The sequence below is a fragment of the Pseudomonas sp. PA-1-3F genome (assembly GCF_021609665.1).
Lineage (GTDB): Bacteria > Pseudomonadota > Gammaproteobacteria > Pseudomonadales > Pseudomonadaceae > Aquipseudomonas > Aquipseudomonas paracarnis.
This window is the reverse complement of the sequence record NZ_WJZD01000044.1, coordinates 1-41,901: the sequence shown is the minus strand read 5'-3', so window position 1 is coordinate 41,901 and position 41,901 is coordinate 1. Positions and strand designations below refer to the sequence as shown.

Genomic DNA, 41,901 nt, shown 5'->3' with positions numbered 1-41,901 from the left:
CACCCCCACGCGGTGGGGGGGGGGTGTGAGTGGGGAGGGGGGGCTTCCTCCGGATCGAGGCCGGGGCGGGGGCGGGTTGTGGGGGCCGCGCGGCCCTCCAGCGGGAGCAAGCTCCCTCGCCACAAAGGCAGTGCCCACATTGGTTCGGTAGCGTTGATCGCCCTAGCAATCAGCCTGGCCGGTTGCGCCGGCCTGCCCGACCAGCGCCTGGCCAACGAAGCCCTCAAGCGCGGCGACACCGTCACCGCGCAGCAGAATTACCAGCAACTGGCAGACCTGGGCTACAGCGAGGCCCAGGTGGGCCTGGCCGATATCCAGGTCGGCACCCGCGACCCGGCGCAAATCAAACAGGCCGAAGCCACCTACCGTGCGGCGGCAGACACCTCGCCGCGTGCCCAGGCACGCCTGGGTCGCCTGTTGGCGGCCAAGCCCGGCGCCACTGAGGCCGAACACCATGAAGCCGAAAGCCTGCTGAAAAAAGCCTTTGCCAATGGTGAAGGCAATACCTTGATCCCGCTGGCAATGCTGTACCTGCAATACCCCCACAGCTTTCCCAACGTGAATGCCCAACAGCAGATCAGCCAATGGCAGGCGGCGGGTTACCCGGAGGCCGGCCTGGCCCAAGTGCTGCTGTATCGCACCCAGGGTACCTACGATCAGCACCTGGATGATGTGGAGCGCATCTGCAAAGCCGCGCTGACCACCACGGATATCTGCTACGTGGAGCTGGCCACGGTCTATCAGAAAAAACAGCAGCCGGAACAACAGGCCGAACTGCTCAAGCAAATGGAAGCAGGCGTAAGCCGTGGCACCGTGACTGCGCAGCGCGTCGACAGCGTGGCCCGCGTACTCGGCGATGCCACCCTCGGTACCCCGGACGAAAAAACTGCCCAGGCCCTGCTGGAAAAAATCGCCCCTGGCTACCCGGCGTCCTGGGTCAGCCTGGCGCAACTGCTCTACGACTTCCCCGAACTGGGCGATGTCGACCAGATGATGAAGTACCTCGACAACGGCCGTGCCGCCGACCAGCCACGCGCCGAATTGCTGCTGGGCAAGCTCTACTACGAAGGCAAGTGGGTGCCGGCCGATGCCAAGGCTGCCGAGGCGCATTTCGAGAAAGCCGTGGGCCGTGAAGTGGCCGCCGATTACTACCTCGGCCAGATTTACCGCCGTGGCTACCTGGGCAAGGTCTACCCGCAAAAAGCCCTCGACCACCTGCTGACCGCAGCGCGCAACGGCCAGAACAGCGCCGACTTCGCCATTGCCCAACTGTTTTCCCAAGGCAAGGGCACCAAGCCCGACCCGTTGAACGCCTATGTCTTCAGCCAACTGGCCAAGGCCCAGGACACGCCAGAGGCCAATGACCTGGCCACCCAGCTCGAAGCGCCGCTGACGCCTGAGCAACGCGCCGAAGGCCAACGCCTGGTGCAACAGGAACTGGCCGCCCGCGGCACCCTGGCCCAAAGCACGCTGCAACTGCACGCCCTGCAAGAAGAAGACGGCGAGGAATCCCTATGAAGCTCAACCCATTCGTCAAGGCCGGTATCGGCCTGACCTTCGCCCTGCTGTGGTCGTGCCCGACCCTGGCCGCGCTCACCGAAGCCAAGAACTTCGGCCTGGAAGTCAAAGCCACCGCGCAGTCTGAAGATGACCGCGACCTCGGCACCCAGAAAGGCGGCGACGTCAACGGCATCGGCCTCGACCTGCGCCCCTGGATCTACGGCGAAAGCGGCGCATGGAGCGCCTACGCCATGGGCCAGACAGTGGTTTCCAGCGATATCATCGAGACCGACACCCTGCAACAGTCGGCCGATGACACCACCGAGCAGCAGTCGAGCAACGACGACCGCAAGGCCAAGAAAAACTATCTGGCCCTGCGTGAGTTCTGGGTCGGCTACAGCGGCTTCACGCCCTACCCCGGCGAGATCCTCAAGTTCGGCCGCCAGCGCCTGCGCAATGACGACGGCCAATGGCGCGACACCAACATCGAAGCGCTGAATTGGACCTTTGACACCACCTTGCTCAAGGCCAATGTCGGCGCTGCCGAACGTTTCAGCGAATACCGCACCGACCTCAAGGAACTGTCGCCGGTCGACAAGGACCGCCAGCACTTCTACGCCGACGCTGCCTACCAGTGGACGCCGGGCCAGTGGATCGGTGTGCGCGGCCACCACACCCATGACGACGGCAAGCTCGACTACGCCGAACCGGGTGTCGCCAACGACCCGTTGGACAAGCGCGAAAACGGCGACCTGACCTGGCTGGGCATCGAAGCCAACAGCGACGCCTACAACTGGCGCAACACCAACACCGTCAACTACTGGGCAAGCATCACCGGCATGCGCGGCGACCGCGACAAGGTCAACGCCTTGAACGCCGACGGCACACGCCCCACCAGCGCCAAGCGCAGCGATGACCTGAGCGGCTGGGCCACCGATATCGGCGTGCGCCTGCGCCTGGATCCGCAGTGGCAAGTGGGTGCCGCGTACTCGCGCGCCAGTGCCGAGTACGAACAGAACGGCCTGCAAAGCAACCGTTCGAACTGGACCGGCACCCAGTCCCGCGTGCATCGCTTCGGTGAAGCGTTTCGCGGCGAGATGAACAACATGCAGTCCATGAGCCTGTTCGGTTCCTGGCAACTGCGCGAGGACTATGACGCCAGCCTGGTGTACCACAAGTTCTGGCGCGTAGACGGCAACAAGCCGGTGGGCAGCAACGGTATCGACGCGGTGCAGAACAACACCGATGACGTCACCGGCGCGATCCTCTCCAGCACCTCCCTGCCGTTGGAAGACGGCAAGAAAGACCTCGGCCAAGAAATGGACCTGGTGGTCACCAAGTACTTCAAGAAAGGCTTGCTGCCAGCCGCGCTGAGCCAGTCGATCGACGAGCCTTCAGCCCTGGTGCGTTTGCGTGCCGGTGTGTTCAAGCCCGGCGATGCCTATGGCAGCCAGGTCGACTCCTACATGCACCGCGCGTTTGTCGACGTGGTCTGGAAATTCTGATGGGAGCCTGCGCCATGAATGCTCAAAGCCTACTCGTCGCGGCAATGCTGATGGCCAGCGCCACAGCGTTTGCCGATACGGCGGCCAAGGCGCCGATCATCGCCAAGGAACTGCAACAGGCCAAAACCTACACCATCTCCAGCCCGCCCACCGCGCCGCTGGAAATGGCCAAGCCGGCGCTGCCCGACCTGTCGGGCTACACCGCGCAGGCGATGGAAAAGAAAATCGTCAAGACCAAGGCGGGCAAAATCAGCATCCGCCGCATGATGCAGGAAGACGCGCTCAAGGACTTTATCGGCGGCGATAACAAGATGGCCGAATGGGTAGTGCGCCAACACGGCATTCCCCAGGCGATCTTCGTCGACGACGGCTACATGAACCTCAAGGACCTGCTGGGCAAGGTGCCCAAGCAGTACTTCAGCGAAACGTCGCCGGGCGTGTTCCTGGCCAAGTTGCCGATCGTGGTGGGCCGTAAAGGCATCCTCGATATCGACAAAAACACCCAGGAACTGCGCCTGTCCCAGCAAGCCGGCTCATTTTTGATCAATGACGGCCAGCTGTTCGTGCGCGATACCAAGGTCACCGGTTGGGATGAAAAAGCCAACGGCCCGGCGCTGTTCAAGTCGCCCAAGGAGTTCCGCCCGTTCCTGCTGGCCTGGGGCGGCACCGAGACCTATATCTCCAAGACCAAGATGGCCAGCTTCGGCTACGCCAACAGTAAGTCGTACGGGGTGAGTATTTCCCAGTACACGCCGAACATGGCCAAGGTGCTCAAGCGCCCCGAGCCGACCGGTTGGATCATCGACTCCGAGTTCTCGGACATGTGGTACGGCTTCTACTGCTACGAGACCACAGGCTTTGTGATCAAGGGCAATACCTACAAAGACAACATCGTCTACGGCATTGACCCCCATGACCGCTCCCACGGCCTGATCATCGCGGACAACACCGTGTACGGCACCAAGAAGAAGCACGGCATCATCATTTCTCGGGAAGTGAACGACAGCTTCATCTTCAACAACCGCAGCTATGACAACAAGCTTTCGGGCCTGGTGATCGACCGTAACAGCGTGAACAACCTGATCGCCGACAACGAGATCTACCGCAACCACACCGACGGCATCACCCTCTATGAGAGCGGCGACAACCTGCTGTGGGGCAACAAGGTGATCAGCAACCGTCGCCACGGGATCCGCGTGCGTAACAGCGTGAACATCAAGCTCTACGAAAACACCTCGATGGCCAACGGCCTGACCGGCGTGTACGGCCACATCAAGGACTTGACCGACACCGACCGCGACATCGCCCTCGACCCGTTCGATGCCAAGGTCTCGCTGATCGTGGTTGGCGGTGAACTGGCGGGTAACGGCAGCGGGCCGCTGTCTATCGACTCGCCGTTGAGTATCGAGCTGTATCGCGTGTCGATGCTGGCGCCGACCAAATCCAGCGGTATCAGCTTCTCCGGCATCCTGGGTGACCGCCAGGAAGAAATTCTCGACCTGCTGGTGCGCCAGCAGAAAGCCGTGCTGATCGACCCCGTCGAACGCCAGACCGAATTGCAGGACTGAGGATGACCCTTATGCACCCACACATGATCAAACTGCTGAGCCTCTCGGGTCTGACCCTCGGCCTGCTGGCGGCCAGCCAGGGCGTACGCGCCGATGAAGTCAAAGCTCCGACCTTCACCGCCGAACCGTGCTGCAGCCTGTGCCCGGCCGCCCATGACGCCAAGAACTACACCACGCGCTACCAGCAGAACTTCACCACCCTGGTGCAAGCCCAGGGCGACTGGCTGTTCCGTACCCAGGAAGACCTGCGCACCGAGTTCGACACCACCCCGGCCGGCTACAAGCGCATGCAGCAGTTGCACGATGCGTTCAAGAGCAAGGGCGTGGAACTGGTGGTGGTCTACCAGCCGACCCGTGGCCTGGTGAACCGCAACAAGCTCAACCCTGAGGAAAAGGCCAAGTACGATTTCGACAAGGCCCTGACCAACTACAAAACCATGCTCGGGCGTTTCGCCAAGATGGGCTACGTGGTGCCAGACCTGTCGCCGCTGACCAACGAGCAACTGCCGGATGAGTTGCCGGCCCACGATTTCTACTTCCGTGGCGACCAGCACTGGACCCCGTACGGCGCCCAGCGCACCGCGAAAATCGTCGCGGCCAAGGTCAAGCAGATGCCGGAATATGCCGAGATTCCCAAGCGTGAATTCGAGACCAAGCGCTCGGGCCGCATGGGCAAGACCGGCACCCTGCACAACATGGCCGGGCAACTGTGCGGCACCAGCTATGCGATCCAGTACATGGACCAGTTCACCACCGAGCCCAAGGGCGAAGCCGGTGACGGCGACCTGTTCGGCGATTCGGGCAACCCGCAGATCACCCTGGTGGGCACCAGCCACAGCGGCAAGAACTACAACTTCGCCGGCTTCCTGGAAGAAGAAATTGGCGCTGACATCCTCAACGTCGCCTTCCCCGGCGGTGGCCTGGAAGGCTCGATGCTGCAGTACCTGGGCAGCGATGAATTCCAGAAGAGCCCACCGAAGATCCTGATCTGGGAATTCTCGCCGCTGTACCGCCTCGACCAGGAAACCATCTACCGCCAGATGATGGCGCTGCTGGACAACGGCTGCGAAGGCAAGACCGCGCAGATGTCGGCCAGCACCACGCTCAAACCGGGCAAAAACGAACTGATGGTCAACAGCGCGAACAAAGACCTGCGCAACGCCAACCATCAGGTCGATATCCGCTTCGCCGATCCGTCGGTGAAAACCTTGCAAGCCACCCTCTGGTACATGAACGGGCGCCACGAGGACATCAAGATCGAGAAACCCGAAACATCCGATACAGACGGGCGTTTCGCCTTTGAACTGCGCACCGATGAAGACTGGGCCTCGCAGAACTTGCTGGCCGTGGAAGTGCAGGGCCCCGAAGCGGGCGCTGCGGCGCAGAAGGTTGAAGCGAAAATTTGCACACGCAACGTATTCCCAAGCGGTGGTCAGCAGACCGCCCAACTCGGGAAGTGAGGTTACTTATGCAAAAGTTATTGCTCCCTACCCTGCTGGGCCTGGCCGTGTTTGCCGGCTCCGTGAATGCGGCCGCGCCGTTGCGCCCGCCCCAGGGCTATTTCGCACCGATCGAAGCGTTCAAGACCGGCGACTTCAAGAATGATTGCGACAGCATGCCAACGCCCTACACCGGGCCATTGCAGTTTCGCAGCAAGTACGAAGGCTCAGACAAGGCCCGTTCGACCCTGAATGTGCAGTCGGAAAAAGCCTTTCGCGACAGCACCGCCGACATCACCAAACTGGAAAAAGACACCAGCAAGCGCGTGATGCAGTTCATGCGTGACGGTCGCCCGCAGCAACTCGAATGCACCCTGAACTGGCTGGTGTCATGGGCCAAGGCCGATGCGTTGATGTCCAAGGACTTCAACCACACCGGCAAGTCCATGCGCAAATGGGCATTGGGCAGCATGGCCTCGGCCTATGTGCGCTTGAAGTTCTCCGAGTCGCAGCCGCTGGCCAAGCACCCGCAGGAAGCCCAGCAAATCGAAGCCTGGTTCAACAAGCTGGCCGACCAGGTGGTGAGCGACTGGGACAACCTGCCCCTGGAAAAAACCAACAACCACTCCTACTGGGCCGCCTGGTCGGTGATGGCAACGTCCATCGCTACCAACCGCCGCGACCTGTTTGATTGGGCGGTGAAGGAATACAAGGTCGGCGTGAACCAGGTCGATGACCAGGGCTTCCTGCCGAACGAATTGAAGCGCCAGCAACGCGCCCTGTCGTACCACAACTACGCCCTGCCGCCGCTGTCGATGATCGCCAGCTTTGCCCTGGTCAACGGCGTGGACCTGCGCCAGGAAAACAACAGCGCGCTCAAGCGCCTGGGCGACAAGGTGCTGGCCGGGGTGAAAGACCCGGACATCTTCGAGCAGAAGAACGGCAAAGAGCAGGACATGAAGGACCTCAAGGAAGACATGAAATTTGCCTGGCTTGAGCCCTTCTGCACCCTCTACACCTGCGCCCCGGACGTGATCGAACGCAAGCATGGCATGCAACCGTTCAAGACCTTCCGCCTGGGCGGCGACCTGACCAAGGTCTACGACCCGGCGCATGAAAAAGGCAACAAAGGCAGCTAGTCGCTGATCGTTCCCACGCTCTGCGTGGGAATGCAGCACGGGACGCTCTGCGTCCCAAAGCGTGACGCACAGCGTCACAAGAGGCATTCCCACGTAGAGCGTGGGAACGATCACAACCTCCCCCGAAATCGTGGGGGGGTTTGGGGGGGCTCCGGCCCTTGACTGTTGGTTAAACATGGAGAGATCGGGATGGTTTTCTCGTCCAATGTGTTCCTGTTTCTGTTCTTGCCGATCTTTCTCGGCTTGTACTACTTAAGCGGGCAACGCTATCGCAACCTGCTGCTGCTGATTGCCAGCTACGTGTTCTACGCCTGGTGGCGAGTGGACTTCCTGGCGCTGTTCGCGGCCGTCACGCTGTGGAACTACTGGATCGGCCTCAAGGTCGGTGCCGCCGGTGTGCGCACCAAGCCGGCGCAGCGCTGGCTGTTGCTCGGCGTGGCGGTCGACCTGTGCATCCTCGGCTACTTCAAGTACGCCAACTTCGGCGTCGACAGCATCAATGTGATGATGAAGTCCGCGGGCCTGGAGCCGTTCATCCTCACCCACGTGCTGTTGCCGATCGGGATCTCGTTCTACATCTTCGAGTCCATCAGCTACATCATCGACGTGTACCGTGGCGACACTCCGGCGACTCGCAACCTCATCGACTTTGCGGCGTTCGTGGCGATCTTCCCGCACCTGATCGCCGGTCCCGTGCTGCGCTTTCGTGACCTGGCCGACCAGTTCAACAACCGCACCCACACCCTGGATAAATTCTCCGAGGGCTGCACGCGGTTCATGCAGGGTTTCATCAAGAAGGTCTTTATTGCCGACACCCTGGCGGTGGTGGCCGACCATTGCTTCGCCCTGCAAAACCCCACAACAGGCGATGCCTGGCTCGGCGCGCTGGCCTACACCGCGCAGTTGTACTTCGACTTCTCCGGCTACAGCGACATGGCCATTGGCTTGGGCTTGATGATGGGTTTCCGCTTCATGGAAAACTTCAAGCAGCCCTACATCAGTCAGTCGATCACCGAGTTCTGGCGGCGCTGGCACATCAGCCTGTCCACCTGGCTGCGTGACTACCTGTACATCACCCTGGGCGGCAACCGCAAAGGCACACTGACCACTTACCGCAACCTGTTCCTGACCATGCTGCTCGGTGGCCTGTGGCACGGCGCCAACATCACCTACATCGTGTGGGGCGCCTGGCACGGCATGTGGCTGGCGATTGAAAAAGCCATCGGCCTGAACACCGCGCCGCGCAGTTTCAATGTGCTGCGCTGGGCCTTTACCTTCCTGCTGGTGGTGATGGGCTGGGTGATCTTCCGCGCCGAAAACCTGCACGTTGCCGGGCGTATGTACGGTGCGATGTTCAGCTTCAGCGAATGGTCGTTGTCGGAACTCAACCGCGCCAACCTTACCGGCCTGCAAGTGGCAACCCTGGTGGTGGCCTACGCAACGCTGGCGTTTTTCGGTCTGCGCGACTTCTACACCAACCGCCCGGCCGACAAGGCCAAGCCAGCCGACCCGAGCCTGATCAAGGCCGTACCCGGCGACAATCCTGGCAGCATCCACGAGCCCGGTTTCAGCGTGGGCCGTGACGCTGCCGTGCAACCGGCCTACTGGACCGCTGACTGGCCACGCTACGCCATGCGCGCTGCGGTGCTGCTGCTGTTCGTGGCGTCGATTCTCAAACTGTCGGCGCAGAGTTTCTCGCCGTTCCTTTACTTCCAATTCTGAGGGAGCCGACCATGACCCGTTCATTACGCGTCCTCTACATAAGCCTGTTCCTGGTGCTGCTGCTGGCACTGGGCGCCTGGTCACTGCGCAGCTTCTTTGGCTTCAGCACCAACGCCGATGCCACGGTGCTTAACGGTCGCTGGACCAAAGCCGTCGAGACTCACTACGACGACGAGTTCCCGATCAAGCGCCTGGGCACCAACCTGTGGGCAGCGCTGGACTACAAGCTGTTCAATGAAGGCCGCCCTGGCGTGGTGCTGGGCCGTGATCACTGGTTGTACAGCGACGAGGAATTCAACCCCGCCGTCAACGAAGACCAGAACCTGCAAGGCAACTACGCGCTGGTCGAAGGCGTACGCCAGAAGCTCAAGGCCCAGGGCATCCAACTGGTGATGGCGATCGTGCCGGCCAAGGTACGCCTGTACCCGGAGCACTTGGGTGAGGTGAAACCGGCGAGCATCCACGCCAACCTGTACCAGGACTTCCACGCCCGCGTGGCGGCAGACAACATCCCGGCGCCAGACCTGCTCGGCCCGCTGCAACAGGCCAAGCTCGCCGGCAAGCAGGTGTTCCTGCGTACCGATACCCACTGGACCCCGGACGGTGCCGAAGTCGCCGCCAAGCAATTGGCCAAGGCGATTGCCGACAAGACCCCACTGAGCGGCGAGCCGCAGCGTTTTGTCACCGAGGCCGAGAAAACCGAACCGCATAAAGGCGACCTGCGTTTGTTCCTGCCCCTGGACCCGCTGTTCGAAAACCTGATGCCACCTAAAGAGCCGCTGGAAAAACGCGTCACCCACCTGGCCGAAGAGAAAGGTGATGACGCGCTGTTCAGCGACAGCGAAACCCCGGTGGCACTGGTCGGCACCAGCTACAGCGCCAACCCCAACTGGAACTTCGTCGGTGCACTCAAGCAAGCCTTGCACAGCGACGTAGTCAGCTACGCCGAAGACGGCCATGGCCCGATCCTGCCGATGCTCAGCTATCTCAAAAGTGATGACTTCAAGAACAGCCCGCCCCAGGTGCTGATCTGGGAGTTTCCTGAACGCTATCTGCCCGTGAATAACGAAATCGGTGATGCCGACCCAGCCTGGGTTGCGCAGCTTAAACAAGCCGGTTCGCGCCAACAGAACATGGCAATCAACACATCTAAATCCGAGACGCCCGACCGGGCGCAAAACTGAAAGAGAGGTAACTCACATGACTTTCACTACTACTCCTCGTCGTCTCGCTAAAACCCTGGCTATCGCAGCAGGCTTGAGCTTCGTATCCCTGTCGGCCTTCGCTGCCGGTGATGCCGCCCTGTACGGCCCGACTGCACCAAAAGGCTCCAGCTTTGTACGTATCTACAACGCCAGCAACCAGGAAGTCAGCGCCACCGTCGGCAGCACCAACCTCAGCGACGTTGCGCCACTGGCCAGCAGCGACTTCAGCTTCATGCCGGGCGGCGACTACAGCGCCAAGGTCGGCAGCCAGACCTTGCCGGTCAAACTGGCTGCCGACCACTACTACACCCTGGTCAACAGTGGCAGCGGCCAGCCGCAGTTGATTGAAGAGCCCCCGTTCAAGAACAAGCAGAAATCCCTGGTGCGCGTGCAGAACCTCAGCGACAAGGCCCTGACCCTGAAAACCGCCGACGGCAAGACCGATGTGGTCAAGTCGGTGGCTGCCAAGGGCCGTGGCGAGCGTGAGATCAACCCGGTGAAAGTGAGCCTGGCGTTGTATGACGGTGACAAGAAAGTCGGCGATGTGAAGCCGGTTGCGTTGGAACGCGGTGAAGCGGCGGTGCTGTATGTCACCGGTTCTGGTTCGAGCCTGTCGCCAGTGTGGGTGAAACGCCCAGTGTCGACCCGCTGACTATTTCCCTGAGTTGACACGCCCCCTTGTGGGAGCTGGCTTGCCTGCGATGGCGGTCTTGTAGGCGCCATCGCAGGCAAGCCAGCTCCCACACTGACCGGGGCTCAACTCAGGACCGAGACAAAAACAAGAGTGAAACGACAAACCTTCGTAGCTCTGACCCATATCGATTCAAGGAGACACACCCATGATCCCAGTAATCCTTTCCGGTGGTAGCGGCTCACGTCTTTGGCCGCTTTCCCGTAAACAGTTCCCCAAGCAGTTCCTGGCCCTGACTGGCGAGCACACCTTGTTCCAGCAAACCCTGGAGCGCCTGGTGTTCGAAGGCATGGACGCCCCCATCGTGGTCTGCAACAAAGATCACCGTTTCATCGTCAACGAGCAACTGAGCGCACGTAAGCTCGACTGCCAGCGCATCCTGATGGAACCCTTCGGCCGCAACACTGCGCCGGCCGTGGCCCTGACCGCGATGATGCTGGTCAACGAAGGCCGTGACGATTTGATGCTGGTACTGCCCGCCGACCACGTGATCGACGACCAGAAAGCCCTGCAACGCGCACTGGCCCTGGCCACCGTGGCCGCCGAGCGTGGCGAGATGGTGCTGTTCGGCGTGCCGGCCACCCGCCCGGAAACCGGCTACGGCTACATCAAGTCCACCAACGACTCGCTGCTGCCTGAAGGCGTGAGCCGCGTGCAGCAGTTCGTGGAGAAACCCGATGAAAAACGTGCGGTCGAGTTCGTCAAAAGCGGTGGCTACTTCTGGAACAGCGGCATGTTCCTGTTCCGCGCCAGCCGCTTCCTCGAAGAGCTGAAAAAGCACGACCCGGATATCTATGACACCTGCGTGCTGACCCTGGAACGCAGCGAGCAGACCGCCGACACCGTGACCTTTGACGACTCCACGTTCGCGTGCTGCCCGGACAACTCCATCGACTACGCCGTGATGGAAAAAACCCAGCGCGCCTGCGTAGTCCCGCTGGCAGCCGGTTGGAGCGACGTGGGCTGCTGGGCGTCGCTGTGGGCGGTCAACGATAAAGACGCCAACGGTAACGTGAGCAAAGGCGATGTAGTGATCCAGGACAGCCGCAACTGCATGGTGCATGGCAACGGCAAACTGGTGTCGGTGATCGGCCTGGACAACATCGTGGTGGTGGAAACCAAGGACGCGATGATGATTGCCCACAAGGACAAGGTCCAGGGCGTCAAGCAGATGGTCAACACCCTCAACGAGCAAGGCCGCAGCGAGACCCAGAACCACTGCGAAGTCTACCGCCCGTGGGGCTCCTACGACTCGGTGGACATGGGCGGGCGTTTCCAGGTCAAGCACATCTCGGTCAAGCCGGGCGCGTGCCTGTCGCTGCAGATGCACCACCACCGCGCCGAACACTGGATCGTGGTCAGCGGCACCGCCGAAGTCACCTGTGACGACAACGTGTTCCTGCTCTGCGAAAACCAGTCCACCTACATCCCGATCGCCTCGGTGCACCGCCTGCGCAACCCGGGCAAGATCCCGTTGGAGATCATTGAAGTGCAATCGGGCAGTTACCTGGGCGAGGACGACATCGAACGCTTCGAAGATATCTACGGTCGCTCGACACCGGTTGAACGTGGTGTATCGGTGAAAACTATCGCGCAGTAAAACAGTCGTACAAGAAGCCCTCGCCCAGCCCATTGCGTCCCCTATCCGCAGTGGGTTGGGTGGGGGCTTTTTATTTGGACTGTATAACGCCTGTACACAGTTACTCGCCAGGGCCCTTGCGGTTAACATTAAACTTGTTTGAAGTATCCCCGCTTTATCGTCGACAGTTTTGCCTGCTCCTTTATATGTGCGGTTTCCCCTTCCCAAGTAGCAGTACTGTGTCGCGCCATATATAATTTTGCGCCAAACTCATCTATAGGTTTCACACCGTTCGCCCCTACATAACCATTGAACTTTCGGGGAGATATAGTGCTATCCGACCATCGCTCAAGCCGGTTATCAGTCGGCTCCCCCCCCCCCAAAAATCTATCGGCCCTGGAATCGTACTTTCCAAGGTATCGTGCCCCTCCCGACTGGGATGAAACCCCGCCAACAAGTAGAAACCTGTAGCACTCATCGCTACGCCACTCGCTTCGACCCTTTGAATCGACTGTTCCTCAGCGTCATACGTCAACTCTAAAAGCAGCAGGGAACCGTAGCCTTTCCCCTCGGGCTTTGCATCAAACAAATGAACATCTGCAACTCGTTTCTCAGCGTCATCGCGCACCACATACTCTATATATCCATGAACGGAAGAGTTTTGTTCCTCACTACCATCAGGGTTGGCTCCCACGTAACTAATTCTGTTACTGCCATCTTGGAATGTTTGTCTGGTCACCAGTATATTGGCCGTGGCCGCGCCTCCGCTTGGCGGGATCCACACGTAAACTTGCGTCTCAGCGATGTGCGTAGATGATCGCTCTTGGATCACGCTGTTTTTTTTCAGCCAGGCTGGCAGCATTCTTTGAAATAGAGAGGGCGATGCCGACTTGTTGATCTCTTCTTTCGTAGGTACCAGACCTTCATCATCTCTGAGCAAAACCGGATTATTTCTGACCATTCTATACAGATTCAAACCGTCGATCCGTCCCGCCGGATCAGGGTTAATCCAACGCTGTAACCACGGCACGTAGTACCTGAACCCATAGTAATAAAGCCCCGTCGCATCCCGCTCCTTACCCGAATAACGCAACGTGCGATAACTCTCTTCGCTCGAATCACCCTTCTGCGTGAAGGCCGTCGTACCAAACGGATGATACGTCTCGCGAGTGATGATCCGCGCTTCACTGTCCAGTTCCAGCGAACAAGAGCCCAGATGATCGCTAAGGGTGTAACGGTATTGATCATTCGCCAGTTGCTGCGGCGCCGCGCCTTCCCAATGCAACACCTGCACCGTGGTGCGGCCGGCCTGGACGGTGACGACGTGCAGTTTCTCGCCATCCCCATCGCGCGTTTCCAGCCCTGGTAGATATCGGGTCTCACTGACCAAGGTGCGGGCGTTGGTCTGCGTCGTGCGCACCTTGCGCTGGCGCATGCCGTCGGCACCGTAGACGTAGCGCTCGGTGTCATTGAGGCGCAACGTGCGCTCCACCATATGCACATGGCTCAGTTGGTTACGTGCATCCCAACTCAGTGTTCGGCCCCGGTCCAACATCAACAGGTTGCCGCTGGCATCGAAGGCTTCGGCAATCTCAGCTTCGGTCGGTGGCCTCCCGCCCACCTCGGGCAGGCAGCGATTACTGTGCTTGGCCGCCGTCAACACACGCCCATGTTGCTGTGGGCCGTGGTGGATCAGCTCCAACAGATTACCTGCGGCGTCATAACGATAGGTTTGACGATAGTTAGCCACGGCAGCCGGATCCTCGAGATGAGCAGGCCCGCGATTAGCGCTGCCGGCCTCCCAGCCGGTGGCTTCGATCAACTGGTAAAGACTGTCGTAGGTATAGCGGTTGATCGGCTCGATGCGTTGGTTGGCAAAGAAGCGCACCGGCAGGGCCTTGTCTTCAAGGCTAAGGATATTGCCCACCGGGTCATAGACGTAGTGCAAATCCTGTAGCGGTTCGTCGCTAGGCCCGGCAGCGCTCAGACGGTTCAATCGCCCGTCTTTCGGGCAGTAATCAAACCGACTGGTGACCTGGTTGCCTGCCGTTTGCTGTTCTATCTGTCCTTGAGCGTTGTAGTGAATGTCATGTACCAGCCGCTGCGCGGCGGTCGCGTTTTTCAGCTGCAGCCAGGCCTCGCGCAATCGGCCGTCGATGGTGTGATTGAAACGCTGCCGATTACCCTGCGCATCGGTTTGCTCCAGCACATTGCCCACCGGGTTGAACTGCAAAGTACTGCGAGCACCGGCTGCTTGCTCAAGCAAATTATCCCGCTCATCGAAGGGCAGTGGCCAATCAGGCATATCCAGGCTTTGCAGATAACGCTGGGTTTGCGCTATCGGCTCGCCAGCTACCCCGTAGTAGTCGAAATGACGAGTACCGGCCGGGTCATCTTGGCGCACCACCCGCCCACATTGATTACGTTCAGCCGCAGTCGGCTCAGCCATCCCGTATGCAAAGCGCTCGGTGCAGGCTGAATTTTCAATAATCGCCACAGGTCGCAGTAGCGCATCGAATACTACGCGGCGTTGACTACCGCGCCCATTCCAGAACTGCACACCCTGCCCAGCCTCACCGAACAGTTGAACATCCCAACCCGCATCGACGCTTTGAATCAACAATACTTGGCAGCCAAGCGAGTGAAGGATATTCAGGTTGGCAGGCACCTGCGGGTCGTCTTTTTGCACCGACTGCAGACGCGGGTCCCAGCGCGCTGTCGCTCTGCCTACCGCGTCATGCGCAGTGCGGTCGATGTGTGCCTGTGCCGCTTGGCAGGCAGTCGATCGTAAATACTTCACCGAGCGAACGGGTAGACTTCTCGGATCGGTAACAGTCAATGTGGGGGTATGGCTATTCAAGCTGAGCATGGCTGAGTCTCTCTACTTGAGGATTGCCGACATAAAATTCATTTCACACCGGCCATCTCCGTTCGAAGTTCGTGGTTAATAGCGCTCATGGGGATTTTATTTCCAAGAGTTTGCACTACCTACCTTAATGAAGCGTCTAAGCGGCATCTTTTCATTTCTACGATCATTAAAGCCCTGAACGTCGCCTCCCGACTCGACCAATATAGCCTGACGAACGATATCATCAGCCTCACTATCATATTCTCTTATGATCGAGCTAAACACCTTTGGACCTACCATCGAACTCATTAACTTTATTCGCTCAGGTGTTTCCAACTCGAGTATCCCGGCTCCGATGCGACCGTGACCATCCGTATACTCTTCAGACTTAACAACTTCTTTATAACGCACGACCATTTCTTTCTCGATATGCTTCAGTGTTTTGTTTCCAGCATGCGCCGCAAACGAGCTATTGTTTATCAGCACCGCATTTCTGGAGCCCCTATTTTCCCAAGGCACCCGAACAGGTGAGTTTGTGATTATTTCGTCGGGTCTTGCATAAAGCGTCGTATCGCCCAGGCGCTCGTGCCCTTCACTCTCAGCACCGAGATACTGGTCATCGACATCGGAGTAGAGCCCTCCTTTCTTGCGAACCAAATAGGGCCGTAGCGTATCCACCGCAAACGCAAAGTTTTTTGGATCTCCCGACCTGAAGTCTTTATAAATAGCCCCCACTGGACTTTTTTTGAATTTCCTGAAGAGCTTCTCCTCTCTCAAATAGACAACATTATGAACTTTAAGATCCTGTAGGACATTCGCAAATGCATCCTCGTTACCTGACTCAAGATAAAGATGAACTTTATACCCGCTCGCCTGCTCGACAGTATTATTAATATTGCTGACATGCGCCGCCAACGCTTCCGCTGACTCGCCCACCCATATCAAGTGGATATCTTTATTCACCGGCTCGCGCTTCTCACCCACAGCGTCTCGATAACCAATGGGATTACCGCCTAGAAAGGCGAATACATTTAAACCATCACTGACGCCCACGGGGTCCGGGTTAATCCAGCGCTGAAACCTGGGCATGTAATAGCGCAGACCGTAATAATAAAGGCCGGTCGCATCCCGCTCCTTACCCGAATAACGCAACGTGCGATAACTCTGCTCGCTCGAGTCTCCCCTCTCAGTGAACGCCGTACTGCCAAACGGATGATAAGTCTCGCGGCTGATGATCCGCGCTTCACTGTCCAGCTCCAGCGAGCAGGACCCCAAATGATCGTTCAGGTTGTAGCGGTATTGATCATTGGCCAGTTGACGCGGCACCGCGCCCTCCCAGTGCAACACCTGCACCGTGGTGCGGCCGGCCTGAACAGTGACGACATACAGTTTTTCGTCATCAATCGTGCGGGTTTCCAGACCGGGTAAATAGCACGTCTCGCTGATCACCGTGCGGGCGTTGGTTTGTGCTGTGCGCACCTTGCGCTGACGCATGCCGTCGGCACCGTAGACGTAGCGCTCGGTGTCATCCAGGCACAACGTTCGCTCTACGGTATGCACGTGGCTCAGTTGATTACGTACATCCCAACTGAGTGTGCGGCCCCGATCCAACACCAACAGGTTGCCGTTGGCATCGAAGCCTTCGGAGATCTCCGCTTCGGTCGGTGGTCTCCCCTCCACCTCAGGCAGGCAGCGATTACTGTGCTTGGCCGCCGTCAACACACGCCCATGTTGCTGTGGGCCGTGGTGGATCAGCTCCAACAGATTACCTGCGGCGTCATAACGATAGGTTTGACGATAGTTAGCCACGGCAGCCGGATCCTCGAGATGAGCAGGCCCGCGATTAGCGCTGCCGGCCTCCCAGCCGGTGGCTTCGATCAACTGGTAAAGACTGTCGTAGGTATAGCGGTTGATCGGCTCGATGCGTTGGTTGGCAAAGAAGCGCACCGGCAGGGCCTTGTCTTCAAGGCTAAGGATATTGCCCACCGGGTCATAGACGTAGTGCAAATCCTGTAGCGGTTCGTCGCTAGGCCCGGCAGCGCTCAGACGGTTCAATCGCCCGTCTTTCGGGCAGTAATCAAACCGACTGGTGACCTGGTTGCCTGCCGTTTGCTGTTCTATCTGTCCTTGAGCGTTGTAGTGAATGTCATGTACCAGCCGCTGCGCGGCGGTCGCGTTTTTCAGCTGCAGCCAGGCCTCGCGCAATCGGCCGTCGATGGTGTGATTGAAACGCTGCCGATTACCCTGCGCATCGGTTTGCTCCAGCACATTGCCCACCGGGTTGAACTGCAAAGTACTGCGAGCACCGGCTGCTTGCTCAAGCAAATCATCCCGCTCATTAAGGGGCAGTGGCCAATCGGGCATATCCAGGCTTTGCAGAAAGTGTTGATACTGTTCCAGCACCGCGCCGGTCAAGCCGAACTCATTGAAATGCTGCGTTCCAGCCGGAGTGTCGTGGCGGATCAACTGGCCGCATTGGTTGTGCGCGGCAAAGTGCGGCGACGCATCGGCGTAGTGATGACGTTCGACGCACGCAGCTTGCTCGAACACCGCCACAGGCCTTAGCAAACTATCGTATTCAACCTGTCGCTCATTACCGCGAGCGTCCCACGCTTGCACCTGTTCAGCCGCCTGCGTGAACAGGCTGACACGCCATCCTGCATCAACGCTGTGGGAGCTCAGTACCTTGCTGCCAAGCGAGTAAACCTGCGTCAGGTTGGCCCGCTCCACCAAACGCGGGTCCCACTCGGCCACGACTCGGCCCGCACCGTCGAAGCCACTACGACTGCTCCTTGCCTGCGCCTGCTCCCGCCCACTCTCACGCCAATAGCGCACCGTGCGCACCGTCAGCCCGCGAGGGTCGCTCACACTCAGGCCTGGGGTCTGCCGGTGCAGCGCAAGGGCGGTCATTGCAATGTCTTCCCCCGGGCCTCTTTCATCGCCATCACCTCTTCATAGGTGTCGTTTTCATCCTCGTAAATGCTGTACCAAGGCCAGTAGGTATGACGCCGCAGGTAGTCCTCCTTGGCGAGGACGGTACGAGTAGGACGGCCCAACGGGTCATAGAATTGTCGGTCGCTGTAACCGTGTTGCCTGAAGCTGACATCGTTGATGTAGCGATGATGATCGGCAAAATAGGGCCTGTAGATGCGCACAATCAGCCCCTTGTTGTTGTACTCGACCCGCTCGCTGACCCGCCAGCGCTCAACATCCTGTACCGTCACCGGCCGACAATTGCCGTCAAGCGCCAACGAGCCATCTTCCTGTACATGGTAGGCATAACCGCGCTCGACCTTTTGCTTGCTCTGCAAGGCGCGACCGAAACCGTCCCAACAGCTCAAGGCGACGCGGATTTGTTTTTCCGGATCGAGCGGGTAGCGATCAGCCTGCAAGGTAACGGCGTGAACAGGCTCGCGGCGCACCTGAGGGATCAAGCTCAACAGGCGTTGTCGCGCGGGCGTCAATGCATCGGATGGCGAGAGCAAACGGGCCGACACACGAATATGCCCGCTGGGTAGCAAGTCGCCCTGCGCTACGCATTCGTCCAGCCATTGGCGATCCTGCAGGTCGGCGTCAGGCACTCGGCCCATCCAACTGAACGGGTCGGCAAAGTGCGCAGTGGCGGCATCCTGCAACGCCGCGGCCGGTGCATCAATGATTTGGCCAGGTGTGCCGCCGAGTGGAGGACGGTAGTCATCGAGCGACGCAAAGCCCACGGGTTGACCACGTTCGGTGCCGAAAAAACTGGTGGCGATCACCTGGCCGAATGCCCCGTAAAGCACCTCCTGAGTGTTTTGATTGGGGTCGATAATGCGCGCCGGTTGCAGCAAGCGATAGTCAATCGAATCCACACGCGTCTCACAGCCGTCAGGTAGGCGTACCCGAGTATTCAGGCAGCCATAGGGGTCGTAACTCAGATGGGTCACACCATGACTGCGGGTTTGCTGCACGGTGATGACGTTATAGAAACCCGCGAGGCCGGCGTAGGTATTGAAACCGCGCTTGACCGACCACAATGGCGCTTGCGCCCCGTCGATGGACGGCAGAACCAGGCGCATTTTGTGGTACCCGACCTCCAGGAGTTTTTGCTCCAGGTCAAACGGCATTTCACCCTCGTCATTGCGCAGCAAGTCGTACGCCTTGAGCGCTGCCTCATCCAGCTCGGCAATTTCCAACTCATCGGCCAAGGCCAGGAACATGGCCTCTCCATCCGGTAAGGGGTGAACCCCGGACAAGTCCCGGTAGCGCTGCACCGACTGCCCCACCAGTGTTCGCTGAGCTTGGGGATTCAAGGGGTTTGCGGCGGTTTGCGCGATAAAGGCTTCATAGCTGATCGCGTCGGGTTGCAAGCCGTTGGGACCAGAGCCCTTACCCAGCACCAGCGCGTTGTCACGTTGCTGAAAAGGCAGGGCCAGGCGCCAGCCCTGTGGGTGTGTCAGGTGAATAAACCGCGCCAGGCTTTCACTCAGGTAGTAAACCTGCTGCGCCGAATCATGGGCATCACACCACCAGCGTTTCTGCGGTGTGATTTCATTCGGGTCCACCTGGCAGGCCGGATCATCCTGGGCCGTCAGGCGCCGGGCATAACTGACCCTGACGCCATGGGTCAGGCTGCCAAAGGCATCCCAGCGCAGGTTGATCCCGTGCTGGCACTGCGGGTCATCGACCTGTTGCTCGTACTGGTAGGCGATCGACTCCAACGATAACGCCAGCATCACCTTGTAAGGTGCGAATTGACCGCCTACTGGCCGATCCAGCACGCGTACCAGGTAGCGGTTTTGCTCGACGCTATAGGGGACGTCGCCTGCGTTGCGCCCTCCATAGGTTTCCACACGCAATACCTGGCCTGCCAGTGCTTGGAGCATGCCAGGCAACTCATCGGCCTGGGGTACGACAAGTTCATCGACACCGTCGGCTTCGTGATAATGGCTAAGCAAGGTTGCTCCCAAGGGGTGAGCGGCCAGATCGCCGTTGAAATACTCATCGCACGCTGGGTCGATCACTTGTCCGACATGAAACCAGGTCTTGCGCAATACCGGCTCACTGAAACCCGACTCCCGTGATGCCTCGGCAGCAGTGTCGGTATCAGTCGCCAGGAGCAGGGCAAAACCTCGAAACGTTCGTACCTGTCCGTCGTAAAAACCTTTTCGATATTCGAACCGTTGCGTCAGCCGATTGCCCGTGATTTCGTCACATTGAACCTGCTCACTCACCACCGGCACGGGGAAAGGTAAACGACACACGGCCGGTTGATCGCTGGCGAGCAATTGCTGCTTTTCATCCAGCCACTCCTGGGCCGAACTGCGATATTTCACGCTCGCGGCGGCGCCTTGGTTGTTATTGGTGGCACATAACAAATAGGGTTTGGCTGCGACAAAGTCATACCGCCAATGCATGGGCGACATATGCGGCACCGTCAACACCAGGCTGGAGCAACCCAGCCCTTGCAAGTCAGCGGTACTCACCCGGCAAAATCTGTCATAGCGAAAGTTTTTGGGCCAAGGAAGCTCGACGGCGTCGTCAAAGCCGTTGCCACAACGGTTCATGAACACCAGCGCGCACTCGGCTTTCAAGTAGATCAGGTCTGCGGCACCGGAGCCGTCCAGATCCGCGAGCAAGACCCGCGATGCATCGAACTCGTCATAAGCAAAACCCAGCGTGCTGAACCTGAACCCTTTACCAAAGCGGCCTCGCCCCAGGTTGGGCCAGCATTCAAGCCGGTCGTGGCGGATGCGGATCAGATGCTGCTGGCCGCTGCCGAGCACGTCACTGAAGGCGACCAACTCGGTGGCGGCGTTACTGATCAACGGCAGATCATCCTCGCCTTCCTTGCGCTTAACCTGGGTGGCGGGGGCAAACCCCGCTTGCCGCTGGTTGGCATACAAACGTACGCTGCGCGGGCCGATCATCGCCAGGTCAGACAAGCCGCCCCCCATCAGATTGGCCAATTGCCCCTGAGGATGGAAAAACTCGTGAGGGAAGGCATCCACGGTCGCGAAGCTCGACCAACTGCGGTCCGGGTTGCAGGTAAAAAAACCACACAGCCCAGGCTGGGCTACGACCCATTCAAGGCAGCCATCACCAGTGAGGTCGCTTAAAAACTGTCGGGGTGCCTGCAGGCGGTCGGCTATCGGAATCTCTGGCAACTCATGCCAATCGTCATAGGCCACTTCGTCGGGGTGGCTCGCCGCCTCGGCCCGCATAGGCGCGCGGTAGTACCAGGCTTTATCGTCAGAATACAAAATGCCCGGAAAACCTTCGCCGTACAGGTCGACAAAGTGATAACGCTGGCCGTCGTCAAGACCCGGCACTGTTTCAAATGGCTGATAGCGCCGGGGATCCGGTGCGAGCTCGAACGCGTTATAGATGAACTCCAACGGTGGCCGACTCTGTACCTTCCCAGCCCGGTCAATGGCTTGTTCATGGGCCGCATGCAGCAGGCTATAACCCAGTGACGATGGCCGATATTCAAGCAGTAGTCGGCGCACCAGCACGGGCGCCGGCCCCATGTCTGGCTCATCGGGAAAGCAGTGGAACATCAGCACCTGCCGACACAGTTGCCACGTCCTGAGCTCAAAACCATAGGCATAGCTGGAGAACGGGTCGCTGCGCCCAGGCCATGCCTGGGTAGCCTCATAAGGAGGAGCGGTCATGAGGGCAGTAGGACGCTCACCATGGTCGAACACCAGATGAAAGTGCCATAGCACGCCTTGCCCAGCCTCAACGCGCCACGCATACAGCTGGTCATCGGCGAGGGCATTGCCGTAAAGCACCTTGCTCAAGTAACGCTGGGCACCTGCGTGATCGTCGGCCTGATAATGGTAGACAATGTGCTCGCCACGCGGGTTGAGGCTTTCTTCGAGCAGCCACTCCCCCACACGCGCATCGACATCCGGGTCGGCACGTCGTGAAGCAGCGGTTTTGCCGTACAGGTGCAGATTGCCGTCCGCGCTGTGAATCAGCCAGAACCCCCCCGGGTCGTCGGTATCGGACCAATGCTCGATCAGTGCAAATGCGCGTTCGGTGCGAGGCCAGTAGCGTACAACGGTGTAAGGCCCCACCGGCAAGCCGTTATAGGCCGTCTCGACCCTTGAAACCTCTGTACCCGTCATCGGGTTGCGTTCCGGCATCCAGGGCTCCCCATCCGGCCCCAGGATCACGTCTTCATCGGTATACGCCGGCACCGCTGTGGACGTTCGTCGAGTGATCGCATTGGGCGTCTTGCCCCAGCCTATTCCGAACGAGCTGTTGCCGTTGGTGCTGCTGTAACCCAGCGTCAGGTCCGGGGCAAAACCCCGCCCGGGGGAGATTGGCAAGGGCAGCTCGAACGATGCACCACCGCTGATACCGACCGGTCCCAGGCCGTTGCCGATACTCTGGATGGCGCCACCGCCCTTGGGCAGGGACGGCGCGGCGATTTGCAGCGACTCGTCATGGTTCACTATGCCTCCTCCTAGCCAGCCTTGGCCGTGTAGTGCAGCTTAAGGATGATGTCGGTCAGCGATTCGAACAGGCGGTTCCGCGCCGCAACGTCAGTCGAGGTGAATTCCAACGCCCAGCTTGAAATAGCGCCCGTACCCTCAAAGGGCAAATAACGCTCATCGTCGAAACTGAAAGTGAACAGCCCATCGTCATCCACCCCGCCAGACAAAACGATTTGCTGGCTGGCCCGCAGGTTTTCCTTGAGGGTGTCGCCTATCTGCACGGCACTGTAGGTTTGGGTCAAGGTGGCGTGAATGTCTTCGTAGGGCCCCAGGACCACAGGCAACGACACGCTGATACGTTTGATCCGGCGCACGCTATGCCCAGGGTAATTGCTGTCGAACATGGGCTGCGTCAGCTGGAAATCGACGCGGCAGTTGTCTATCAGGCCAAGCTTGATGGTGTCCCAGTCCTGATTGATGGCGGAGGTCGGATCCTTGTCCTTGAGTTGGCGCAGGGACACCGTCTTGGTGATCTCCAGCCGTCGTTCATTGCGACTCAGGTACGCCGAATCCATTTTCAATAAGGACAACTTCAACGCCTCGCCGGCGCTCAAGCCTCGGTAGCTGTCCTTCCAGACGCCCGCCTGAATAAAGCGCGTGCTGAAGTCGGCGAGTTCAAATTGCCAACAGGCTTCGGCGGCCAGGCACAGCGCCAAGGTGGCATCGTAGGCCTGGTAATAGAAGGTCGCGAACTGGCCGTTGAGCCATTGATAGAGTTGCGCATTGCTAAAACGGGTGCGCAGAAAATCATAGCTGGCCAACGCCTGATCCTGGGCGACGCGGGCCTGGTTCAATTGCAGGGTGGTGGCGCGGGCCTGTGCTTCAAGCACCTGCATTTGTGCCTCGATCTGGGCAATTTCCAGCGTGGCTTGGTCACGGGCTTGCATCCATTCCTGGTGGCGGCGGCGGAAGTTTTCAGCGCGGTCCGTCGCCTCCGCAATGGTATGGAGCATCGCGGCCCTGGCTGAAGAATAGGCACTGACCATTTCGGCAACGCCCTCCAGGCGCCACCCCCCGGAGGACCCTACGGCAACAACACCATTAGTCAAACCCGCGTGAGCCCCGCCGCCGCCGCCAACCGAATTGGGGGGGGCCTTCAGGCCACTGCCAACGGCATTGGCCACCTGACTGATGTTGTCCAACACCCGCCCTTCCAAGTGCAGCGCTGCAGCAGCTTTTTCACCGGCATTCACCACTTCATCGGCCAACTTACGGTAGAAATCCAGGCGTCCCTGAGCCAGTGCCTTACTCGCCTCCAGCGCTTTTTTCTGCTCAAGGTCGATCTTTTGTGCCTGCTGCTGAAGGTCCACCGCAAATTGGGCGAACTCCCAAGCCTGGTGGTATTGCAGCTCCTGCAGTTGCGCCTGTTCCTTGCGCTCGATCAATGACAACAACGTATTGCCAAATTGGATCAGGGTTTCCACAGCACTGCTGGCACGGTTGTGCATCACACTGTAGCGATAAGGTGGCACCTCCTGGGCCAACAACCGCGCGGCACCACCGGAGGCCGCGCCCTGACCGAACGCCGCCAGCAGATCGCGCGGGTTCAAGGGGGCGGCAAACAAGGGCAGCATCAGCGGCTTGCCGTCCAGCGTACGGTTGTTACGCAGGTTGTCCAGGCGCGCCTCGGCGGTATCCCAGTTCTGGACCAACTCACGGTTGAAGGGCAAGCGCAGGTATCTGTTATCCAGATCAAGCAGGGTAGGGTCGGGCGCGAAAGTGCGCAGGTACAGCGGCGGTTCGGCGAAGTGGTAGAGCGACTCGCCATCGTTGGCCGCGGCACTCTCTTCGCGTAGTTGGTCCTGCCGGATCAGGCGCTGTTCGAACTCGCGCAATTTTGAGTTGGTGGCGTCGCTCAGGGTTTTCAGGGGGATCGGTTGCCAATGGTCCACCACGTTGATATCAGGGCGCGGCCCCAGCAGGTCAAGCACGCGCACGTACCACAGCTTGGCCGCTACGAGGCTGTCGGGGGTCAGTTGCCGGTAGGCGGCGTCACCCCGGTCCAGCAGGTTCTTGATGTAGAACATGTAGATCGCCTTGCGATAGCGCACCGGGTGGCTGCTAGCGATACCGTCCGGATCGGCGGGTTTGCGAGACACGTAGTCCATTTCTACCGGGTCATCCATCAAAGGCCGTACGTTCCAGTAGGCCGGACGGCCCTTCTCGTCTTTTTTGCGCGAAGGGTCGAAGATAAAGCCCAGCCACTGTTCGGCGCCTTCGAAGTTTTGCTCCTGGTTCAGACGGTGGCTGACCATGAAAGGCAGGTGCAGGAACAACTCCCAGAAATACAAGCCGTTGGCACCGTGAAAATCCATCTGGTTAATGGCCGCTGGTGGATTGAGAGGGGGCTCTTCAAGGAGCTGAGTATCCCAGGACAGCAGGTTTTCCAGGGCGATATTGGCGCGGTTGATCAACTCGCGTGCAAACAATGTATTCATGCGGATGGGTTGGCGTGGAGCGGTGCCGGCATCGTTTAGCTTGATGCCAGAGTTGGTGAAATCGATGAATTCGGCGATGCCCAGAGTTGGGCTGGCACGGGTGTTGATGCGAGGGGCGATCAGCGGTGTGGTGACTTGCGCGACAAGCTCCAGTTCTACGTAGGTCATTTTCAGGGCATGTCCCAAAACCTGCCAGGTGGTACCGTTGAACACCTTGATACCATGGATAATCGGAATTTTTTTTGAGCCGATGGGCCAGGCTCCCGGCCAGTCAGGCAACAGGGTTTCAGGGTTAATGGGGAGCTTTAATGTATGGGTGTCGGGTGGATTTATTACTGCGAATCCACCGGAGTGCCAAAGTGACGCCGCGCCAGGATTAGCTGCCATCGGATCACTCAGATTCAGAGGTCGCAGAATAACGTGCTGAAAAACATAAGTAGGGGGCCTTATAAACTCCTGGACCTCAGCGTGACGGAATCCAGCAGGCCAATCCGTCTGCACTGTTTTTAATACTAAACCGGTGTGCATCAAATAATCACGCACCAGCACAGCAATCTTAGAAGATATTGATATAAAACCATTTGCATCCGGCAGACCAAGAGTACAATAATGAGTATCATATGTGTCACGCAAGAAATAAGACAATAACCCGCTTCCAACGTATCCATTAGTACGAGAAGATATCAAACTAACCCTACACCTCCCCCCACCACTAAACTGCGAACCACTCAACACTTGAATTCTAGAACCGTTCAAAAGCGTCTCATAGCCCGTCGTTTGGTTTGCGGGCAAAACCATTTCAAGCTTATATCTATCTTGCGTCTCCGAATCAAAAGCCGTTATAGAAAACGTCACATCAGGAGGCTTTGAAAATACAGCTGATATTTTAGATTTAAAGAACACTTCCCCTGTAGACTTATCATAAGTAACATCATCTCCACGGGAAGGGCTAACAATCGAAACCTGCCTCTCTTCAAAATTCCAGTTATCCAGCTCTTGATGCGGCCGATGCGACTCGACACTTTTCAGCGCTATACTAAGCTCAGGCACTTTGAACTGAAACCGGCCTTTATTATCCTGAGCAAATAACCTTCCCACCCTCAAGACATGGGGTGCCTTGATCTCCTTTCGAGTTCCGATACTGGGCACATACCCACGATTGGGAAACAGCGCCGTTACATTAAAATTTTTATCGATCATTGCCGTTTTTAGAAACGCATATTGATCCGCCGCACCATCCGTCGCATTACCTGCGGTATACCCCATATACATCGCCACAAACATCGACTCCGGCATTGTCGAACTGTCGGCCACGGCAATGCTCTCAACCTGCTCCGCCAAGTCCGTAGTCTTGAACAACGGTGACTCACTCCAGGCTTCAATGACGGTTTGCGGCATACTCCAACTGTCGTCGTACTTCTTGTAGACCATGTTCAAGCGCAACATCGGGTTACTGTGTACTTTGATAACCGGTGAACCCGGATCTGGCGGTATGGGGGTACCACCTGGGAGATAACCTTCTTCAACCGTCATCTGAGCAGGGTTGTTATCCACGCACTCCACCCACAATACAAACAGGCGGTTATTGAACAACACTGGCCTGATGGTGCGCTCAATCGCACTGGCCGAAATCGGCAAGTTAGCCTTGTGCCAGTCTGACCACGCCCCCGGCTGCGGATAATCGAACTTTGGCCGGTTGGGATCCGTGCCGTTGAGGTTCATGTAAGTACGCTGGGACATATCCACCGAGCGCCAGTAGTACACACTCTCGGCCCGGGACTTGCCGATAAAGTAATACATGCCATTCTTGAAATCAGTGGTATTGATGTATCCATTGATAATCGTCAGGTTGGCCACTTCCTCAAAGCTCGCCAGATAAGACAGCACCGCTTCCTGAGTGGTGTCGATCTCGATCTTGTTCTGATTGAGGTCGTTTTCCAGTTGCTGGAAATACTTGGATTTGGTCAGGCGCAACGAGGGGTCGATATACAGTTCCGGGTAATAGCTCAACTGCTGGTTGGCCGCCCAGATGGGGTATTGGCAGTCGATCTCGCGCCACTGCCTGATCAGGTGATCTTCCATCACTTTGGTTTCATAGCCCGGCTCCATGCCCATCAGCGCGGCATTGATGTACTGCTGAATACTGGCGATGGCCGAGGCCACCGGGCTGGTGGGCACGGCCTGGCTGACCTGCACATCCAGCAGCTTGTATTGGTAGAGGTCGTTGGCGGTCTTGATTTTGTCGCTCAACTGGGCGTCGACAAACTCCGCTGCGTTCGGTACCACCTCATCCAGATAGTAGGCCACCAGGGCATCGCGCAGGGTTTCGTTGAGCTGGCTATCGATTGAGCTGGACATGCTCGCTCCTTATTCATCGTAAAAGTGCGCAGGCGCTCAGCGCCGGGCAGCCATGACCGCATTGCCTACCGCTTGCCAGGCCACACCCGTACTGTCGCCGTGCAGGGCTGTGGCCCTGAGCAAGTCCGCCGCAGCCAGGCCGCTGGCGGCACAGGTGGCTTGGCTGCGCAGGATCCAGTCGATGTCGGCCATGGAGCAGGCGCGCTTTTGCGCCAGCAGTTGGAAAAGCTCATGCACGTCGTCCTGCCGCCACCCCAACAGCCTGGCCAAAACGGAAGCGGCCTGGTCGCTGACTGCAGCGCGCAATGTTTTGTTTTTGAGCGCTGTTTTTCCGGGGTTGGCCGCGATGAAATAACCCAGCAATGCCTCCTCCGCCTGGCTTTGGCCATGAAACCACTGACTGTAGCGGCTCAGCAGGTAGAAGCTCTTGAGGTTCAACTCCAGATTTCTACCCGGAACTCCCAGCCATTGCGGATTAAGCAAAAACACACGCAAGGCACTGGTGCTCAACCGCAGGTCCATCACCACTGTCCCATGACGCAATACACGCTCGAGTTGATTGATCAATGAGTCAGTGGCGGCTGCGGTAGCCAGCCCCAACACCGCTGACAACAGGGCGTGTACCGAGGTCTGTGCCCAACGCAGTACAACTTGGGTGCGGTCCATCGGCAGGTTGATCATTTCTTGTGCCAAACCTTCGATCAGCCGCAGTTGGCGGTCATGGCCGGCCAGTAACATGTCGGCAAGCTTCGCCACGCTCTGCTCGCGCTCGTGAGGGAAGAGGTTCAACTGCCCCACTCGATAGTTAATCGCTTCTTGCAAGTAATGATGGGGGTCTTCGAGACCTGTGAGCGGAACAGGCCTCACCAGCCCCTGCGGGTCCAGCAAATACTGCAGCACTTCGCGCCATTTGATGGGCTCTCGTGCGGCAGCGGACTTGGGCCGTTCATAAACAGGCAGATTCAGCGCCGAGATCTGCTCATCGGTAATCAATACCTCTCGCGTCGCGGCGGCCAATATGCCCAAGCGGTCCACCAAGCCTTGGGGGGGCAGGTAATCTCCAGGCTCCAGGCCCAACGCGCGGCGTACCCCGGTAACACTTTGCTTGCTGTCCTTGAGCCAATTCACGGCCCAATCCATCTGCATCAACACATCGAGAACGTCAGGCGCGGGCGCCATTGCATCCTCTTCCCAAGCCTCTACGGTCGGTAGGTGTCTTTTAGGCAGCGTGCCGCACTTTACTTGCAGGTGGTGAACTGAAGACGGTTGGCTGGTTATTACCTCCCAAGCTGTCCTTGAAAGGCGCTTGCCGCTGAGCGACAACGTCCCACCAGCGCTCAACGGTTCAAGCGTAAGCGCGCTGCCGTCAGGATTGCGCACGAAGTTTTCTTCGTCTGAATGCTGGGGCTGCCGTTCCAGGGTAAACACCCGCGTGCCAGCTGCTGATGCAAAGTCGGTCCCCGCCAGCACAAACAAGGCTGAACCTGGCAGCAGACGCAATAAGGTACCTTCATGCGCGGCATCAACCACCAGCACCAGCCTGATGCTCATATCGCTGGCGCCCTGCGCAGTCAACGACCATGGCCTGAGGGACGACAATGAGGGTTGTAGCAGGCGCCCGGTACAGAGTAATCGCTGGTACTCCAGCCCCCCCAGCATATCCACCAGGCCCCAGCCTTCCTCCGGCGACAAGCCAAACATTTGCGGAATACGCGCCTGACGGTAGAGCGAGGACAGGGTGCCAAGGTCGCGGAGTAACGGCCCAACAAAATCCTTCGTTTGGTTGGCCAAGCGAGAAAGCGATGACTCTGTAGGCTCAAGGCCGAGCGCGGCACAGAGTTGTGCGACGATTTTTTTGTTCGCAGCGTCTGTCCCACTGACATTAAAGGCGGCTCTATTGAGTTCCAACGGCGTATCGAACAGCGCAGCAGGGTTAAAGACTTGGTCAAACAGCGGCACCTTGTCACCCGTGGCGTAAGGCGTGAGATCGTGGAGGAACGCCGCAAATTCTTCGGGTTTGATGCCATAACGTCGGCTGAAATAACGATAAACACCCAAGACCCGCAGGGTATTGGTGTTCAGGTCCATGGTCAGGTTGTGTTCACCCTCGCTGCGGATGGCGCAAATGAGCAGCGTGTCCAGCTCGGCATAGGACATGTCCATACCCAGGTCTTTCTTCAGCCAGCGCTGCAGACGAATCATGCGTTGCAGGCGGTCAAACCGTTGAGGGGACGTTTTAGTCAGGTACCAGACCGTGCGGCTACCGAGCGTGGTTTCCTTGAGGCCCATGGAATTGTCGAACTGGTCCGCACACGTCGAGACAACGGTAGCAGGCACAACACTGTCATAACGCTCGCTGCCATGGCCGTTGACATAACACGCGCCATAGTGAGAGGCGTGCGGGTATGCCTTGCCGACGCCATTGCCCCCCGTCCATTGTGGGTTGCCGCTGGGGCAATTGGGAGACACGTGGGGGAAATGCTGACGCTGGGATAAAAGCGCCTCGACCTGCTCGGCATCCAGCTCCGAACGTTGCATGAAGGTCTCGAGCTGCACCAGTGGGTTGTCAAGGTGGCCAATACCTTGGAGACCGTAACTGCGCTGAAAAAACTCCTGCTGCTCGGCCGTCCATGTCACGTACTCATCCAGGACAATGGTGAAGCTGAGTACCGCCAGTGAAACGGGCCTAGTGGTAGTGCCCGTGGTGGTGGTGACAGTAAATGAGGCTCGATAGCCCGGTTCGATAGGAAACGGTTCTTCTCCCCCCCAGCGGATAACTGTGCAGATTGTTGAGGTATTCGCGGGGTGAAGATAATTAGGCGTCCAAATATTAGCCGTGTTCGCATATAACGGCGTCCCAGAATTAATCCAGAAAAGACCCTCTCGTTTAGTATCGTCAGGCCCCGAGAATTCAATCGTTGCCGTGCTCGTCAATTTCCCTTGGTTGACTAAGGTTTCTGCCTGAGGCACAACAGACTTCAGGCTTGACTGTGGGGATATCAGTAAAGCAATCCTGATGGCCGAATGCGGACTCAGATGAGAAGTCCCCGGCCCTGCCCAGGTCTGCGTCAGCTGAGCCTTCGATAGATAAAACGTGGTGAACAATGAAGGTTCGATCAACAGTTGCTGTTGCTGTGGGCTTAACCCCGACATCAACAGTTGCGCTTGCGCTGCAGTGTTCTGCACCACGCCATAATCGTTCAAGCCCCTTTGGCTGATGGGCAACTGCAAGCTGATACGGTAGTTCAACTCCCCCAACTCAAGCTTCTTTTCGGCCAGCCCCAATCGGCATTGGTGGTGAGGGTAGTAATACGGAAACATGAACGGATAGCGCCGCTCGGCCAGTACGTCGTAAATCGGCTTGTTGGCATCCGGCTTTCCTGTCCGGTACCGGGCGATGTCGGCCATAAGTATCTCATTGACTAACTCCAGCATCGGTCTGGGGGTAAAGGTGCTTTGCTGGTCAATGATCAACCCCTCCAGATCGGGCCGCCGAGTCCTCAACAGAATCTTGGGCCGATCACCCTGGCCGGAGCCTTCCAGGGTGCGCGTAGCGAAACGATATTGAGCGCTGAGGTAGGCCACCGGCGAATCGACCGCCGCCATCGCGCCCACTTTGCAGAACTCATCCCAGTTTTCCTTGAACAGGTTCGGGAAACTCGGCCCGACATCGACCAGCGCACGCACACCGGTCTGCTGGCCCTGGTACTGGGTTCTGCCGTTGGATACCTGGTGTTCACGGTACAGCCGACCGATCTGCACCGCATAGCACATGGCATTGTCATAGGCCACCTCGCCATCCGCCTCGCAGATCTCACCCAGGCGTTGGACGAAGTGGGGCTTGGGTTGGGCGATGATGTCGAACACCGACGCCATGCCCAATTGCTGCATCGCGGTGATGAAGCTGACTTTTTCCAGGCCCACTTGCCGTTCGGGCTCGTTGACCAACGTAAGAAGCAGACGGTCAGTTCTCGAGTCGTTGTCCATGCCCACGCATTCCCTCAGGTAGAGATACACCGCTATGTCCAACAAACTGAGTGGTTCTAAAAAATAAAGAACCTGTGAACTCTGACAGTAGCGACGAACGGTGCCTGAGGAACGGCCGAACACCCGAGTTGCCTGAATTGGGCGAGCCTGCCGTTGGCGGAAACTGGCTTGGCTCTGGTGGAAGCTTGCATTGATGGCTTGCAGGCCGATGCTTGTGCTCAGTAAGTCAGTCATCGCGGGCGAGCCCACTCCCATAGTTTGACCGGGTACACCCTTGGAATAGGGTCAACCTGTGGGAGCTGGCTTGCCTGCGATGGCGTCCGTGCGGCCAGCACAATGCTCAAGCTAACCCATCCCGCCTACGCTTAAGTTAGGATGCTCGTTCCCTATTCGAGGTGGTCTCCATGTTCTTCGGCGTTCTCCTGATCATCACCTGGCTGATCCTGCTGCTGCGCTACCCGGCCAAGGCGCTGCCGGTATCGTTGGCCGCTGCCGTCGGCCTGGGGTTTGTCGCGGTTTGGGTGGTATGGCTGGACAATCGCGAAGCGTCACAACTGGCGCGTCTTGAGTTGCGCATCACCTACGCGCCGCAAGACTGCCCCGCCGACCGACCGCTCAAACTGACCCTCAACAACGGCAACGATGTACCGCTCACCGAACTGCGCTGGCGCGTGGCCGCCTACGCACCGGGCGATACGGTCAACCTGGCCGACAATGTCTACGCCGCCCCACGCTATCGCGGCCCCGGCGAGTTGCAGGCGGGCGCCACCTGGGATGACTGCCTGCCCACCCCGCCGCTGCGCCCCGGCTATCGCCCACAAACCCTGGAATTTCGCGCCGAGCACCTGCAAGGCAGTTTCTCGGACTGACAAAGGATGGACCCATGCCCAACGTACTGATCACCGGTTGCTCCAGCGGCATCGGCCGCGCCCTCGCCGACGCGTTCAAAGCCGCAGGCTTCGAGGTATGGGCCAGCGCCCGCCAACCCGATGACGTCGCCGCCCTCGCGGCCGCAGGCTTCAATGCTGTGCAGTTGGACGTCAATGACAGCGCCGCTTTACAACTCCTGGCCGGGCAATTGAGCGAGCTGGATGTACTGGTCAACAACGCCGGCTACGGCGCCATGGGCCCGTTGCTCGACGGCGGTACCGAGGCGATGCAACGCCAATTCGAAACCAATGTGTTTTCCATCGTCGGCGTGACCCAGGCGCTGTTCCCTGCCTTGCGTCGCAGCAAGGGCCTGGTGGTGAATATCGGCAGTGTTTCCGGCGTATTGGTGACGCCGTTCGCCGGCGCCTACTGCGCATCCAAAGCCGCCGTGCATGCGTTGAGCGACGCCCTGCGCATGGAGCTGGCACCGTTTGGCGTGCGGGTGATGGAAGTGCAGCCCGGTGCGATCAATACAAGCTTTGCGAAGAATGCCGGCGCCCAGGCCGAGTTACTGATCCAGGAACAGTCGCCATGGTGGCCATTGCGCGAGGGCATTCGTGCACGCAGCCAAGCGTCCCAGGACAAGCCAACCCCGGCCAGTGAGTTTGCTGCAGACGTGCTCAAGGCGGTGCAGCAAGCGCAACCGCCGCGCCTGTTGCGTTCGGGCAACGGCAGCCGCGCGTTACCGTTGATGGCGGCGCTGTTGCCCAAGGGGTTGCTGGAGAAGGTGCTGAAGAAGCGCTTTGGCTTGGGCGGTAGGCTCTAAGGTTTCATGAAATCAATAAACGCCCGCACCTTCAGCGGCAAATGCCGCGTGTCCGGATACATCGCGTAAACCCCTTGCGGGGCAAAGCGGTGGTCCGCCAACAGGCGCACCAAGCGTCCCGCGTCGACATCCCTCTGCACCAACCATTGCGGTAAAACCGCCACACCGTGGCCGCGCACCGCAAATGCCTGAAGGACCGCCGCGCTGTCGGCCACCAAGGCTGACGGGCCGGCTCGATAAGGGTGTTCGAGACCTGCCGGGTCGGTGACGCTCAGTTCGCTCAAGCGGCCGTGGCCCAGCCTGGGCAACTGCTCCAACTCAGCCAGGGTTTGAACTGCGGCAAACTGCGGCGCCGCGACGGCGAACACGTCGAATGTGGACAACTGCACTGCGCGGTGATTGGAGTCCAGCAAGCGCCCCAGCCGAATCGCCACGTCAAAACGCTCGGAGATCAGATCGGCGTGGGTGGAGGATGTGGATAAGTGGATATTCAGGTCCGGGTGCAGGCGTCGAAAGGCTTCTACCGCCGGAGCAACTACAGCCAGGGCATATTCGACAGTGGTGGTGATACGCAGGGTGCCTTTGAGCTGGGCATGTTCACTGCGGGCTTCTTCTACCGCCAGGCGGGCCTCTTCAAGCATGCGCGTGCAGCGCAGGTAGAAGCGCTCACCCGCGTCGGTCAGTGCCAGTTGGCGGGTGTTGCGGGTCAGCAGGGTGACGCCGAGTTCCGCTTCCAGGCGCTTGAGGTTGAAGCTGACCACGGCGCGAGTCTGGCCCAGCAGGTCCGCGGCAGCGGTGAGCGAGCCGGCCTCGACCACGGCCTTGAAAGTGTCAAAACGGTCCAGGCTGACCATGGTGAACGCCCTCCTTTGTCAAAATATTTTTGACAAACTAGCAGGCAAACCGACGTATCCCAAACCCTGCGTGCGGCCTACCCTGCCGGCTCCACTCGCAGGAACGCGTTCATGACCTACCGCTCGAAAGTCGCCTGGATCTTTTTGTTGGGCTTTGCCCTGGACCTGGTGAACATGTTTGTCGCCACCGTCGCCTACCCGGATATCGCCCGCGAACTGCAAGCCTCGGTCACCCAGTTGGCGTGGATCAGCAATGCCTACATGCTCGGGCTGACAGTGATCATTCCCTTGAGTGTGTGGTTGGCGGCGCTCATGGGCGAGCGCACCCTGATCGCTACCAGCCTGCTGCTGTTTGCCGGCGCCTCGGTGATGGTCGGCCAGGCCGGCTCCATCGAAGCGTTGATAGCTTGGCGCGCCTTGCAGGGGCTCGGCGGCGGCTTACTGATTCCGGTGGGGCAAGCCATGGCTTACCGACACTTTCCGGCGGTCGAGCGTAGCCAATTGACAGCGCGGGTGATGTCGGTGGCGTTGCTGGTGCCAGCGCTGTCCCCGGCGTTGGGCGGGGTGATTGTCGACAGCCTGTCCTGGCGTTGGATTTTCTACGCCAACCTGCCTCTGGCGCTAGTGACCCTGCTGCTGGCGCTGCTGTGGATAAAACCCGATGTGCCTTTAACCGAGCGCCCGCCCCTGGACCTGTGCAGTGTGTTCAAACAAGCCGCCAGCCCGATGCTGCGCGTGGCAATGCTGGTTTACCTGTGTATTCCGGGGGTATTTATCGGCACCAGCCTGATCGCCATCCTCTACGTGCGTGGCCTGGAGTATGACGCCACCCAGACCGGCGCGCTCATGCTGCCGTGGGCACTGGCCTCGGCCGTGGCGATCTACCTGAGCAAGCGACTCTTCAATCGCTTTGGCCCCAAACCCTTGTTACTGGCCGGCATGGCGCTGCAATGCGGCGGTATCCTGCTGCTCAACGAGCCGACGCTGATTATTGCGGCCTACGTCTTGATGGGCCTGGGCGGCAGCTTGTGCAGCAGCACCGCACAAACCCTGGCCTTTCTGGATATTCCCGCCGAGCGCATGGGCCACGCCAGCGCGTTGTGGAACATGAACCGGCAAGTGAGTTTCTGCGTGGGCGCCGCCGTGCTCAGTGCAGTACTGTCGGCCTTGGATTCCTTCGCGATTACCTTCACGATGGCGGCAGCTCTGACCCTGTTGCCGCTTTTCGCAGTGTTGCGCCTGGATGCTTCCAGGGTACGCGCGCTGCTTCACCCTTGCAGCGAGCCCAAGCATGATTGACTACAGCGATTTTTTTGAAGAAGTGATCCAGACCCACGTCGAGATCGAACAATGGTTTGCCGGCGTTGCGCCTGAGGGCACGCTGGAAAATCTGCTGGCGCGCTTCTCACCCGAGTTCAGCATGGTGGCGCCCGCCACCGGTACGCGGGTCAACACGGCCGGGGTCAATGCCTTGTTCACGCGCCTGGGCGGGATGCGTCCGGGGTTGAAAATCACCTTGAGCGAAATGACCGGGATTGATCGTCACGCACGCGGCGCGACGGTCACGTATCGCGAGCATCAGATTGACGACAGTGGCACCCAGACCGACCGCCGCGCCACAGTGGTGTTCGAGAAACAGGCCAGTGGCACGCTGCTGTGGCGGCACTTGCATGAGACCTTTATCAAAGCCTGACGCGGGTCTAGATGTATGAGGGGGCTTACATCGCCCACTGTAGGAGCGAGCTTGCTCGCGAAAAACCTCAACGATAACGCGTGCTTCCTGAATGAACGCGGCGCCTATGAGTTTTTCGCGAGCAAGCTCGCTCCTACAAAAGCCTTGACTGACTGGCATTAGGGCTTGCCCCTCCCACATTTTTTAGTTTTGTGTTGGGTTGACGATCACCGTGCAGGTAATCCCGGCCGCCAACAACACGCCCTCCGGCATTTCATCAATGTGAATCCGCACCGGCACACGCTGGGCCAAGCGCACCCAGTTGAAGGTCGGGTTCACATCGGCGATCAGTTCACGGCTCTCGGGGTTGTCGCGGTCGTAGATGCCGCGCGAGATGCTTTCCACATGGCCCTTCAAGGTCTCGCCGCTCATCAATTGCATATCGGCTTTGTCGCCCACCTTCACGTGGGGCAGTTTGGTTTCTTCGAAGAAGCCATACACCCAGAACGAATTCATATCCACCACAGCCATCTTCGCTTCGCCGATACGCGCATAGTCGCCACGGTGCACGTTGAGGTTGGTGACATAACCGTCCACCGCCGCCAGCACTCGCGTGCGTTTCAAGTTGAGTTCGGCGGCCTCCAGTTGCGCCAGGGCGTGCTGATAATCGGCCAGGGCCGAGTCGGCGATGTTGCTGGCGTCGTCGCGGTTTTCCTTGGAGATCACCAGGGCGTCGAGGTCGGCGCGGCGGTGCGCGTTGACCTTGCGCATTTCCCAGGTGGCCTTGCGGGAGGCCACCAGCGATTGCGCTTGCTTGACGGCAATGCGGTAGTGCTCGGGGTCGATCTGCATCAGCAGGTCGCCTTTTTTCACCAACTGGTTATCGCGTACCGGTACGTCCACCACTTCGCCGGTGACGTCAGCCGCCACATTGATAATGTCGGCGCGCACCCGACCATCGCGGGTCCACGGCGTTTGCATGTAGTGCACCCACAACGTGCGGCCAATCCAGATCGCCAACGCCAGAACCAGCAAGGTGGCGAGCAGGCTGAAAAACTTTTTCATCGGGGCATTCTCAACGGTAGACGCTCAGCGCCAGGGCGCCGAACAGGCAAGCGAACAGGCTCAGGCGCAGCAGCGCCGGGTGCCAGAAGAAACGGTACAGGTCGAACCCGGCCAGGAAGCGATCAATCGCCCAGGCCAGCCCGGCTGCGATCAAGAACATCAGGGTCATGGTCGGCATATAGATGCCGTGGAATGCAATTTCACGAGGCATTCGGGGCTCCTTTGAGGGCGGCCAGAGGCGATTGCGGGTCGAGCAACGAGGTGCGAATAAAGTGCAGGTAGCTCTTCACACGGCGCAGGGCCGAGGTGTCGAAGTGCGGGGCGAAGGGTTCGTCGGTGGCCTGCACACGGCTGATCGCATGGTCGACGGCAATCAACCCGCGCTCCAGGTTGCTGGCGCTGGGTTGCAGGAACAGCCGCACCAGCGAGCGCCCCATCACGCGGATCGCTTGGCGCCACGGCTGCGATTCGGCATACGCCGGGTGCACCGGCAAAATCGCCTGCTCCTTGCGCAGCTCGATGATCGCGTGGCCGACCTCCAGCACCACGAACATCCAGCGCAGCAAATCGCGCTGCACCTGCGGCTCGCCGGCCGCGAGGCCATACGCCTGGTGCAGCAGGTCGCGGGTGCGGCTTTCAAAGCTCGACGCCAGGCCCTTGAGCTTGCCGCTGATGGCATACACCACTTGCTCACGCAGGTCTTGCTCCAGGCGGCGCCACAACCAGCGGCTGTTGGGCGGCAGGATGATCGCCCCCGCCGCCGCGCACACCAGCATGCCAATGACCATGGCGATGTAGTCGTTGATAAAGGTGTAAGGGTTGTAGACCGTAAGGTTGTCCGGCACCGAGCCGGTGCTGAAGAAGATCAACAGGCCCACACCCACACCGGCGTATTGCGGGCGTGAAGACAGAAAGGCCCCGAAGATGATCACCGGCGCGAGCATCACGCACAGCAGCGGGAAACCGTCGATCCAGGGGAACACGAAGAACATTTCGACAAAGCCGACCAAGGCGCCGATCAAGGTGCCGCAGGCCATCTGGAACGCCATGCGCTTGGGGTTGGGCGTGGCAGCAGACAGGCCCACCGTGGCCGCCGCGATCAGGGTCATGGTGGCGCCGCTGGGCCAGGCAGTGGCCACCCAGTAACTGCCCAGCACAACCAGGATAAACGAGGCGCGCACCCCGGCAGCGGCACAGGCCAACCAGTTGGTCTTTGGCGTGTAGGCTTCGTGCCAATCCTCCCGCGCATGGCGATGCTCGGCCAGGGACGCGTGGGTTTGCGCGTAGTTGTGCAGGTCGTCGACGAAACGGTACAGCAGCTCGTAGGCAGTGTGGAAATCCAACTGCTCGGCGTCCGTCGGGTTGCCCTCCTGGAAGCTCGCCCGCAGGCTGCGCACCTTGGCGGGCAGGCCGTCCTTGTAGGCGCTCAGTTGGTTGACCAGGCGCGCGGCATCGGGGCTGGTGAGGGCGCGGCCAGAGAAGCTGTCGAGCACTTCGGCCAGGTCTTGCAGGCCGGGTTTGATCGCTGCCACCACATGGTCGGCCTCATCGGCGCGCAAGCGTTCGAGCAATTGGTGCAAGGCGTTGAAGCGTGTGGTGATGCTCATGAATTCGCTGTTGAGGCGACTGAGCCGCCCGTTGCGCCGACGCATGTGCGGGTCCTCAAACACGGTGACGCTACGCAAGCCTTCCAGGCCCACGGCTTCGGCAATAAAGCGCACGTTGCTGGCCTCGAAGCCTTCGCGCTGGCTGCGCCCGCGCAGGCCGTCAGTCACGAACAGCGCGAACACACCGAAGCGCTGGTACAGCGCGTTGCGCATGGCGGCGCTGGAGGTCTGCGGCAGGATGGCGGCGCTGACCAGTGTCGAGCACAGTATCCCCAGAGAAATTTCCAGCACCCGCCACACCGCCGCCATGAAGGCGCCGTCCGGGTGGGCCAGGGCCGGCAGGCCGACCATCGCCGCGGTGTAGCCGGCGAGCACGAACCCATAGGCGCGAAAGTTGCGGTTGCGCGTGGCACCGGCGGTGCAAATGCCGACCCAGATCGCCAGCGCCCCCAGGAACAGTTCGGTGTTCTGCGCAAACAAGGCGATCAACAGCACCATCACCGCCGAGCCTGCCAAGGTCCCTAGGAAACGGTAGAAACTCTTGGCGAACACCTGGCCGCTCTGGGGCTGCATCACGATAAATACGGTGATCATCGCTGTGCGCGGTTGCGGCAGTTCCAGGCGCATGGCCAGCCACAGCGTCAGGAACGCAGCGACCAGCACTTTGAAGATATACACCCAGGTCACGCCATCACTGCGCGCCCAGTCGAAAAAACCACGGCGCCACTCAAGGGAATGCAGCCAGCGCAGCGGTGCAGGCAAGGGAGTCATCAAGGCCTACTCAGTGATCAAACACGGCGAGCGCCGCCGGAGTCTTGCTTGGGAGTGTCTTGGCAGCCGTGGGCACATCATCGCCAGCACCGAGGCCGCCGCCCAAGGCGGTCACCAGCTCGGCATGGGCGCTGAGGCGTGCCGCCTGCACCTGTTGTTCGATCTGCTGCTGGCGAAACAACAAGGTTTGGGCGTTGAGCACGTTGAGGTAGTCAGTGAGGCCACGTTGATAGGCGACCATGGCGATGTCGTAGGTTTTCTGCGCCGAGGCCACCGACTGCGCGGCGAAGGCCGACTGTTTGTCCATGGACTCGCGGCGGATCAACTGGTCGCTGATGCCCTTGAGCGCATTGACCAGGGTCTGGTTGTACTGGGCCACCGCGATGTCGTAGCCGGCACTGGCTTCCCCCAATTGCGCACGCAGGCGGCCGCCGTCGAAGATCGGCAAGGTGATCGCCGGGCCGACGCTGTAGTTGAATTTCTTCCCAGCCAGGAATTCCAGCATGCCGCCCCCAGTGGCCATGTAGCCAAGGCTGCCGACCAGGTCGACGTTGGGATAGAAGCCTGCATGAGCCACATCGATACCCCGTGCCTGGGCTGCTACCTGCCAGCGGCTTGCAACCACATCCGGGCGTTGGCCGAGCAATTGCGCCGGCAGGCTGGAGGGCAATTTCAACGGCGCGGCGAGGGCCAGGGTCGGGCGCTGCAATTGCGCGCCCTCCCCCGGGCCTTTGCCGGCCAACGCCGCCAGTTGGTTACGGCTCAGGGCGATTTCCTCGTCCAGGGCATCCAGTTGGCGATGGGTTTCCGGCAGCGGCGTTTCAGCCTGGCTGACGTCAAAGTGAGTGCCGATCCCGGCGGCCAGGCGTTTATTGGCCAGGTCCAGGATCTGCTGTTGCTGGGCCAGAGTGGCGGCCGCGACGTCACGGTTGGCGTACTGCAACGACAGCTGGATATAGGCGCGCACCACGTTGTTTTGCAGTTCGAGTTGGGCCAGGCGCGCTTCGGCGGCGCTCATGTGCGCCAGGTCGACCGCACGTTCGGTCGTGTTGCTTTCCCGGCCCCACAGGTCGAGGGCGTAGCTCAGGCCCAGGGACGAATTGTTGTCCCAGGTGTTGGCGCCGCTCAATTCGCCAGGACCGTAGAACTGATCCTTCGGCCAGTTGTGGCGCTTGAGGGTGGTGTCGCTGTTGATCTGCAGCGACTCGGCCGACTCGGCCACCCCGGCCAGCGCTCGGGCTTGCCGTACACGGGCGGCGGCCACGGCCAGGCTGGGGCTGTTGCGGGTGGCGAGTTCGACCCAACGGTTGAGCTGCGGGTCGCCGTAGGCCTGCCACCATTGGGCGGTAGGCCAGTGGGCGTCGCGGGCGGCGCTCTGGATCGCGGCGTCGGTGGCCAGGGTATTGGCGTTGATCGCCTGGCCTTGCGGGGCGATTCCTCCGGTTCCGATGCAACCGCTGATGACTGACGTTAAGGCCCAAACACTGAGAGTCTTCAGCTCTCTGCTGATGCGACGCGGCACGGCAAGCGAATTCCTGAGAGGGTGTTGCGGGAGAGGTGGCGCAATTCTAGGCGGCGCCAGGGAGGACGATAAGCTGGCATTCCTGTGAATCTTTGTTACCGTTCAGGCGATAATCCGTTGGTAGGGATCACTGAAAGCGTAACTTTCTGTCACAATTTGCTATCTCCCTTGAGAACACTCCATGGACACTTTGCAAAACATGCGCGCCTTCAGTTGTGTGGCCGAAGCCGGCAGCTTCACCGCCGCCGCCGTGCAACTGGACACCACCACGGCCAACGTCTCGCGCGCGGTCTCCAACCTTGAGGCCCACCTGCAAACCCGCTTGCTCAACCGCACCACCCGGCGCATCGCGCTGACCGAAGCCGGCAAACGCTATTTGCTGCGCTGCGAGCAGATCCTCGCCTATGTCGAGGAGGCCGAGGCCGAAGCCAGTGACGCCCATGCGCGCCCGGCCGGGCAGTTGAAAGTGCACACCATGACCGGCATCGGCCAGCATTTCGTTATTGACGCCATTGCCCGCTATCGCCGCACCCATCCCGACGTGACCTTCGACCTGACCCTGGCCAACCGCGTGCCGGATTTGCTCGACGAGGGCTACGACGTGTCCATCGTGCTGGCCAGCGAACTGCCGGACTCAGGTTTCGTTTCCCAGCGCCTGGGCATCACCTACAGCATCGCCTGCGCCTCGCCGGACTACGTCAAGGCCAAGGGCTGCGCACAGCGGCCACAGGACTTGCTCAACCATGCGTGCCTGCGCCTGGTCAGCCCGGTGGTACAGCTGGACAAATGGACCTTCAACGGCCCTGAAGGCCAGGAAAGCGTGGCGATCAACAGCTCGCCTTTCCTGGTTAACTCGGCCGATGCGATGAAAACCGCGATCACCAGCGGCATGGGCGTCGGCCTGCTGCCGGTGTACGCCGCCATCGAAGGGCTGCGCAACGGCACACTGGTGCGGGTGATGCCGACCTACCGGTCCCAGGAATTGAACCTGTACGCCATCTATCCTTCGCGCCAATACCTGGATGCGAAGATCAAGACCTGGGTGGAATACCTGCGCGGTTCGTTGCCGGAAATTCTGGCGGCGCACCAGGCGGAGTTGGTGGCGTATGAGTTGAGCGGTGGTGTGCGGATGGCGAACTGATTTTGAAATGCTGCTTCCCACCCCCTAAAAATTTATTGTGGGAGCTGGCTTGCCTGCGATGACGGTGGATCAGCCAATACAATAGTGGCTGACACACCGTCATCGCAGGC

Annotated in this window: 24 protein-coding genes; 14 read left to right on the top strand and 10 right to left on the bottom strand. The window is 59.5% G+C overall.

Translation table 11 applies throughout. The features are described 5' to 3' along the window. The first annotated feature begins 138 nt into the window (after positions 1 to 138). The 9 genes from algK (at position 139) to GIV26_RS24185 (ending at position 12,369) form a co-directional block, all read left to right on the top strand. Positions 139 to 1,518: an alginate biosynthesis TPR repeat lipoprotein AlgK gene (algK, locus tag GIV26_RS24225; RefSeq protein ID WP_236282503.1), complete on the top strand. Its 1,380-nt coding sequence runs from the start codon at positions 139 to 141 to the stop codon at positions 1,516 to 1,518. Further along, positions 1,515 to 3,005 carry an alginate export family protein gene (locus GIV26_RS24220; RefSeq protein WP_236282501.1) on the top strand — a complete coding sequence of 497 codons (1,491 nt, stop codon included), beginning with the start codon at positions 1,515 to 1,517 and terminating at the stop codon, positions 3,003 to 3,005. The genes algK and GIV26_RS24220 overlap by 4 nt, the downstream gene beginning before the upstream one ends. Next, positions 3,005 to 4,573: a mannuronan 5-epimerase AlgG gene (algG, locus tag GIV26_RS24215; protein ID WP_236282500.1), complete on the top strand. Its 1,569-nt coding sequence runs from the start codon at positions 3,005 to 3,007 to the stop codon at positions 4,571 to 4,573. The genes GIV26_RS24220 and algG overlap by 1 nt, the downstream gene beginning before the upstream one ends. Positions 4,574 to 4,584: 11 nt before the next feature. Then, the gene (locus GIV26_RS24210; RefSeq protein WP_034128799.1) at positions 4,585 to 6,033 is read left to right on the top strand and encodes an alginate O-acetyltransferase; all 1,449 of its coding nucleotides are present in this window, start codon (positions 4,585 to 4,587) and stop codon (positions 6,031 to 6,033) included. 8 nt (positions 6,034 to 6,041) lie between these two features. Next, a complete protein-coding gene (locus GIV26_RS24205) occupies positions 6,042 to 7,151 on the top strand; it encodes a mannuronate-specific alginate lyase (RefSeq protein ID WP_054898941.1) in 1,110 nt (369 codons plus the stop codon). Positions 7,152 to 7,340: 189 nt separating this feature from the next. Further along, positions 7,341 to 8,873 carry an MBOAT family O-acyltransferase gene (locus tag GIV26_RS24200; protein ID WP_003188730.1) on the top strand — a complete coding sequence of 511 codons (1,533 nt, stop codon included), beginning with the start codon at positions 7,341 to 7,343 and terminating at the stop codon, positions 8,871 to 8,873. A gap of 11 nt (positions 8,874 to 8,884) precedes the next feature. Then, on the top strand, positions 8,885 to 10,057 hold the full coding sequence (locus tag GIV26_RS24195) for an alginate O-acetyltransferase (RefSeq protein WP_054921024.1): 1,173 nt from the start codon (positions 8,885 to 8,887) through the stop codon (positions 10,055 to 10,057). A gap of 16 nt (positions 10,058 to 10,073) precedes the next feature. Beyond that, the gene (locus GIV26_RS24190) at positions 10,074 to 10,730 is read left to right on the top strand and encodes an alginate O-acetyltransferase AlgF (RefSeq protein WP_032893493.1); all 657 of its coding nucleotides are present in this window, start codon (positions 10,074 to 10,076) and stop codon (positions 10,728 to 10,730) included. A 187-nt stretch (positions 10,731 to 10,917) separates the two neighbouring features. After that, on the top strand, positions 10,918 to 12,369 hold the full coding sequence (locus GIV26_RS24185) for a mannose-1-phosphate guanylyltransferase/mannose-6-phosphate isomerase (protein WP_127880839.1): 1,452 nt from the start codon (positions 10,918 to 10,920) through the stop codon (positions 12,367 to 12,369). Between the two features lie 277 nt (positions 12,370 to 12,646). On the opposite strand, the gene GIV26_RS24180 is transcribed toward GIV26_RS24185, so the two are convergent. The 5 genes from GIV26_RS24180 to GIV26_RS24160 all read right to left on the bottom strand — a co-directional run bounded on the left by GIV26_RS24180 (position 12,647) and on the right by GIV26_RS24160 (position 31,697). Beyond that, the gene (locus GIV26_RS24180) at positions 12,647 to 15,217 is read right to left on the bottom strand and encodes an RHS repeat domain-containing protein (RefSeq protein ID WP_236282498.1); all 2,571 of its coding nucleotides are present in this window, start codon (positions 15,215 to 15,217) and stop codon (positions 12,647 to 12,649) included. Positions 15,218 to 15,313: 96 nt separating this feature from the next. Beyond that, positions 15,314 to 18,106, bottom strand: coding sequence for an RHS repeat-associated core domain-containing protein (locus tag GIV26_RS24175; protein WP_236282496.1), 2,793 nt, complete (start codon positions 18,104 to 18,106; stop codon positions 15,314 to 15,316). Further along, positions 18,103 to 22,638 (bottom strand): SpvB/TcaC N-terminal domain-containing protein, encoded by a 4,536-nt coding sequence (locus GIV26_RS24170; protein ID WP_236282494.1) that lies wholly within the window; start codon positions 22,636 to 22,638, stop codon positions 18,103 to 18,105. Before GIV26_RS24170 ends, GIV26_RS24175 begins: the two co-directional genes overlap by 4 nt. 11 nt (positions 22,639 to 22,649) lie before the next feature. Beyond that, complete coding sequence (locus tag GIV26_RS24165; protein ID WP_236282492.1) at positions 22,650 to 27,476, bottom strand: neuraminidase-like domain-containing protein; 4,827 nt, start codon at positions 27,474 to 27,476, stop codon at positions 22,650 to 22,652. A gap of 36 nt (positions 27,477 to 27,512) precedes the next feature. Beyond that, positions 27,513 to 31,697 (bottom strand): Tc toxin subunit A, encoded by a 4,185-nt coding sequence (locus GIV26_RS24160; RefSeq protein WP_236282490.1) that lies wholly within the window; start codon positions 31,695 to 31,697, stop codon positions 27,513 to 27,515. A 170-nt stretch (positions 31,698 to 31,867) separates the two neighbouring features. On the opposite strand from GIV26_RS24160, the gene GIV26_RS24155 reads away from it, so the two are divergent. Together GIV26_RS24155 and GIV26_RS24150 are read left to right on the top strand one after the other, a co-directional pair. After that, entirely contained in the window at positions 31,868 to 32,332 is a 465-nt protein-coding gene (locus GIV26_RS24155; protein ID WP_034126362.1) for a hypothetical protein, read from the top strand. Positions 32,333 to 32,346: 14 nt separating this feature from the next. Continuing rightward, the gene (locus tag GIV26_RS24150) at positions 32,347 to 33,159 is read left to right on the top strand and encodes an SDR family oxidoreductase (RefSeq protein ID WP_057976901.1); all 813 of its coding nucleotides are present in this window, start codon (positions 32,347 to 32,349) and stop codon (positions 33,157 to 33,159) included. Here GIV26_RS24150 and GIV26_RS24145 read toward each other — a convergent pair. After that, entirely contained in the window at positions 33,156 to 34,013 is an 858-nt protein-coding gene (locus tag GIV26_RS24145) for a LysR family transcriptional regulator (RefSeq protein ID WP_054898827.1), read from the bottom strand. The genes GIV26_RS24150 and GIV26_RS24145 overlap by 4 nt on opposite strands. 111 nt (positions 34,014 to 34,124) lie before the next feature. On the opposite strand from GIV26_RS24145, the gene GIV26_RS24140 reads away from it, so the two are divergent. Together GIV26_RS24140 and GIV26_RS24135 are read left to right on the top strand one after the other, a co-directional pair. After that, complete coding sequence (locus GIV26_RS24140; RefSeq protein WP_236282488.1) at positions 34,125 to 35,312, top strand: MFS transporter; 1,188 nt, start codon at positions 34,125 to 34,127, stop codon at positions 35,310 to 35,312. After that, a complete protein-coding gene (locus GIV26_RS24135) occupies positions 35,305 to 35,706 on the top strand; it encodes a hypothetical protein (protein ID WP_054898825.1) in 402 nt (133 codons plus the stop codon). The genes GIV26_RS24140 and GIV26_RS24135 overlap by 8 nt, the downstream gene beginning before the upstream one ends. A 183-nt stretch (positions 35,707 to 35,889) precedes the next feature. On the opposite strand, the gene GIV26_RS24130 is transcribed toward GIV26_RS24135, so the two are convergent. The 4 genes from GIV26_RS24130 to GIV26_RS24115 are packed head-to-tail and all read right to left on the bottom strand — an operon-like array spanning position 35,890 to position 40,650. Continuing rightward, positions 35,890 to 36,750, bottom strand: coding sequence for an efflux RND transporter periplasmic adaptor subunit (locus tag GIV26_RS24130; RefSeq protein WP_054898824.1), 861 nt, complete (start codon positions 36,748 to 36,750; stop codon positions 35,890 to 35,892). A 10-nt stretch (positions 36,751 to 36,760) separates the two neighbouring features. Continuing rightward, on the bottom strand, positions 36,761 to 36,961 hold the full coding sequence (locus tag GIV26_RS24125; RefSeq protein ID WP_005784982.1) for a DUF1656 domain-containing protein: 201 nt from the start codon (positions 36,959 to 36,961) through the stop codon (positions 36,761 to 36,763). Beyond that, positions 36,951 to 39,128, bottom strand: a complete 2,178-nt coding sequence (locus GIV26_RS24120) for an FUSC family protein (RefSeq protein ID WP_072447117.1) — start codon at positions 39,126 to 39,128, stop codon at positions 36,951 to 36,953. Before GIV26_RS24120 ends, GIV26_RS24125 begins: the two co-directional genes overlap by 11 nt. 10 nt (positions 39,129 to 39,138) lie before the next feature. Beyond that, on the bottom strand, positions 39,139 to 40,650 hold the full coding sequence (locus tag GIV26_RS24115; RefSeq protein ID WP_089041358.1) for an efflux transporter outer membrane subunit: 1,512 nt from the start codon (positions 40,648 to 40,650) through the stop codon (positions 39,139 to 39,141). A 181-nt stretch (positions 40,651 to 40,831) separates the two neighbouring features. On the opposite strand from GIV26_RS24115, the gene GIV26_RS24110 reads away from it, so the two are divergent. After that, on the top strand, positions 40,832 to 41,791 hold the full coding sequence (locus GIV26_RS24110) for a LysR family transcriptional regulator (protein ID WP_034126355.1): 960 nt from the start codon (positions 40,832 to 40,834) through the stop codon (positions 41,789 to 41,791). The last annotated feature ends 110 nt before the right edge of the window (positions 41,792 to 41,901 follow it).

What these genes read in the sequence shown, in the direction of transcription:
- GIV26_RS24200 (WP_003188730.1), top strand. Translation starts at nt 7,341, where the DNA reads ATGGTTTTCTCGTCCAATGTGTTCCTGTTTCTGTTCTTGCCGATCTTT.
- GIV26_RS24140 (WP_236282488.1), top strand. Translation starts at nt 34,125, where the DNA reads ATGACCTACCGCTCGAAAGTCGCCTGGATCTTTTTGTTGGGCTTTGCC.
- GIV26_RS24155 (WP_034126362.1), top strand. Translation starts at nt 31,868, where the DNA reads ATGTTCTTCGGCGTTCTCCTGATCATCACCTGGCTGATCCTGCTGCTG.
- GIV26_RS24125 (WP_005784982.1), bottom strand. Translation starts at nt 36,961, where the DNA reads ATGCCTCGTGAAATTGCATTCCACGGCATCTATATGCCGACCATGACC.
- GIV26_RS24165 (WP_236282492.1), bottom strand. Translation starts at nt 27,476, where the DNA reads ATGTCCAGCTCAATCGATAGCCAGCTCAACGAAACCCTGCGCGATGCC.
- GIV26_RS24180 (WP_236282498.1), bottom strand. Translation starts at nt 15,217, where the DNA reads ATGCTCAGCTTGAATAGCCATACCCCCACATTGACTGTTACCGATCCG.
- GIV26_RS24135 (WP_054898825.1), top strand. Translation starts at nt 35,305, where the DNA reads ATGATTGACTACAGCGATTTTTTTGAAGAAGTGATCCAGACCCACGTC.
- GIV26_RS24130 (WP_054898824.1), bottom strand. Translation starts at nt 36,750, where the DNA reads ATGAAAAAGTTTTTCAGCCTGCTCGCCACCTTGCTGGTTCTGGCGTTG.
- GIV26_RS24110 (WP_034126355.1), top strand. Translation starts at nt 40,832, where the DNA reads ATGGACACTTTGCAAAACATGCGCGCCTTCAGTTGTGTGGCCGAAGCC.
- GIV26_RS24220 (WP_236282501.1), top strand. Translation starts at nt 1,515, where the DNA reads ATGAAGCTCAACCCATTCGTCAAGGCCGGTATCGGCCTGACCTTCGCC.
- algG (WP_236282500.1), top strand. Translation starts at nt 3,005, where the DNA reads ATGGGAGCCTGCGCCATGAATGCTCAAAGCCTACTCGTCGCGGCAATG.
- GIV26_RS24175 (WP_236282496.1), bottom strand. Translation starts at nt 18,106, where the DNA reads ATGACCGCCCTTGCGCTGCACCGGCAGACCCCAGGCCTGAGTGTGAGC.
- GIV26_RS24205 (WP_054898941.1), top strand. Translation starts at nt 6,042, where the DNA reads ATGCAAAAGTTATTGCTCCCTACCCTGCTGGGCCTGGCCGTGTTTGCC.
- GIV26_RS24145 (WP_054898827.1), bottom strand. Translation starts at nt 34,013, where the DNA reads ATGGTCAGCCTGGACCGTTTTGACACTTTCAAGGCCGTGGTCGAGGCC.
- GIV26_RS24210 (WP_034128799.1), top strand. Translation starts at nt 4,585, where the DNA reads ATGCACCCACACATGATCAAACTGCTGAGCCTCTCGGGTCTGACCCTC.
- GIV26_RS24150 (WP_057976901.1), top strand. Translation starts at nt 32,347, where the DNA reads ATGCCCAACGTACTGATCACCGGTTGCTCCAGCGGCATCGGCCGCGCC.
- GIV26_RS24160 (WP_236282490.1), bottom strand. Translation starts at nt 31,697, where the DNA reads ATGACTGACTTACTGAGCACAAGCATCGGCCTGCAAGCCATCAATGCA.
- GIV26_RS24120 (WP_072447117.1), bottom strand. Translation starts at nt 39,128, where the DNA reads ATGACTCCCTTGCCTGCACCGCTGCGCTGGCTGCATTCCCTTGAGTGG.
- GIV26_RS24190 (WP_032893493.1), top strand. Translation starts at nt 10,074, where the DNA reads ATGACTTTCACTACTACTCCTCGTCGTCTCGCTAAAACCCTGGCTATC.
- GIV26_RS24185 (WP_127880839.1), top strand. Translation starts at nt 10,918, where the DNA reads ATGATCCCAGTAATCCTTTCCGGTGGTAGCGGCTCACGTCTTTGGCCG.
- GIV26_RS24195 (WP_054921024.1), top strand. Translation starts at nt 8,885, where the DNA reads ATGACCCGTTCATTACGCGTCCTCTACATAAGCCTGTTCCTGGTGCTG.